This window comes from Rhodothermales bacterium, assembly GCA_040221055.1.
In the GTDB taxonomy this organism is placed as follows: Bacteria; Bacteroidota; Rhodothermia; order Rhodothermales; family UBA10348; genus 1-14-0-65-60-17.
In genome coordinates this window covers 1-57671 of the sequence record JAVJVN010000011.1, presented here as the reverse complement: position 1 = coordinate 57671, position 57671 = coordinate 1, and the positions used below count along the sequence as shown (strand labels likewise).

The following is a 57671-nucleotide window of genomic DNA, read 5'->3' as shown; positions in this document are numbered from 1 at the left end:
CAATGGCCCGCTCCCGGTTGATGTCGAACGTATGCTCGTCCAGCTTGATGTTCACCGGGCCCCACCACACATCGCTCGTCACATCGGCCGAATCCACAACCCGCTTGTCCGACGGGCTGCGCCCCGTTTTCTTCCCGGAACGGACCATGAGCGCACCCACGCTCGAAATGGCGGCGCCCTCATCGTATTGGATGGCCTCTTCGTAGAGACAGGGGGGCGCTGCGTTGCGGATGAGGTTCTTGACCGTAATGCCGTACTTTTCAAGCGTGAACATGGGAAACGTTGGATAGATGAACGTCAATTGAACCAAATGTAGCACGTTCCATGATTGCCGGGGATGAAGAAGTCCAAAAAGTGAAGCTCGTAACGCGGTTCGCGCCGACCCCCAGCGGATACCTGCACCTCGGCAACCTGTACAACCTGCTCCTCGTGGAGCGGCTGGCCAAGCAACTCGGCGCCGATCTCATCCTGCGCGTGGACGACCTGGACCGCAGCCGGTACCGCCGGAAGTATGCCGAGGACATTTTCCGGGTGATGCGATGGCTCGGCGTGGACTGGACCGCCGGACCCCGCTCGGTCGCCGAGCTGGAATCCACGTACTCACAGAATCTGAGACTCGACCGATACACCGCAGCACTGGACCGCCTCCGCCCCCACGTTTTCGCGTGCCGGTGCTCCCGTTCGGACGTCTCGGAGGCATCAGAGGACGGAGGATACCCCGGCACCTGCCGCGACGTGGGCATTCCGCTAGACGCGCCCGACGTGGCGTGGCGATTCCGCCTGGACGGTGCGCCGGACGTGCGCGATCCCGTGGTCCGGAAGCGGGACGGCCGTCCGGCTTATCACATCGCATCGGTCGTGGATGACGTGGACATGGGCATCACCCACGTGGTTCGGGGCGAAGACCTGCGCGCATCCACCCGCATCCAACAGGCCCTGGCCCGCGCGCTGGAGTCAACGCCGAGCCCGACGTCAGACCTTGGGCCGGATTATTCGGCCTTCGCACGCGTGGTCTTCCTCCATCACCCCCTCCTCACCGCACGGGAAGACGCAAAAATCTCCAAATCCGCTGGCCGGCGGGCGCAGAGCCTGCTCGAGACCACGGGGTTTACGCCCGAGGACGTCCGCGCCGGGTTCGATGCGTGGCGGATATCCACACTCACCGCGTCAGGATCACACTTCGCGTCGAGGTCACGCCGCCCGCCCTGAGTCGAACCAGATACAAGCCGGCGGGCAAGGATGCGGCATCCAACAGCACCGTGTGCTGTCCCGCGGACTGAACGGCATCCTGGAGCGTGCCCATGTGGCGGCCGAGCGCATCGAACAGATCGATCTGTGCTCTTTCCGTGCCGTTCAACGTGTATTGGACCCGTGCCTGGTCCCGGAACGGATTGGGATAGACTGAGGTCAGCGCGATCTCCGTCGGTAGCGCCGCATCGCTCTCGGCCCCCACGTTGCTGGCAATGAAGAACGGTACCGCTTCGGAAAACGTCCCGACTTCATTCGAGATGCGCCAGTAATACGTCCCCGCCCCAAGAACAGGAGCCACGACCTCACCGGAGCGAGCGCCCTCGACTTCGAAGAGAACCTGTTCAAACTCCTCATCCAGCGCGATCTGAAGGACATCGGCCTCGAAGACCTGCTCCTCCCAGTAAAACGTCGGCTGATTGCCCTGAACGATCTGTCCGCGCGACGGCGCTCCGGGCGTCGGACCGGGTACGGATGGAACATTAACGCGGAAAACGGTGCCGACCTCCGGCATGGGAGAGGTGCCATCTGCGTCCACGCTGACGAACACCAGGCGCCCGAGCACTTCCTCGCCATGGACGTTCGGCTGGCAGTCAGGGCCCGGGTGGTAGCACGAACTGATGAGTGTCTGGAGCCACACGTCATGGCCAGTCGAGCCCGGAGCGGTATCGAGCGGGCTGAAAGCGTAGATCCAGTCGGTCTGGGGGTCGTCCTGTTCATCGGAGACGGGATGATCCGCGTCCCGCATGCCCCAGCCATCCTGATCCACGTCGAGTACCGCGGGAATCAGACGGACATCGTCTGACGTATCGCCGGTCGTGTCACGACCGGTCCACCAGAGTTCAAATGGCACCGCTTGGAGCGAGTAGCCGTCGAACTGGCTGAACCGATCGTATCCGTAGCACCCGGTCGCCGTAGGGCTCGACTCGACGGGTGTTTCGGCCTCTTCCCAGGCGGAGCGGCACGCGTCGGTGAAGCGGATTTCCAGATCCGACCTGAGCAGCGTGGACGGCGTTGTGCGAATGGACCGCCGGAGGAACGTAGCATAGTCACCGGAATGACTGAACTCTGAATCGCGTCCCGTGTGCAGGACCCATGTCGCGCCGGACGTTTGTGCGTGGGCGGGTGGTCGATCCTGCCCATCCACCGTGGGAAATCCGGTATCATCGGCCGACCAGGCGCCCATGACGGGAGGATCCAGCCGGCCCGATGCATTGGCGGTAATGGAAATGGAGGTGATGGGATTCATGGAGACCGGGCGTCCGCCGGTTGTGAACACAATCCGCTCCGACCACGGGCCATACGAAAAGCGGTCCGTTGCGCGCACGCGCACCGCATACATGGTGTTGCGGTCCAGTTCCAGACTTGCGCGAGGAAGTCTCGTATCCCTGATCTCCGCACGCTCCGGACGTCCGACCGGCATGACTTCCAGCTGAAACGGCATCTCCGGCCCTTCCCATGACCACAGCAGGTCAAACGCCACGGGCTGCCGTTCCGCATAGGGCCCTACGTTCAGGATTTCGGGCGCCATGGTAATCGGCTCGGCCGCGCCGACACTGCGCGGAATACTCTCCGGTGATCGGTTCAGCAACTCGGCAGCCTTCTCCTTGAGCTTCGTAACGCTGTTCAGATGGTCCGCACCGAACGCGGTAATGATGGACACGAATACTTCTACCGAGTCACCTGGCGCCAACGTCACCGGGCCGACCGATTGAACATTCCGACGGTCCGCGGGAGCGATGGCCGTTCCGTTGCCATCGGAGTTGATTTCCGACCAGAATTCCCGTCGTTCCGGGTCCCCGGGAAATGCATACGGCACCGGGGTGCCAGACGTGTCCGCTCCTCGACCGCCGAGCGTAAAGGGACTACCGTCAAGCCAGCGAGACGTCATGTAATTGTAGAACTCCTCTGATGACCCGTGGGGATCACCCGTTCGTCCTCCACCCCCGTTGTAGTAGGTGAACGAGGTCATGTTTGGAAGCATCGCGTCAAAACCCGTGGTCCGCGTCAACTGATATCCGATGGCCGGCGGCGCGAGGCCGTACACGTCGTCATCATTGTTGTCCGCATTGTACGAGAAACCCATGGCCAGGCTGGAGTCACTTCCCACGTAGTCGTCGAAGGCTCTACCCAGATCGGTATCGGCAAAAATGCCGAACTGCAGGTCGCGGATGGTATCCGGCGACTTGTTGATGACCGTATAGCGGTAGAACGTCGTTCTATCATAGCCCTCGGCGGCCGTTGCAAAGGCCAGAACCTGGACTTCAACGCCGAGGGGCGCGGATCCACCTTGCTCATGCACATTCCCGATATCGTTCATGACCCACCAGTGCATTTCGTCGCCGTACAACCGGGGCCGATCGCCGGCATTCAGGTCATAATTGTCCGGATTGCCGTCACCGTCCTCTACCGGTGCACCCAGCTGCCAAGGCCAATGGTTGACGTGCGCGGAGGGCTCGCCACCGGAATCCAGCGCCAGCAGATCCCGCCGCGATACCTCAAAAATCGTATCAAACGAGGCGCAGTCACCGCCGGCTGCGACCGCTTCATACGGCCCAGGCCAGAATTCGTACGGCCCGTACGCCGACGCTGCCGTACGCAGATCGCCGTCCACGTATCCGCCCAGCCACAAACCGGCCGCGAATGTTGCGTGGTTGCCTCCTCCTGCCGGGACTTCGTACACGTTCCCCTGTCGGTTCCAGAACAAACCGCCGTTGTTGAGCATCTTGGCCCGGACGTCGTTGGCGTTGAGGAGGGACTCAGCGGTGGCGGGGTCACAGGACTGCGCTCCGGCAACGCTGACACCCCACACCCATAGCATCAATATTCCAATACGTATGGCAGGTCGGACGTGTCGCATCATACCGTTAACATACGCGGTTGACGCGGAATCCGAATGTGCCCGAAGTCACGACTGCTGATTGGCCACCAGATCCTCGACCACACCGGGATCGGCGAGGGTTGAGGTATCACCCAGGCTGTCGGACTCCCCTGCGGCAATCTTGCGAAGAATCCGGCGCATGATCTTGCCACTCCGGGTCTTGGGCAGCGCCGGTGCGAACTGGATGACATCCGGCTTGGCAATGGGCCCGATGACGGTGCGTACGTGCTCAGTGAGGGTCTTGCGCATGGCATCGTCCCCCTCCACCCCTTCGTTCAGCGTCACGAAGCAATAGATGCCCTGCCCCTTCACGTCGTGCGGGAAGCCCACCACGGCGGCCTCGGCCACGGCGTGGTACGCGACCAGCGCGCTTTCCACCTCGGCCGTGCCCATCCGGTGCCCCGACACGTTGATGACGTCGTCCACGCGGCCCGTAATCCAGTAGTACCCGTCCTTGTCGCGCCGGCATCCGTCTCCCGTAAAGTAGCGGTTCGGGTAGCTCGAGAAATACGTCTGCATGAACCGCTCGTGGTCGCCATGGATGGTCCGCGCCTGACCGGGCCAGGAGCGGCGGATGGTCAGGACCCCTTCGGTATCGCCCGTCTTCGGGTCCGGTTTCCGGAGTTCTCCGTCCGAGCCCAGGATTTCCGGTTCGATCCCGAAAAACGGTACCGTGGCTGAACCCGGCTTCTGTGCGATGGCGCCCGGGATCGGAGTGATCATGATGCCTCCCGTCTCGGTCTGCCACCACGTATCGACGATGGGGCAGCGCCCGTCCCCGACCACGCGGTGGTACCACTTCCATGCTTCCGGGTTGATGGGCTCGCCCACCGTGCCCAGCAGGCGCAGCGAGGACCGGTCGGTCTTCGTCACCCAGTCATCCCCCTGACGCATGAGCGCCCGAATGGCCGTGGGCGCCGTGTAGAACTGTGTAACCTTATGGCGATCAACGACTTCCCAGAACCGGGATGCCGTGGGCCAGGTCGGAACGCCTTCGAAAAATACCTGAGTCGCCCCGTTCATGAGCGGCCCGTAGACAATGTAGGAGTGGCCGGTGATCCAGCCGACGTCCGCCGTGCACCAGTACACATCGCCCGCGTGGTAATCGAACACCAGTTCGTGCGTCATGGAGGCGAACACCTGGTACCCGCCGGTCGTGTGGACGAGCCCCTTCGGCTTGCCGGTCGAACCCGACGTATACAGGATGAAGAGCGGATCCTCGCTGTCCATGGGCTCGCACGGACAGTCGGCGCTGACCGCGGCCATTTCTTCGTGGAGCCACGCATCCCGACCGGCCTGCATGGCAACTTCCGCTCCGGTGTGCCGCACGACGAGCGTCGTCGTGACTTCCGGACACTGGGCCAGCGCGGCATCGGCATTGTCCTTCAGGCGGACCGCACGGCCGCCGCGACGCCCTTCATCGGCCGTAATCAGCGTGGTCGATGCGCAGTCCTGAATCCGACTCGCCAGGGAATCCGGCGAAAAGCCCCCGAAAACCACGGAATGCGGCGCTCCGATGCGTGCGCAGGCCAACATGGCGACCGCAGCCTCCGGAATCATGGGCATGTAAATGGTCACCGGGTCGCCCTTCTTCACGCCGTGCTTCTTCAGCACGTTCGCCATGCGGCAGACCTGATCGTGCAGCTGGCCGTAGGTGATGTGCCGGACCTCGTCCTCCGGATTGTCGGGCTCGAAGATGAGCGCCGTCCGGTCCGCGTGCTCCGGAAGATGCCGGTCGAGCGCATTGTAACACGCGTTCGATTTGCCCCCCAGGTACCAGCCAATCCGCACGTTCCCGGGAGCATAGCTCGTGTCGCTCACGGTGTGGAACGGCTCGAACCAGTCTATCCGGCCGGCCGCCTTCCGCCAGAACCCGTCGGGGTCCTGCGTGGATTGCCGATAGAGGTCATCGTACGCCTCGCGGCTTGGAATGTGGGCGTTCCGGCTGAATTCGGCGGGTGTGGGAAGGATTTCGTCGGACATGGCGCTTGTGCGGTTTTCGTTCCCTGCAAGATAGCCACCGGTCGGCGTCTGTGCCGAGCATCCCCCAATCCGCGCCCGCCCATTCGGGGTCGTGACAATCCGGGCCGCTTGCCGGAAGCAGGCTGAACCGTATTCTTCGATGTGCTGAACCTGTTATTGAACCCCACGCTGAATCGGAACACAGAACAACATGAAAACGATTGTCATTACCGGCGCCGCCAGCGGGCTCGGCCGCGGGCTGGCCGCCCGGTTCGTAGCGGACGGGGATCGGGTGGTCGGCATGGACCGGGACCATGAAGCGCTCCAGGCGGTGGCGGCGGAACTGGGCGACCGGTTCACGCCCGTAACCTGCGACCTGCTGGACACAGCCGCGCTGAGGACCACCGCCGAGGCCATCGCTGCCGAAGGGCCCGTGGACATGCTCATCCACAACGCGGGAATCGTCACCGGAAAGCCGTTCACGGAGATCGAGGACGGCGAGGTGGAGCGGGTGTTCGGAGTGAATGTGTTCGCGCCCTTCCTGCTGACCCGGATTTTCCTTCCGGGGATGATACGCGCCGGACGCGGCCATGTGGTGACCATCGCATCGGCCGGCGGACTGGTGGCCACGGCGCGGATGGCCCCGTATGCTTCCAGCAAGTTTGCCGCCGTGGGATTCGACGAGGCACTCCGATACGACCTGCAACGCGCGGGGCATCCCGTGAAAACCACCGTTGTGTGCCCGTTCTACATCAACACGGGCATGTTCGATGGGGTCAAGACCCGTGTACCCTGGTTGCTGCCCATCCTGAAACCGGAGTATGCCGTTGGCCGGATTCATCGGGCCATCCGGAAGGGTCGCCGGCGACTCATCATGCCCCGGTTCGTGTACGCGGTCTACCTGGTCCGACTGCTGCCTGTCCCCGTGTTCGACGCGCTCGTCCGCTGGCTCGGCATTACCTCAAGCATGGACGAGTTCCGCGGGCGCTGAGCCCAGGAACGCGTTCGTCAGCACGATTTCGTCGGCACTGCGAACGTCTTCGGGGGTGAGGGGCCGTTCCGCCACCGGCTGGCCATCCAGGCGGTTCCGCTCGGCCATGAAGGCCGCGCGCATGACGCCGCCCAGCAGCCCCTCCTCCACCGGCGGTGAGGACCACGTGGTGCCATGCCGCACGAACACATTGGTGATGCTCCCTTCGGTCACGCGCCCGGCGTCGTTCAGAAGCAGGACGTCGTAGAGGCCCCGCGCTTCTGCCTCCGCCCGCGCCCGATCATAATCCGGCCGATTCGTCGTTTTGTGATACAGGAAAACGTCACTCCGGTCCACCCGGACCGTGCTGAAGCCGATCTGGAGCCTGACTGGGGGGGCGGGCGGTATGGTGCATGACACTTGAACGTCGCCCGCCCCCCCGACCGTCACCCGAACGCGACACGGGCGTGTCAACTCCTCGGCGTCTGCGGGTGTACCCGGGCTGACGTCGGGATGATCACGGAAAAATGCCTGAACGGATGTCAGGATGACCGACTGAACGGCCTCGCGGTTCAGACGCCACCCGAAGTAGTTCGCCGAGGCCATGAGCCGATCCAAATGGGCCTCTAAAAGGGGAATTCGAAGCGGGAGTTCAGTGGAAGAGGAAGGGGGATCGGAAGAAGAAGTTGATGAAGATGAAGAAGGCTCGCCCGCGCCGCGGGGCTCAGGAAGGGCCCGCATGGTCTCCAGGAGGCGGAAGTCCGGCATCCGACGGTGGAGGAAACGCGTCTTGAGCACGGTTTCGTCGTATTCGGCGGCGGGGTCGGAGTCCCAGACTATGCCGGCGCCGGCGCCGATCAAGAGGCGGCCGTCCGAGACGACCGCCGTGCGGATGGCCACGCTGAAGCGGGCCTCGCCGCCGGGCGCGGCGTATCCGATGGTGCCGCAATAGACCCCGCGCGGCCCCGGTTCCAGTTCACCAATGCGCTGCATCGCACGGATCTTGGGTGCGCCCGTAATCGATCCGCAGGGAAACAGCGCATCCATGATGTCCCCGAACGACACGCCCGGGCGCAGGCGGCCCTCGACGGTCGAGGTCATCTGCAGGACCGAGCGGTAGGTTTCCACGTCGAACAGGCGCGGCACAACCACCGAGCCGGGTTCGCAGACGCGCGACAGGTCGTTGCGCAGGAGGTCCACGATCATCAGGTTCTCGGCGCGGCTCTTCTCGTCGGCCTGCAGCCGCTCGCGGAATGCGGCATCCTGCGCGGGCCACAACCCCCGGCGGTGGGTGCCTTTCATCGGGCGGGTCCTGATGACTGAACCGTCCCGTTCGAAAAAAAGCTCCGGCGACCATGACAGGACCCATCTATCCGGCGCCGGGCTGGCGGGCAGACGGATGACCGCCCCATACCCTACCGGCTGGTTCTGCCACACGGCCCGGAATACGTCCAATGGATCTCCATCGACCGCCCCCTCGAACTGCGTCGTGAGGTTGATCTGGTACACATCGCCCTCGCGGATGAGCTCCCGGACACGTTCCACGCCTCGCATGAAGGCCGAGCGGTCTTCGCGTGGGACAAGCGCGCCCACCGCCGAGCCAGGCGCGGTCCCTCGCAACGCATCGGCTACCGGACGCGCCTCGTCATACACGCCGAACCAGAGGAGCGGCAGCGTCCCGTCTCCCGCATCGTACGCGCGGAAACCGGCCACGTGCCGGCCGGCCGCGAGCGCAGCACTGACCGCCGAGAGCGCATCATCCACATCATCCGACGACCACGCTTCAATCACGTCCACCGGGCCCGAAAACAGACGCGGCGGTGCATCCGGGCCTACCAGCAGCACCGATCCAGGATCAATAGTCATCTCCAAGGGCAAACACTGGCTTGCGGGTCATCCACCGTCCGCGGGTGAAATCCGGGAACAGTTGTGGCGCGTTGCCGGCCGCAATCGACATTTCCGAGAGCGGCGTAATGGCGCTCCAGGCGGCCGCATCGTAGGCGTCCATGGGTGTCGGCTCGCCGCGCTTCACGGCCTCGATGAACGCGTGGTCCACGAAGAAATCCATGCCGCCGTGCCCGGCGCCTGTCGCCCGGTCCTCGTACCGACGCCATAATGGATGGTCGTATTTCTCCAGATACGGCTCGGCCAGCTCCCACGCGTGCGCCCGCGGGCTGACGTCTTCAATGTAGAGCGACTTGTTCAGGTCCATCCAGATCCCTTTCGTGCCCTGCACGCGGAATCCGAGGGAATAGGGCCGCGGCAAATTCGTGTCGTGGCTCACGATGATGGATTCCCCGTTCTGCGTGCGGATGACGGTCGTAATGACGTCCCCCAGTTTGAATTCGATGCGCGCATTCGGGTGATCCTCCCCCCCGTGCTTCACGATGTGGTTGTGCAGGCCCCGGGCCTTGGTGGCCGTCGAGGTCAACGATACGAAGCGATTCCCGCGATTGATGTCCAGGTAAACGCCGACCGGGCCAATGCCATGCGTGGGGTACAGGTCGCCGTTGCGATGCACGGAATGCGCCGTGCGCCACCGGGCCTCCGAAAAGCCCTTCTCGCCGAACTCCACACCGCCGCCGTAGGGCTGGCGGCCGTTGTTGAACTTGACTTCGCGCAGATCGTGCTGGTAGCCGCATTCCAGGTGGATGAGCTCGCCGAACAGACCCTCGCGCACCATCTGCAGGATGGCCATCACGTCGCGGCGGTAGCACACGTTCTCCAGGATCATGCACGGCATGCCGGTCTCCTCGTGCGTGTTGACCAGGTCCCAGCACTCTTCCAGTGTATTCGCCGCCGAGACTTCAACGCCCGCGTACTTGCCGGCCTTCATGGTGTCGACGGCCATGCGGGTGTGCCACAGCCACGGCGTGGAAATGAACACCCCGTCAATGTCGTCGCGGGCCAGCAGGGCCTCGTAGGCGAATTCGCCGTCCGAATAGACCTCCGGCTCCGGCCGTCCGTGGTCGCGGATGACCTTCAGGGCTTCTGCCACCGATTGCGGATCGATATCGCAGATGGCAGGGATGATGGTGTCGTCCCGCAGGCAGGTGAGCCTCAGGTGTTCGCGACCGCGGAGGCCCGTCCCGATGAAGGCAATCCGGGCTTTGTCCTTGGGCTGGCCGACCGGGCCGGGTATGCCGTGTGGGCCGGGCGTGGAACCGGGGCTTGCGGCACGGGCCAGGCCGGTGCCACCAGCGAGCGCCGAGCCGAGCCCGACGGCTGCGCCTGCAGCGATGAATTTGCGTCTGTCCATGTTCTCGTGTTGGGATGAGTTCGGTCGACAAAGTACGGTCTACCGTTGTACATTCGTCGCCATGCAACTCGCCACCATCGACTGGATCATCATGGCCGCGTTCTTCGCGGTCAGCCTGGGTATCGGTATTGTGGTCTCGCGTCGCTCGGGCAAGGACTTCAGCGCCTTTTTCCTCGGCGGACAGACCATGCCGTGGTGGCTCCTGGGCATTTCCATGGTGGCCACCACCTTCTCGACGGATACGCCGAACCTGGTCACCGACATCGTCCGCTCGAACGGCACGGTCGGCAACTGGACGTGGTGGGCCTTCCTGTTGACCGGCATGCTGACGGTCTTCCTGTACGCCAAACTGTGGCGGCGCTCCGGCGCGCTCACCGACGTCGAATTCTACGAAATCCGCTATTCCGGCCCGATTGCGGCGTTCCTGCGCGGATTCCGGGCCGTCTACCTGGGCATCCTGTTCAACATCCTGATCATGGCGTCGGTGACGCTTGCGGCCATCAAGATCGGGGGCGTCATGTTGGACTGGTCACCATTGGAAACCGTCGTGGTGGCGGCCGGCGTGACCATGTTCTATTCGGCGCTGGGCGGCCTGCGAGGTGTGGTCTTCACGGATCTCATCCAGTTCGCCATGGCCATGGTGGGCTCGGTCTGGGCGGCCGTCTACGTGCTGAACCTGCCGGAAGTGGGCGGCCTGGACGCCCTTCTGGCGCACGAGAATGTGATTCCGCGCCTGGACTTCCTGCCGTCCTTCGAGCGGATGTCGATGGAGGATCTGGTGCCGCTCTTCCTGATTCCGATCGCGGTCCAGTGGTGGGCCGCCTATTATCCCGGATCCGAACCCGGCGGTGGCGGATACGTCGTGCAGCGCATGCTTTCGGCCCGCAACGAGAAGCACGCCGTGGGCGCCACCCTCCTGTTCAACGCCATGCACTACGCCGTGCGTCCGTGGCCGTGGATCCTGATCGCGCTGGCCTCCTTGATTGTGTTTCCCGACCTGGCCTCGATCGCCGAGCGCTTCCCGAACATCCCCGAGCAGGTGGTGCGCAATGACCTGGCGTATCCGGCCATGCTGACCTTCCTGCCGGCCGGCCTCTTGGGGCTCGTGGTCACGTCGCTCGCCGCCGCCTACATGTCCACCATGTCGTCGCAGGTCAACTGGGGCTCATCCATCATCGTGAACGACCTGTACAGCCGGTTCATCCGCCCCGACGCCTCGCAATCTCGGCTGGTCTGGATGGGTCGTCTGTGGACGGTCATCCTGATGGTGGTGGCCTGTACGCTGGCGTTGTACCTGGAAAACGCGCTGCAGGTGTTCACCATCCTGGTCCAGATCGGCGCCGGTACCGGCCTCATTTTCATCCTGCGCTGGTACTGGTGGCGGATAAACGCCGCATCCGAACTGACGGCCATCATCGTCAGCTTCGTCGTGGCGGTCGTGCTGCAGATGCAGGACGGTTTCGGCCTGTTGGCCTGGCAGCAACTCCTTGTGGGCGTTGGGATTACAACCGCGTCGTGGCTCTTGGTGGCGTTCATCGGGCCGAAGACCGACCGCGCAAAGCTGGAGCAGTTCGTGCAGACCGTTCGCCCCGGTGGCCCTGGATGGCGGGACTACGAGGCCCTTCCGCGGACGGGCGTTGGTGCCGGACTGGGTGCTGAACCGGGAGCCGCGAACCGCCCGCCTGAAAACTCCATTCCGGCCTCCCTCCTGGCAGCGTTCCTAGGCGTATTCGCCATCTACGGGGTGTTGTTCTCCACCGGCTATCTGCTGCACGGCCAGACCGGGGCGGCCCTGGGCACGGGGGCGTTTGCCGTGGCGGCCGGAATTGCGCTCTGGCGACTCTGGCCGCACTTGACGTTCGACTAGTGGCACGTCACCAGCATCTCTATTTAACTGTTCAGGCTCCGCCAGAGTCGCTCCACATAAACGTTGTCCATCCAACGGCCTTTGCCGTCCATGGAGATCCTGATGTCATGCCTGTGAAGCACGCTCTCAACCTGTCCGACTAACCCAGGTGAACCGCTGACCACCTCACAGAACAACTACCGTCTTCGAGAAGGATCGCGAGTTGATACGATGACGAATCACGTAAACACCTGCCGGCCATGAAGAAACATCGATAACGTCCGAATATTCGCCTGCAAGTTGCTCACGCGATTCACGATGAAGCACCGTGTGCCCAAGAGCATTATGAATTGACATCTCAACGATTGCTGGTGAGGGAATCGAATACGTCACCCTGAGCCTGTCCTCGGTTGGATTTGGATATGCGGTGAAGAAAAGGCCGCTTGGAACCACGTCCTCTGGTGGAGTTGTCTCGATCACCGAGTTCAACAACGAAGACGAGTTCATTCGAATGACATCGGCATTGTCCCTAAGCTTTAGAATTGAGTCGTGTCGACTGGACCCGCGAGCCCAGCTTATCGCATAGGCGTATTCCGCCTCTCCGCCAGCGGGAATGTCTACACGTGCAGTCGATGTAAGCATCGCGACGACGTCGGATTCAGTTCTTCCGTTGATCGTATTCAAAGAACACTGATCCGGATTGCCAGTCAGGTTCTCCATACTCCAATATGAACCAGTCACTGGGTCGCCGGGGTACATTATCCGCACAGGATTCTGCGTGACGGGACACTGCTGCGTGGTTCCGCGCCCGAAACCGCCCTCCAGAAATTGACTTCCGCCTGGTCGTCTGCTGTCAAGAGCCAAGATGTATTCTGATTCGATGCGCGGGACGGATTGCGTGTCCAATTCTATTATGCTCGAATACACTTCTGGCGTAGAGGTACCATCGGCAAGTAGTATGACACCAATAGCTGGAGAAATCAGCTCCGGATCAGTTGAAGAATAATCGTTGGCCCCATACGCGTATACCATTGCGCGCGTCGTGTCCGTACCGCCGGCATCATCCTCGATATTCGGCGACACGAATAGCGCGAATCGGCCATTACCCAGGTCATGATCACTCTTGTTGATAACTGAATACTTTAGAAATAACGTCGTCTCTTGCATGCCGCGACCCGCAAGGACGTACGCAATTACGCGGACTTCCAGATCCAATGAATATTGATTTCTCGAACTGACGTCATTCATTACCCACCACAACATTGAATCACCGTGGAGTGCCGGCAAATCCCCGTTTTCAATGTCATAGTTGGAATTGTCCCCATCGCCATCAACCACCGGAGCACCGAGGTCCCACGGCCAATCCCGGAGTTCTGGTGAGACTTCTCCGTTTCGACGAAAGCGCTCGATTATGTCTCTCGACATCCTGTAGATCTTGCCGCTTCGACAAGCATCCACAGCTGACATGGGTTCATGTGAACCCGGGGCGAACGACGAGTCGAAGTAGATATTCCCCGACACTCGCTGTTGGCCCGATATCGTTCCTGATACCCACACGGCAAGCGACGACAACGATCCGTCTGTTGCCTCGGGCGGAATTGACAGCATAGGTTCAGCCCTGTCTCCAAAGAGCCGCCCGTCGTTTTGCAAGCTGGCTGTCATCAGACGAGTCGACAATGCACGCCTGTCGGGCCTGATCGGACAATCTACGACGGAGGCATCATCTGTTGACTGCCCTTCAGCAATCACGGGTACGAGACTCGTCACTAGACCGATAACAGCTACTAGATGTCGCCAGAACGTACGGATGTCCATATAGTACCACGTGTTCCGTGGGCATTCTTCCTGATCACATGTAGACAATACTGTGCCAGGCGATATATGTCATGTGCCGAGAGTCACGACATCAGGCAAGCACAGTACGACTAGCGCCCACATGCCCGCTTGCGTCGCCGGGACCGGAACGGCAGGATGAACAGCCACAGTCCGGAGAGTGCCAGCACCAACAAACCGACACCGCTCGGCAGGAACAGGCCCAACTTGGTCCAGTCGCCGCCGAACCACGATCCATCGTGCAGGGCCTCAATCAGATCGGTCCGGCGGTAGGCCACCTGCAGCACCTCTCCCGTGCCCATGTCGACCTGCACTTCGTATCCGGAGTTGAGCCGGATCTTGGTCATGCCCTTGCCGGGACGCACGTCCAGGCGGTCCACATCGTCCCACGACGTGACGCCGAGCTCGGGCATCCCCTGGAGCAGTGTGAGCACCTCGGACAGGGTCACTTCCGGCACGGTGCCTGTGCCCCGATGTTCATCCGGCTGGATCCAGCTGGACTGCTTCTTGACCTGGAGCAACAGACCGCTCACGGTCACCACCAGTACCGGCAACAGGATGGCCGCACCTATCCAGTAGTGGACCTTTCGTGTGGTACGGTTCAGGTTCGCCATGCGTGCGCCCGGGCCTATTCGCCCTGTCCGAGCGAGTAGCCGCGTTCGCCGTCGAACGTGTACAGATGCTCTGTCTTGATGACATCGAATCCGGCACCGCTCACGGCGGTCAGCAGTTCCAGGATGCTGTCAAACTGCTTGGGCTGGCCGTCGCGGGCCAGGAACCGGCAACGCCAGTGATCCGAGCAGAACGTTTCGGGCAATCCATCCGGATAGACCTTCACGCCGCGGTTCGTGATCATCTTCAGCTTGTACGGGGTACCTGTGCAGGCATCCTCGAGCCCCTTCCCGAGCACGTCGGGGTCCCGTTTGTCCGGATCCCAGTCCAGGAACACGTCAATGCCCTGCAATTCCTTCTTGGCGCGACGTACGGACGGCTTGGGCACCGAAATGCCCCCTTTCTTGTATTCCACACTGCGCAGTTTCCTCGGCTGGTTGCCCAGGTTCTGGATGACCACCTCCGTGAACCCGTCCGTCCCGACTTCCCGCTCGGAAAGCCCCTGGCGGAAGATGTCGGCGGTGTGGTAGCCCGACTCCAGGGCGCACAGCCATGCATTCTCCACGCGGGTGGCGACGTCGCCCAGACCCAGGTGCACCAGCATCTGGTTGGCGGCCACGAGCAGACCCGACGGGTTGGCCACGTTGTGGCCGGCAATGTCCGGCGCCGATCCGTGGATGGCCTCGAACATGGCAATCTCGTCGCCGATGTTGGCGGACCCGGCCAGACCCACCGAGCCGGCAATCTGCGATGCGATGTCGGACAGGATGTCCCCGTACAGGTTCAGCGTGCAGATGACGTCGAAGCGTTCCGGCTGCGCGGCCACGCGGGCCGCGCCGATATCAATGATGTAGTGCTCGGACTCGATGTCCGGATAGTCCTTCGCCACCTCATCGAACACCTTGTGGAACAGCCCGTCGGTGTGCTTCATGATGTTGTCCTTCGTCATGCAGGTCACGGTCTGGCGACCGTAGGCCCGTGCATATTCGAAGGCATACCGGCAAATCCGCTCCGTTCCCGGACGCGTAATGAGTTTCAGGACCTGCGCGACCTCGTTCGTCTGCTGGTGCTCGATTCCGGCATACAGGTCTTCCTCGTTCTCGCGGATGATGACCAGGTCCATGCTCGGATGCTGGCTGGTCACGAACGGCGCGTAGGACTTCGACGGCCGCACGTTGGCATAGAGGCTCAGCGACTTGCGGATGGTCACATTCAGGCTCTTGTACCCACCGCCCTGGGGCGTCGTGATGGGCGCCTTCAGGAAGACCTTGTTGCGGCGGATGGTATCCCACGATTCGGGCGCAATGCCCGACGTGTTTCCCGTCTCGTACAGGGCTTTCCCGATCTTGATTTCATCGTAGCGGAGCGGGGCTCCGGCCGCGTCCAGGATGCGCAGCGTGGCATCCATGATTTCAGGGCCAATGCCGTCGCCGCGGGCAATGGTTACGGGAATGAGATCAGACATGGGGCAATCCGGGTAAGCGTGGTCAGAAAGGCAGCCAAACACGCGACGGACCCGCGCGGTGTTCCCCCACTACCTCGAAGACCGGTCGAAGATCTTGTTCACGATCTGCCACTCGCCGTCGATCATGAGCAGCGACATGTAGTCCACGAAGAACGTGCCCGGGTAATCCAGGACAACGCGGCCAACGGCGGCCGTGCCGCTGACTTCCACCCAGTCGATGTAGCGGAAACGCTCGGCCTCGTTCGGCGCCGGGGCCCCGGGGGATCCGGCAATGTAGGCCTCGAACGTGCGTTGCTGCAGGGCGCCGTCATTCACGAAGTACATGCTGCCCACCTCTTCCGCCATGGCTTGCGCATGATGCGCTCCGTCCCCCGTCGCATGCCCCTTCAGGTAGTGGCGCAGGGCAGCCCGCACGGCGGTTTCCTCCACCTGGTCGGGATCGAGTTCACACTCGGCAGCCGGCGTTCGCGTATCGGCCAGGGCAATCGTCTTCCAGGATCCGTCGGCGTGACGCGCATACTGGATGTGATTCTGGCCGCAATGCATGAACTCCTCGCCGAAGAAGAACGCATAATCCATGCGGGCGCTGGCCAGGTTGTCCCGGACGTCGATTTCGACGTTCCAGATGCGCTCATCCCATGGCTGCGGGGAAGGGCGGCCGACGGCGGCCACGAATTCCGATGCGGCACTCTTCTGGACGAACGGTACGCCGTTCCGCGTGCCACTGGATGCGAGCGTCGCCCCCTCGGCGAACGTCGACGCGACCATGTCGGCGTTGCCGGTGCGCATGCCTTCGAAGAGGGTCTCGATGACGTCCATCACCTCGTGGCGGGAGCGAGCTTCATCCAGGGAAGATTCAGAAGATGCGGATTGGGCTGCGACCATCGATGCGGGCGCGCCCAAGAGGATAATCGCCGCAAAAAATGCGGAGAATAGCGAAATACGATTCATGGCGGGATTCCCGAGCGTCCGGCGCTCGGCGTTTGTTGACAGGAAAGCGTGATGGGGGCACGCTCATCATCAAGACGAACTCATTCCGGCCAAGTTGCACCGCCTTCCACACGCACACCCTCGGAAGGCCGATCCCGGAAGAACAACGCCTTTCCCGTCCGGTCCGGAAACGCCCGCCCATAGGCCGCCGACCACTGTTCCATCATGGCGGCGGACCGGTCCACGGGGACCATCGCCCAGACCGCGCCACCATACCCGGCACCGAAGGCCGATGCCGCGACCGCGCCGTGCTCCCGCGCCGACCGGACGAGCCAGGACGTCTCGGGCACCTGATTTCCAAGCCACTCCTCCGCCATCTGCTGGGAGTAGGCCACCCGGTCCCCGAACGTATCCCAATCCCCCGCCCGCCACGCCTGGACCGCATCGGGTATGACGACCGTGCATTCGTCGTGGAACTGCGCGAACCGGTGCCAAAGCCGCGTCCGATCCTCCGGGCTCCCGGCAATCGCATCGATCATTTCAATTACGCGGGATTCGTCGATGTCGCCGTGTTCCAGGATGGCGCCCATCAACGACGGCATTCCGTCGTCTGCCCACGCCTCGCCAATCCGACGCGCCAGCGCCGACGCCGCATTGTACAGTTCCTTGGCCCCCGTACGCTTCGATGCCTTCACGCCGCTGACGCCGATGACCAGATGCATGTCGGATGGCCAATCCAGCTCCAGCAGCCGTTCCACCGGGTGGTATCCGAACAGCGACGCCTTCCCGTCCTTGCCCATGAGGATGGCCGTGTGGTCCTGGCTGCCTCCCCGCGTGCCCACGCCCGACTCGACTTCGCCCAGGAAGGTGGCCAGTTCGCCGAGCGTCTGCACGCCCTCCTGCGGCCCGTCACCATTCAGCGACAGTGCCGCAAGCACCGCCATCGTGGTCACGACGGACGACGAGCTCATGCCGGCCGCCTTCGGGATATCGCTCATGAAAACAACCGTCGCGCCGCGCTTGGGCTTGCCGAACCGTTCCACCACGCGTCGCACGGCCACGTCCGCATAGGACGCCCAGCCCTTGACCACCGCCGAGCCGTCGAACGCAATTCGTTCGCGCTCTCCCGTGACGGCATCGATGAAGGTGATTCCGGCATCCCGCGTTTCCGCCAGGATGGCCACCATACGTCGCGACGAGGCACACGTCAGGCTCACGCCGCCCGCATAGTCCGTGTGCTTGCCCAGCAACTCGATCCGGCCCGGCACGTACATGACGCGCACGGTCGACTCGCCCGGAAGAGCGGCCAGGTGGGCCTTCAAATCCTGGAGCCTCGGCTCCGTCAACGCATCCAGCATCATGGTCGTACTCGAGGGGAAATTTGTCCGGCTCCGACCACTCGCCCTGTCCGACGTGGACCGGCTCGTGGAAATCGGCCTTGACGAACGGATCTGGCACGTAAATCCCGATCCCGTCCGGACTCCGGAAGATATGCTCCGGTACGTTCAAAAGGCACTCGCCGGCCACGCCGACGGCACGTTCGTGCCGTTTTCCATCGAATTCGAGGGCCAGGTCGTCGGATGCAGCCGCTACGGCAACATCGTTCCCGAGCATCGGCGCCTGGAAATCGGATGGACCTGGATTGCCCCGGCATGGCAGGGCACCGTGGTGAACACGGAGGCCAAGCTGCTCCTGTTTTCGCATGCCTTCGATACGCTCGCGTACAACCGCGTTGAGCTCAAGACGGACGCCCGCAACACGCAATCCCGTGCGGCCATGCGCGCCATTGGATGCGTCGAGGAAGGCACATTGCGGCACCACATGATCCTCGCGGACGGCTCGCTGCGCGACACGGTCTACTTCTCCGTGACGCGCCCGGAGTGGCCGGCTGTGCGGGACCATCTCCGGGCGCGCCTGGAGCGCCGGGCTAAACCTCAGTCGCCTTCCAGCTCCCCCGCCTGAACATCACCGCGCCCATCACCGCCGCGGCGGACTGTCCCGCCACGATGGCCAGGAACACGCCGAGCGGCCCCATTTCCTGGTGCAGGGCCAGATACCAGGCGGCGGGCAACTGGAGCACCCAGAAGGCCAGGAAGTGGATCCAGGTAGGCGTGGACGTGTCGCCCGCGCCGTTGAAGGCCTGGATGATGACCATGCTCACCGCCCAGATGGGGTAGGCCAGCGTCAGGATGTGGATGCTCTGCACGCCAACGGCGCGGGCCCCCGCTTCGGACACGAAGATCCCCACGACCTCGTCGGCGAATATCCAGAACCCGACGCCCATGAGCGACAGGAACACCACGTCCGCCAGCGTGCAGTACCAGACCGAGGTCGCGGCCCGATCCGGCTGCTTCGCCCCCAGGTTCTGCCCCACGAGCGTCGACGCCGCGTTGGCAATGCCCCACGAGGGCAGGAGCGCGAAGATGATGATCCGCACGGCCACCGTGTAGCCCGCCAGCGCCTCGCTGCCGAACTCGGCCATGATCCGCATGAGTGCCAGCCAACTGGCCGTTCCTACCAGGTACTGCGCCATGCCCGGCAGTGAAATACGCACCAGCCGCCGCATGACGGACGTCTGCAGCACCATGTGCTTGCGCCGGAGCTGCAGCCGGGTCCGCCCGCCCATCAGGATCCATACCTGGTAGCCAATCCCTGCGGCGCGGCCGATGGCCGTGGCCACGGCCGCGCCCATCACACCGTACGCCGGAATGGGTCCCCACCCGAAAATCAGGATGGGGTCCAGGATGATGTTCAGGATGTTCGCTATCCAGAGCACCCGCATGGCCACGCTCGCATCCCCCGCACCGCGGAACACCGCGTTCAGCAGGAAGAGCATGAGGATGACCACGTTGGAGCCCAGCATGACCTGTGCGTAGGGCGTGCCGATGGCCACCACGGATTCCGTCGCGCCCATGAGGCGGAGCAGATCATCGGCCGTGAAGATGGCGAACACACCGGTCGGGAGCGCCACCGCCAGGGTCAACAGCACGGCCTGCCAGACCGTCGCGCCCGCGCCGTCCACATCTTTTTCGCCAATGCGCCGCGCCACCATGGCCGTCGCGGCAATGCCGAGGCCGAGCCCGATGGCAAAAATGATGATGATGAGACTGGCCGTCAGGCCGACGGCCGCAACCGCGTCAGCGCCGAGCCGCCCCACGAAGTAGATATCGACCACTTCCAGGACGGACTGCATGACCATCTCCAGCACCATCGGGATGGCCAGGATGATGATGGCCCGCCAGAGGTTGCCGGACGTGTAGTCGAATTGTGCGCCGCGCATGGCGGCAGAGATGTCCCGCCACAAGGACGAGGAGTACGCGGCGTGCGCGTTGTCAGTACTGGAATGCATTTGCTTGCCGGGATGCAGCAGTCTACACATTCGGGTGGCGCATCACCCAATCGCATCGGTGTCTTTATCGGATCTTTCCTTGCCGTACAATCGGACGGTCGCTAACTTGCGCCGCGATCAACCCCACCCTACGGACGTACATGGCCGCCCAGATCCTGTTTTTTGCGCTCGCGACCGCTGCCATTGCCGGAGCGCTCGGCATGCTCATCTCCCGGAACCCGGTAAACAGCGCACTCTGGCTCATCCTGAACCTGTTTTGCATTGCCGGCCTGTACCTGACGCTGAATGCGGAGTTCATTGCCGTGGTGCAGGTGCTGGTTTACGCCGGTGCCATCATGGTGCTGTTCCTGTTCGTGCTCATGCTGCTGAACCTGGCAGCCCTGCCGGACCTGAAGAAAATCGACGGTCGTCGTGTGCTCGCGTATGTGCTGAGCATGGGCCTGTTGGCCATGCTGTCATTCGTGGTGGCATCCAGCCTGGACATGCTTCCCGTTCCCGGCAGCCTGGAAGCGGTCGCGGAAAACGGCTCGGCGTCCAATCTGGCGAAATCGCTGTTCGTGCAGTTCGCCATGCCGGTTGAAATCATTGGTATTCTCCTGCTTGCCGCCACCATCGGTGCCGTCATGCTGGCCAAACGCAAAGCTGTCTGATGGAAGTCACCCTCAATTGGTACTTGTCGCTCAGTGCCGTGCTCTTCACGGCGGGCGTCATCGGTTTTCTTTTCCGGCGCAACGCCATCGTCATGCTCATGTCGGTCGAGCTCATGCTGAACGCCGTGAATCTGACGCTGGTGGCCTTCAGCCAGTCGCTGGGTGATCCCCAGGGACAGATCCTGGTGTTCTTCGTGATGGCTGTCGCTGCTGCAGAGGCCGCCATCGGCCTGGCACTTGTGATTGCCATCTTCAGGAACAAGACGACGATCGACGTTACCGAATTCAACCTGTTCAAATACTAGGGACCCCACATCCCCGCCGGTTCGACCATGGATTCTGCTGTACTCATTCTGTTGATTCTGTTGCTTCCGCTGGCGGGAGCGGCACTGAACGGGCTCGTGGGCCTCTTCATGCCCTCGTACCGGTCCAAGGAGGGCCTGATCGGCGCCATCGGGACGGCCATGGTCACGGTCCCCTTCCTGGCGTTCGTCTACCTGTTCCTGGCCTACGACGGCGAGCCCATTGTATGGTCCGCGTTCACCTGGATGGCCGCCGGCGACCTCTCGCTGGATTTTGCCTACCGGATTGACCAACTCTCGCTCCTCATGGGGCTGGTGGTCACGGGCGTCGGCAGCCTCATCCACGTCTATTCCGTCGGCTACATGCACGGCGACGACGGGTTCTGGCGCTTCTTCGCCTACCTGAACCTGTTCATCTTCGCCATGCTGAACCTCATCCTGGGGGACAACCTGGTGGTGCTGTTCCTCGGTTGGGAAGGCGTCGGGCTCTGCTCCTACCTGCTCATCGGCTTCTGGTACACGAACCTGAAGAACAGCGCAGCGGCCAACAAAGCATTCATCATGAACCGGATCGGGGACTTTGCTTTCCTGATTGCCATGTTCATGATTTTCAAAGAGATCGGGTCACTCGATGTAGGCGTCATCCTGACCGAAGGCCTGAACATGCCGGAAGCCACCATCGGTTGGATCGTGCTGCTGCTGTTCATTGGCGCCACCGGCAAGTCCGCCCAGATTCCGCTCTTCACGTGGCTCCCGGACGCCATGGCGGGCCCCACGCCGGTTTCGGCGCTCATCCACGCGGCCACCATGGTCACGTCGGGACTCTACCTCCTGGCCCGCCTTTCCCCGCTCGTGCTCATGGCGCCGAATGTCATGATGGTCATCACGGTGGTCGGTGCCACCACCGCGCTGGTCGCTGCCACGATTGCCATCACGCAGAACGACATCAAGAAAGTCCTGGCGTACTCCACGGTATCGCAGCTGGGTTACATGTTCGTCGCCACGGGCGTCGGCGCCTTTTACGTGGCCATCTTCCACGTCATGACGCACGCCTTCTTCAAGGGCTGCCTCTTCCTTGGCTCCGGCAGCGTCATCCACGGCATGCACCACGTGGAGCATGAACTGGCGCACGACGGGCACGGCCACAAGCTGGATCCGCAGGACATGCGCACCATGGGAGGCCTCCGCAAGTACATGCCCGCCACGCGGATGACGTTCCTCATTTCGACCCTCGCCATTGCCGGCATCCCGCTCCTGGCCGGGTTCTTCTCGAAGGACGAAATCCTGTTCAAGGCCTTCGAAGCCGCTTCCTTCGGCTTCCCGATCGGCTGGTTCGCCTGGATCGTGGGCTTGATCACGGCCCTCCTGACGGCCATCTACATGATGCGCGCCTACGTCCTGACCTTTGAAGGCGCCCCCCGCTGGCCCCACGCCGACACCCTCCACCCGCACGAATCGCCCGCGTCGATGACGTTCCCGCTTTGGGTCCTCGCCGGCCTCTCGATGGTCGGCGGTTTCCTGGGCATTCCGGCGGTCATCGCCCACGGCGACCTGAACTGGATCCACCACTGGTTGGCCGGCGAAGGCGGCCCGGTGGCCGAAAAACTGTTCGACGGGCACGTTTCGCTGGCCCTCGAGTGGGGTTTGATTGCGCTCGGCTCGGCGGTGGCCATCATCGGGGTTTCCCTGGGATGGCGCTGGTACACGACGAAGGGACTGGCCTTCGACGAGACCCTGAAAAGCCGTTTCGGCGGCCTCTACACCCTCTGGGCCGGCAAGTACTTCCTGGACGAGGCCTACGACAAGGCCGTTGTCCGCCCGGTGGTCGGTGGCGCAAACCATTTCTTCGCTCCGTTCGACAAATACATCATTGATGGTCTGGTGAACGGCGTGGCCTTCTTCACGCGCGCCGTCAGCTTCGTACTTCGATACATCCAGACGGGCAACGTGCAGTCCTACGCCGTCTCCATTGTATTCGGTGTCCTTCTCATCGTCTGGCTCATGCTCTTCTGATCCATGGTTTCGATCGTCATTTTCCTGCCCCTCGTCGGAGCCCTTCTGACGATGCTTGCCCGGAGTGAGCAGGCCATCAAATGGTCGGCCCTCCTGACCACCCTCGTCACGTTCGTGGTGTCGCTCGGACTGTGGATGCAGTTCGACCCGGCCATCTCGACGGCCACGGCGCCCCAGCTGGCGCAGATGTCCTCGAGCTGGTTCCCGGATACCATGGACATCAAGTACTACGTCGGCATTGACGGGCTGAACCTGCTGCTCATCCTGCTCACGACGCTCCTGGGGCCGATTGTCGTGCTGTCGTCCTGGACCTACATCCAGAAGTCGCTGAAGCCCTACTACGTCCTGCTGCTGGTCCTCCAGACGGGCGTCACGGGTGTTTTCGCGGCATTCGACATTTTCCTGTTCTACATCTTCTTCGAGCTCACGCTCATCCCGATGTACTTCATCATCGGCATCTGGGGCGGCGAAAACCGGGTCTACGCGGCGCTCAAGTTCGTCATCTACACGCTGGTCGGATCGCTGCTCATGCTCGTGGCGCTCATTGCCCTCGGGTTCGCGGCCGGCGATGCCGTGAACGGCGGCGTCTTCACGACGGACTGGTTCAAGCTGGTCGCCTACAACATGCCCATCGACATGCAGGGCTGGCTGTTCCTGATGTTCGCGCTGGCCTTTGCCATCAAGGTGCCGCTCTTCCCGCTGCACACCTGGCTTCCCGACGCGCATGTGCAGGCCCCAACGGGTGGCAGCGTCATCCTGGCCGGCGTGCTCCTGAAAATGGGGACCTTCGGGCTCGTCAAGTTCTGCCTGCCCTTCTTCCCGAACGCGGCCGCCGAGTACGGCATGCTGTTCGCGGTCCTGGCGGTCATCGGCATCGTGTACGGCGCCCTGGTTTCGCGCGCGCAGACGGACGCCAAGAAACTCGTGGCCTACTCGTCCGTGAGCCACCTCGGATTCGTGGTGCTCGGCATCTTCGCGTTCAATACCGAAGCCATGCAGGGCGCCATGATCCAGATGATCAACCACGGCATTTCGACCGGCGCGCTGTTCCTCATTGTGGGCATGCTCTATGAGCGTCGCCATACGCGGCTCATGTCCGACTTCGGCGGCATTGCGCGGTCCGTCCCGGTCCTGACCTTTTTCATGATTGTGAGCGTCCTGGCTTCGGCCGGCCTCCCGGGCCTGAACGGCTTCGTGGGTGAATTCCTCATCCTGATCGGCGCCTTCAAGAGCACGGCGCTCGGCAGTCCGTTCCTGGTCATCGTAGCCACGACGGGCGTCATCCTGGCGGCGGTTTACTTGCTTTACATGGTCTACAGCACGTTCTGGGGTCCCCTGGAGAGCGATGAGAACCGGAACATGAAGGATCTGAACGCGCGCGAGCTCGGCATCCTCATTCCGCTCCTGGTCCTCATGGTGGTCATGGGCGTCATGCCCAAGCCCTTCCTGGACAAGAGCGAGCCTGCCGTTACGGAGCTCCTGCAGACCATCGAGACGAAGCGGGCGACAGCGCCCCAATCGGCGCCGCAGTCGGCCATCGAAATCCAATAGCCCCGTTTTTCCTGAACGATGCGAAAACTTGTCCTCCTGTTGATACTCGGGCTGGCCCTGGTGGCCGTGCCCGATGCGCTTGCCCAGGACTCGACCGCCGCAGCGGCCGATACCGTGATGACCACGGACGCCCACGCCCAGGAGGATGCCCACGGGGACGATGCCCATGGCCCGCTCCCGCCGGTCTGGATGGTGCTGCCGTTCGTCGCCATCCTGCTGCTCATTGCCACGGGTCCCCTGTTCTTCGCCCACCACTGGCACCATCATTATCCCAAATACTCGGTGGGGCTCGGCCTGATCGTGGCCGTGTACTACTTCTTCGTACTTAAGGCGCCCATCGCCATGGAGCACGCCGCCACCGAATATATTTCATTCATTGCGCTCGTGGCGTCGCTCTTCATTGCCGCCAGCGGTGTCTTCGTGAGCATCAATGCCCGCGGTACGGCCCGCAACAACATCATCCTGCTGTTCGCGGCCAGTGTCATTGCCAACCTGATTGCCACGACGGGTTCGGCCATGCTGTTCATCCGCGCCTACATGCGCCTGAATGCAGGTCGGCTGAAAGCGTATCACATCGTGTTCTTCATCTTCCTGGTGGCGAACGTGGGTGGCGCGCTCACACCCATCGGCGATCCGCCGCTGTTCCTCGGTTTCCTGCGCGGTGTGCCGTTCTTCTGGACATTCACCCATGTCTGGTACATCTGGTTTCCGGCCACCATCATGATCCTGGCGGTGTTCTGGTTCCTGGACACGCGCAACAAGGAAACCAGCCCCGATCCGGACCCCGACAAGCCGGTGATTTCGCTCCAGGGCACGAAGAGCTTCTTCTGGGTGGCCATCATCATCGCTGCCGTCTTCATTGACCCGAACGTCTTCCCGTGGGTACCCAACCTGCACGACCTGTTCGGAGTGCCGTTCGGCATCCGGGAAATCATCATGCTCTCGGTGGCGGGCCTGGCCTACGTTACGGCCGACAAGGAGGCCATGGCCAAGAACGAGTTCAATTTCGAACCCATCCGCGAAGTCGGTTGGCTGTTCCTGGGCATTTTCGCGACCATGCAGCCGGCCCTGCAGCTCATAAGCAACTACGCCGCGGGCCACGCCGATTCCCTGACCGTCGGGCTGTTCTATTGGGCCACGGGTATCCTGTCGGGCATCCTGGACAACGCACCGACCTATCTGAACTTCCTGGCGGCGGCCATGGGCAAGTTCGGGCTGGACGTGAATGATCCGGCTGCCGTGCTCCAGTTCGCCAACGCCATCGACTCGGTCATCTTCCTGCAGGCCATTTCGGTCGCTGCCGTATTCTTTGGCGCCATGTCCTACATCGGCAACGCCCCGAACTTCATGGTGAAGGCCATTGCCGAATCGAACGGCGTCGAAACGCCGTCCTTCATGGGCTACATCCTCCGGTATTCCATCCCGGTCCTGCTGCCCATCTATCTTGTCATCTACCTCGTCTTCTTCAGCGGATACATCCTGTGAGCAACGCAACACTGACCGAGAACGCCATTCGTGACGCCCTCCAATCCCTCCCGGGTTGGGAGTGGTCGGACAATGCGCTCAAAAAGACGTTTTCCTTCGGATCGTTCAAGGAAGCCATGGGATTCATGGTCCGCCTGGCATTCGAGGCCGAGGCCCTGAATCACCACCCCGAATTGACCAATGTGTACAACCGGGTCGACGTGTCGCTTACGACGCACGATGCCGGGAATACGGTAACCCAAAAGGACCTCGAATTGGCGAATCGGATTGAATCGCTGAGCTGGGTATAACATTATGGATTTGACGCAGGCATATTCGAATCTGTGGGCCGATGTACTGGCGACGCTGCCCCTGGTGCTGGTCATGCTGACCGGCCTGGTCGTGGTGGTGTTCGATGCGTTCCGGAATCGTCACGCCGCCACACCATGGATGGCGTTCGCGGGGCTCGCGGTCGCCTTTGTTCTGGAGCTCGGCGCGCTGGGAAGTGACGGAACGGCGTATTACGGACTGCTGCGCACAGGCGGACTGGCCTCATTCGTGAACCTGCTGGTTCTGGGTACTGCGGCCGTATCCGTAGTGCTCATGACGCCGTATCTGCAACGCCTGAACCAGCACATCGGAGAAGTCTACGCCATGGTCCTGTTCGCCACGGTGGGCATGCTGGTACTCGGCGCCGGCAATCACCTGGTATCCATTTTCGTCGGCCTGGAAACCATGTCCGTCTGCCTTTACATCCTGGCGGGACTGGTCCGGACCAACCAGGGCGCGCTCGAGGGCGCACTGAAATACTTCCTGCTGGGCGCCTTCTCCACCGGGTTCTTCCTGTACGGCATGGCGTTGTTGTACGGCTCTACCGGTACCATGGACCTCGCCGCCATGCAGGCCGCGGCTTCCGGCGGTTCGGTCATGTTCTGGGCGGGTGTGTCGCTGCTGCTGGTCGGTTTCCTGTTCAAGGTCAGCGCCGTTCCGTTCCACATGTGGACGCCCGATGTGTACCAGGGCGCGCCGACGCCGCTGGTGGCCTTCATGTCCACGGCATCGAAAGCCGCCGCCTTCGCCGCCTTCGTGGTGGTCCTGGCCACAGCCGTGCCTGCCGGCAAGACGGCGGGCGTGCTGGCGGTATTCGCCGTCATCACCATGGTCGTGGGCAACGTGGTCGCGCTGTCCCAGTCGAACGTGAAGCGGATGCTCGCCTACTCCTCCATTGCCCATGCGGGATACATCCTGGTGGCCCTCGCCGCCGAAACGCCCGAGGGATACGCCGGCGCCATCTATTACCTGGTCATCTATTCCATCATGAACATCGGCGCCTTCGGGGTCCTGTCGTACCTGGAATGGGACGATGCGCAGGGTAGCACCCAGTCGCTCGATTCGCTTGCGGGCGTCGGCTATCGCCGGCCCTTGCTGGGCTGGACCATGGCGTTTTTCATGTTCTCTTTGGCCGGCTTTCCGCCGTTGGCCGGGTTCCTCGGAAAGTGGGCGGTCTTCGCCCCGGCCATCGATGCGGGTCTGGTGTGGCTGGCCGTCGTGGGCGTACTCACGAGCGCTGTTTCAGCCTACTATTACCTGCGCGTGCTCGTGGTCTTCTTCATGAAGAAGGAGGACGACACCAGCGACGCCGCTGCCGCAACGTTCCCCGTGCCGGTCTCGACCCGCGTCATCCTGGTAGCCTGTGCGTTAGCGCTGGTGGCGCTCGGTGTGACGACGCATCTCTGGGAATTGACCGAGCGCCTGTTCGGGGTATAAGCGGGTCTTAATGCTCGCTTTAAAACCTACCGGGGGCCGGAGCGTTTGACCCCGTGAATCATCTTTCATAAGTCATACGGAACGCTGACATGGCCCACACACTTCCCGAGCTTCCCTACGCTCACAACGCACTCGAGCCCAACATCGACACGAAGACCATGGAAATCCACCATGGCAAGCACCATCAGGGCTACGTCGACAAACTGAACGCGGCACTCGAAGGGCATGCCGACCTGGCGGCCAAATCCATTGAGGACCTGCTGCGTGGCATTGGCTCGGTCCCGGAATCCATCCGCGGCGCCGTGCGCAACAATGGCGGCGGACATGCCAACCACTCCCTGTTCTGGACCGTCATGTCGCCGGATGGCGGTGGCAACCCCTCCGGCAAACTGGCAGCCGCCATCGACGCGGCGTTCGGCTCGTTGGAGGGCTTCAAGAAGGCCTTCGCGGACGCCGCTGCCACCCGCTTCGGTTCCGGCTGGGCCTGGCTCGTCGTGGCTGACGGCAAACTCAAGGTCTACTCGACGGCCAATCAGGACTCGCCGTACATGGAGGGCCACACGCCCATCCTCGGCCTGGATGTCTGGGAGCACGCCTACTACCTGAACTATCAGAACCGACGTCCCGACTACATTGCCGCCTTCTGGAATGTGGTCAACTGGAACCAGGTCGCAGCCAATTTTGACGCTGCCGTCTGATATACACGTGGCCTCCGGAACCGTGGCCCTGCTCGCTGACGGCGCGTGGGAGACGGTGTTGACGGACGAAGAACACGTGCGGCGGGCCTCGTTGAACAACGAGGCCCGCCGCACCCTTTTTACGCTCGGCCGTCTGGTGTTGCGCAGGCATCTCGGCGAGCGGCTGGGCATGGACCCGCGCGACGTCCCCATCCGGATCCTGGAGAGTGGGCGTTTGGTCCTGGACGCGGGTGCGCCGGGCGTCGCCGACTCATCCTCCACGTCTTCCCTCGTTATTTCGCTCGCCCACTCCGGGGATCGCGCCCTGGCAGTGTCGGGTGCTCGTCCGCTCGGCGTGGACCTCGAAATCATGAAGCCGCGCAAGGAAAGCCTGCTGAAGTACATTACCCACGAGGACGAGCGCCCCGTGCTCGGCGCACTCGCCCCTACTGCGCATGAACAGCTCTATGCCGTCTGGACGCTCAAGGAGGCCGTCCTGAAAGGCATTGGCACCGGCTTGCGCACCGGCCCGCGTCGGCTCCGGATTACGCCGGGAGGCCTGGCTCCGCCGGCGACCTCGGCAGATTCGGGTGCGGTCACAGGCCCGGAGTGGCGCCGCGCGACCGTCCTGGACACGGACGAACGCACGTGGAACGCCTGCTTCCAGGTAGCCGATGGTTACGCCACAGCCATCGCGTGGTGAGTTCGAGGCAGCCAGGCTCAGCTCATCGTGCGCAGTCAGGCTCATCCTATCAAATGGAAAACAGGACTTTTGCGCGTTTTCCGTTTGGGGGTGCAGAAACAGGTTCAGCCTATCTTCGCGTGTACCGGAGATCACGCCGCCGATTCTTTTTCCGCGTCCCAGCCAGGAATGAGTCGTAATCCCTTTCGCTGCAACCTGTGTCCTGCAGCTATCGTAACTGGATATATCGCGACTCGATACATCATCCCATCAGACGTCCATGATTTCCAGAAAGTTGATTGCCGCCAGCTACGAACCGATCGTGCTGTCCATCCTGGAGGGCGCCGCCACGTACGGATACGACCTCATCAAGCGGGTTGACCGGCTGTCGGACGGGTCCATCCGGTGGACGCCGGGCACGCTCTACCCCTTGCTGCACGATATGGAGGCGAGCGGGTTGGTCAAGGCTTCGTGGCAGACCGCCTCCAGCGGCCGGGAACGCAAGTACTACGCCATCACGCCCAAAGGCCGTCGCACCCTGGCCCGAACCAAGGGCGAGTGGCTGCGCGTGAACGCGGTCCTCTCCCGGCTCTGGAGCCCCGCCACGGCATGAGCGCGTCCAAGTTCAACACCGAAGCGGCGATAGCCGCGTGGCGCCGGCCGCTCGAACACATGCGCGCCGTGGCCCCGGACGACCTGCGCGAACTGGAAAGCACGCTGCGCGACGCCATCGATGACCATCGAGCGGCCGGCGCATCTTCCGAAACGGCCTTCCGCCTTGCCGTCCGCGACCTCGACGATCCGTTCGCCATTGAGCGCGAATACCGGAAAATCCACTGGAAGAAATCCGTTCACCGGCACACGTTTGCCACTGAAATCAACCATACCATGTCCATGCTCCGAAGCCACGTTACCACGGCCCTGCGCAGCATGCGCCGCCAGAAAGGCTACGCATTCATCAACATTGCCGGACTGGCGTTCGGACTGGCCGCGTGCCTGCTCCTGGTCCTGTTCGTCCGCGAAGAGCTCAGCTTCGACACGTTCCATGAAAACGCCGACCGCATCCATCGAGTGGTCGTCCAATCCAACTTCGGAGTCATGGCCTACCAGTCGGCATTGATGGGTCCTATGCTGGAAAACGAGATCCCGGGCGTGGAGGCAACGGTGCGTTTCCGCTCGGTCGAGGAGATCGCCATCGGCGAACCCGGGGAGACGGTCCGTTCGGCAACCGGTTTCCTCTACACGGACGCCTCGTTCTTCGACGTGTTCAGCTTCCCGCTCGTCCAGGGGGACCCTGCCACAGCGCTGGCCGAGCCGTGGTCGGTGGTCCTCACGGAACGCGCTGCCGAAACGTGGTTTCCGGGCGAGAACCCCATGGGCCGCACGCTCCCGGTCCAGGGCGCCGACCCCTTCACCGTGACCGGCGTCGTCCAAACACCCCCGGCTGCGTCGTCCATCCAGTTCGACTTCCTCGCATCCATGGCCACGCTCGCGTCGCATCCCGCGGAACGCGGCATGTTTGAAAGCGGCTGGGGCGCCATGGGGTATCCCACGTACGTGCTGGTCCGTCCTACGGCATCGGCATTGGAGACCGCTTCGCGCATCAAACCCCTCATCCTCGCCCAGACCGACGCCCCGTTCATCCAGAACTCCGACTTCTCGCTCGAGCCGCTTCGCGAGCATCATTTCTCGAACATCAACGGCGGCCTCTCCATCACGGCCGACGTCCGCTTCCTGTACGTATTCTCGTCGATCGCCGCGCTTATCCTCATCATTGCGTGCATCAATTACATCAACCTGGCCACGGCGCGTGCCACGCTCCGCGCGCGGGAAGTGGGCATCCGCAAGGCCGTGGGCGCCGACCGCAAGGCCCTCGTCCGGCAGTTCATAGGCGAATCCATGATGACCACCCTGTTCGCGCTCGTGTTGGCGCTCATCCTGGCGGCCACAACCGTCGGACCGTTTGCCACGCTCGTCGAGCGGTCGCTCGCCTTCGGTGACCTGTTGGACGGACCCGTACTGGCCGCCCTCGCCGCCATGGTGCTCCTGGTCGGGCTTGGCGCCGGAAGCTGGCCTGCGTTCGTCCTGGCGCGATATCGGCCCTCACTAGTCCTGAAGGGAGAATCTGGCGGAGCATCGAGCGGCGTCAACATCCGACGCGCCATGGTCGTCCTCCAGTTCGCCATTTCAATCGTGCTGGTCGTGGGCACCATCACCATCCAGCGCCAGCTCAGCTTCATCCAGGAAAAAGACCTGGGATTCGACCAGGAACGCGTCGTGTCGGTGCGACTGGGCGGGGAGGCGGCCGAACAGGCCGAGGTCCTGGCCGAGGCGTACCGGGGGCTCCCCGGCGTGGGCGGGGCGACGCTTTCCGGCGCCATCCCCTCCCAGACATCGGCCCGATTCGGCTTCAAGATCGGTGAGGTTCAACACTACGCGGCGGTATTTCCGGTAGATGCGGTATTCGCCGCAACCATGGGCATGGACATCGTGGCCGGCCGGAATTTTGACACCGCCATCAACGATGCGTCGAACCAGACCCGCGAGGGCGGTGCCATCATCAATGAAGCCATGGTCCCGCTCCTGGACGCGGAGGATCCGATCGGCGCCAAACTCCCCGTCCAACCCAATGGCAACAGCTACCGTGTGGTCGGGGTCGTGCGGGATTTCCACATGGCCTCCCTGCACGACGAGATTACCCCGATCATGCTGCTTCCCCGGGAGGACTTCTGGACGCGGTTCATCTCGGTCCGCGTGGGCACGGAGGATTATGCCGGCGTGCTGGACGCCATGGAGGCCGAATGGACGCGGATTGATCCGACCCGCCCGTTCAATTACCGCTTCCTGGATGAAGCCTTCGATCAGTTGTACAAAGGACCGTACCAACTGGCGCGGTTGTTCAACGTCTTCTCGCTGACGGCCGTCCTCATTGCGTGCCTTGGGCTGTTCGGCCTGGCCGCCTTCACCGCCGTCCGCCGAACCCGTGAAATCGGCGTTCGAAAGGCGCTGGGTGCCAGCCGGCGCAGCATCCTCGTCCTGCTGACGCGGGAATTCCTGCTGTTGGTGGGCATTGCCTTCCTCGTGGCCGTACCCGTGGCGTGGATCGCATCGGACCACTGGCTGGCCACGTTCGCCTACCGGATTGAGGTCGACTGGATCACCTTCCTCGTCGGCGGCCTGCTAATGGCCGTGATTGCCGTCGGAACCGTGGCGTGGCAAGCCGTGCGCGCCGCATCCACCAATCCCACGGAGGCGCTCAGGCACGTTTAGTACGTCCCGTCGTACCGCATTTTGGCCAGCATGGCGCGGAGGTCGTCCGGGCGGTCGACGCGGGCCAGTCCCTCCTTGTAGGCGACCTCGGCGGTGGCGACAGCGACCTCGAGCGAGACTTCCCGGATGTCCGTGAGCGGCGGAAACAGTCCGCCGACCGCCAGGCGCTCCTCATCGACCATGGTTGCGAGGGCGTTGGCCGCGGCCATGAACATGGAATCGGTGACCCGCGTGGCCCGGACGGCCACGGCGCCCAGGCCGACGCCCGGAAAAATGTAGGCATTGTTCGCCTGCGTGGGCTCGAAGTGCTTGCCGTGCGCATCCACCGGAGCAAACGGGCTGCCCGAGGCAAATATGGCGCGTCCCTCGGACCACCGGTAGGCCTCCTCGGCCGTGCATTCGGCGTTCGCCGTCGGATTCGACAGCGCAAATATCCCCGGCCGGTCGTTCAGCTGGCTCATGAGGGCCACGACCTCCTCCGTGAACGTCCCCGGCGCACCTGTCGCGCCAATCAGCACGTGCGGTTTCACTTCCTGGATGGCGTCCAGGAGTTGCATGGGCGCGTGGTCGTGGGCAAACGGCAGCTTGTGATCAGCGAGACCGTCCCTGGACCGAACGACAAGTCCCGTCGAATCCACGAACCACAATCGCCGGAACGCATCGTCATGCGGCACACCGCGTTCCTGCATGGCCGACGCCATGAGCTGGCCGATCCCCGCGGCCGCCGAACCGGCGCCGAGGAACATGATGCGCATCTCCTCGAACGGCACCCCGCTTATCCGGCTCGACGCCAGGACGCCCGCGAGCGTGACCGCCGCCGTGCCCTGGATGTCATCGTTGAAGGAGAACACCCGATCCCGGTATTCCTCAAGCAACCCGAACGCGTTTTCCGTCTTGAAATCCTCGAACTGGATGAGGATATCCGGATATTTGTCCGTCACCGCCTGCACGAACTCCTCCACCAGATCGTGATACGCCTGCCCGCGAACCCGGGGGTGCGGATACCCCATGTAGAGCGGATCGTCCAGGAGGCCCTGGTTCTCCGTGCCCACATCCAGCATGACCGGCATGCACCACTTGGGATGCACGCCAGCCAGCGCCACGTACAGGGCCAGTTTCCCGATTGGGATGCCCATGCCGTTCGCGCCCAGATCGCCGAGCCCGAGGATCCGCTCCCCATCCGTCACCACGATGACGCGGACGTCCTCTTCCGTCCAGTTGTCGAGCATCCGGCGGATGTCGCCCCGATCCTCCGGCGTGATGTAGAAGCCCTTGGGATTCCGGTAGATGTGCGCAAACTCCTTGCACGCCTGCCCCACCGTCGGCGTGTACACAATCGGCATGAGCTCTTCAATGTGTTCGATGAGCGTCCGGTAGTAGAGCCGTTCATTCCGGTCCTGCAGGGCGTTCAGCGCGATATAGCGCTCGATGTCCGACTCCTTCCGGCGTACGTGCCCCATGATGCGTTCCACCTGGATGGCCTGGCTGCACGTATTGTGCGGCATGAGCCCCCTGAGCTTGAAGGCCTCCCGCTCCTCCGCCGTGAATGCCGTTCCTTTGTTCTGTGATGCATCCCGGAGCAGACTCCGGCCGGTCAAATGGGACATGGGGGTACTCTGTATTATTTATTCTGGAAGCAATTCAAACAGTGCTGAGGACACCCGTTCTGCGGCAGAATGCATATTCCATTTTACTCCGGACGCCAGCAAAGGGCTGATATCGGCGGTGAATTTCCGGTCATTCATTTTTTCCGACATGTTCTGGACAAATTGCTGACGACGTACGCCATGGCCTTCTCGTGTCATGTATTCCAGGAATGCCTCGACAATGCCCGGCGCGCTTGCTTCCCCACTGTCGAGCGCCGTCGCGAGGTCGAAAAGATCCCGGCCTTTCTTTCGTTGATACAGCGCGCGAAGCTTCGTTCCGAGCAATTCCTCCAGGGAATAGCTGCAAATGTCGGCCTCCCCGCTGAACCAGCGCGACGCCATCTCGAATCGTTCCTGCTGATATCCAAAAACTGAAAAGTGTTCTCGCGTGTTGATTTCAACCTTGAGCCGCAGCGGAATCGGGGGTTGATCCTCAGAATCGAACCGGAAATTCAGTGTCACCCGACCGGCACTCTGCTTCCACTGCGCCGGTCCAAGCCAAGGTTCGAGGACTTCTCGGAGTGCCGTCATCACGGGACCGGCAGGTTCGGCACGAATCTGTACCAGGTCAATGTCTTCCGAGTACCTCTGGGGAGGCCTGAAATGCAGCTTGTACAGAGCCGTGCCCCCGCGGAAGGCCAATGATTTGCCGAGAACGGGGTGTGAAAATATTTCGACCAATGCCCTGCTGATGACGAGGTCCTGTTCTATCTGGTAAGCCTGCACCCACGGTGCTTGGGCTCGCCATTCCGTGATGTAATCCCTTGGGATCATGAATCGACCTCAATTTCAGTATTGACGTCCACTTTCCACACGTCGTCCCGGCTCGTCACCGACTCGGTAGAGCCTGGAAGTAAGCCAGTGTATTCGCGCGCGTTTTTCGAGACGAACGACTTGAGTTCCCTTGCTTGGCTGCCAGCATCAACCAAATCCATCAGAAACCCCAATCGCTGTGACCACGCGATCGGAGACAGTTTTGCGGACGCTACCAATTTCGCGGGATCAATCTTCTCCGCCAGATCAGTCAACACCGAAGCCACGTTGTCGAGCCCGCCGGAGCGATCATGGTATCCGACCAGGTCGAGTGCCGTTGCCTCAGGCGTTGAGACGGCAATGAACCCGCGGGGAGTATTGAATTGTTGGACGGGTATCCGGCTCGCATTCCGTCGTTGGACGAATGCGATGCGAACACGACCGCATGCAATGGGCCGTCTGGTTTTCTCAAGTACGACCTGGAACTCCTGAGGTCGATGATGCGCCGCGCCGTGGAATTGTGCCGCGGACAACAAGCCAACGTAGTACCGGGCCCCCACGAAATCCATGAGTTCCGGGATGAAGTGATCGGCTGGCAGACAACCAACGGAGCGATACTCAGGCGGAATAATCACGTAGAACCCGCGCGCCGGCGATGCCACGACATCCTGCTGCAAAAGCCGATGCATGGCCATCCGGGTAGCTTGTGCAGAAACACCCAACGCAGCACGCACTTCGCTGGACGTGAAGTGGTGCCGGCCGGATGCCGCGAGTGCATCCACGAATGTCCGTGCACTTGGAGATTGTTCTTCCGATTTCATTCGCGTATAGTAACGATTTTCGTTACTTTTTGCAAACGATTTCCATAGTGCGTCGAAGTTGAAACCATCCCGCTCGCGTCCGTAGGCCGGAAGGATGAAACGGAAAAAGATCCTCGTCTTCCTGGCCGTCATCGTGGTCGGGTTCATCATGTTCGCCGCGCCTGCCATCTTCTTCCAGATGGGCGGCCTGGGCGGCTACCAGGGCCCCAACTTTGCCCTGCTCGGCGTCATTCAACTGGTGCTGGTCGTCGGCGTCCTGCGCGTCGGAACGCGCATGCTGGGCATGAACTTCCATGACATCGGATTGCGGACGCCGGATTTCCTGTCCGGAGCCTTCCGGCAGGACCTGCTGCTCGGCGTCGGTGCCGCCGCCCTCTGGATTGCCGTCCAGTTCCTGGTGCTCTTCCCGCAAACCGGCGGTGCCGCCCGTCCCGACATCGCTGAAATCCTGAAGATGGTGGACGGCCGCTGGATGAACGTACTGTGGTATCTGCCGCTTGGGGTGCTCGGCGGTGGCGTCGCCGAAGAACTCTACAACCGCGGCTTTTTCATTACCGTGCTGCGCGATATCCTGGGCGGCGGCAAAACGTTGGCCGGTTCATCGAGCGCCATGGGTTGGCCCGCCTTCGCCGCAGCGGCCCTCTCCGTCGTGTTCTTCGCCGCCGGACACCTGCCGTCCGGCCTCATCGACTGGGTCGACATCCTCATTCCGAGCATTGGATATGCCGCGATTTTCCTCTATACCGGCCGCCTGACCGCGTGTATTGTGGCCCATTCCATCTGGAACAGCGTGGCCGTCGCCGGGATTTTCCTGATGTATGGATGATGCGGCAATCGGGCCGCGGCTCCGCTGGGATGCGCCGCAAAACCTCCCTCCGTTAACGGCGTTAAGGCAGGGAGTACACCCTGACTGAACCAGACGCCATGTCTACTGCCTCCCCAACCGAAAAGTCCGCCGACGCGAAGGCCGCCACCACGGACGAATGGTATGTGCCGAAGCACCCCATCCGTTTCGTGACGGCCGCCAGCCTGTTCGACGGACACGACGCCGCCATCAACATCATGCGGCGCATCCTGCAGTCGGCGGGCGCCGAGGTCATCCACCTCGGGCACAACCGGTCCGTGAAGGACGTGGTCGAAACGGCCATCCAGGAAGACGTCCAGGGAATTGCCGTCTCGTCCTATCAGGGCGGGCACATGGAGTACTTTAAATACATGTACGACCTGCTACATGATTTTAAAGCAGGTCATATCAAAATCTATGGTGGCGGCGGCGGCGTCATCGTGCAGGAAGAGATCGATGAGCTCCACGAATACGGAATCGCCCGCATTTTCTCGCCGGAAGACGGACTGAAACTGGGCTTGCGCGGCATGATCGATGTGATGATGCGCGAATGCGACTTTTCGACCGCCGAGCTTGCGCCTCCGGCCGATGCCGTGAGCCCCGACGAACCCGGCTCACTCGCACGTGCGCTGACTCGTCTTGAAGGCGCCCCGGCGGGTGGCGACGGAGCACCGTCCGACCGCGTGGCGGACTGGAAGATTCCCACCATCGGCATTACCGGCACCGGCGGCGCAGGCAAGTCCACGCTCACCGATGAGATTATTCGCCGCTTCGTGAACGACTTCGACGACGTACGGATTGCCGTACTCTCCGTCGATCCCACCAAGCGCTCCACGGGCGGCGCGCTGCTCGGCGATCGCATCCGCATGAACGCCATTTACGATGCCGCCGACGGCCGCGTCTACATGCGCTCGTTCGCAACGCGACAGGCGCACCGGGCCACGTCGCTCGCCCTCCGTGAGGCCATCCGGGTATGCAAGGCCGCCGGATTCGATATCATCATCCTGGAAACCGCAGGAATTGGCCAGAGCGATACCGAAATCGCCGAGCTCACGGACCTCACGCTCTACGTCATGACGCAGGAATTCGGCGCCCCGACGCAGCTCGAAAAGATCGGGATGCTCGACGTGGCCGACTTCGTGGCGCTCAACAAGTTCGAGAAGCGCGGCAGTGAGGATGCGCTCCGCGACGTTCGCAAGCAGATGCAGCGCAACAGAATGGCGTTCGACGTCCAGCCGGATGAGATGCCCGTATATCCGACCATGGCGTCGCACTTCAATAACGGCGGCGTGACCAAACTCTACCTCGGTCTCCTGGAGCGCCTGAATGCTGACTTCGATTTCGGGCGCACGTCCACGGTCTATGCCGAGGGTCACGAACCCGGGGCAGCCGTCGGCACCGAGGCTCTCATTCCTGGTAAACGGCAGCGGTATCTGGGCGATATTGCCGATACCTGTCGGAACTATCGCCAACACGCCGAGGAGCAGATCCGGCTTGCGCGCAAGTGGGGTGAGGCAAAAGGAGCACTGACCCAGATCGAAGAATGGAATCCGGAAGACCGGGAGCAACTCGCCCCGCGACTCACGGAAATGGCAGAGCGCTGGTGGAACCGCCTGGACCATCATTCCCGGAGCATCCTCGAAAAATGGGATGAAACGGCCGCGGCCTACCGCGCAGATGCATTTACGTACAGCGTCCGCGGCCGCGACTTCACCGTTCCGCTGTACACCGAATCGCTCTCCGGTACGCACGTGCCCCGCGTGGCCCTTCCCCGCACCGAAGACCCCGGCGAGCGCCTGCGTTTCGCGCTCCTCGAGAACGTCCCGGGGTACTTCCCCTTCACGGCAGGCGTGTTTCCGTTCAAACGGACAGGCGAGGATCCGACGCGCATGTTTGCGGGCGAAGGCAACCCCGAGCGTACGAATCGCCGCTTCCATTTGGTATCGGAAGGCATGCCTGCCAAGCGGCTGTCGACGGCGTTCGACTCGGTGACGCTCTACGGATTCGATCCGCACGAACGTCCCGACATCTACGGCAAGGTCGGCAACGCCGGCGTATCCATTTGCACGCTCGATGACATGAAGAAGCTGTACTCCGGCTTCGACCTGTGCAGCCCGACGACGAGTGTGTCCATGACCATCAATGGTCCGGCGCCCATGATCCTGGCCATGTTCATGAACACGGCCATTGACCAGCAGGTGGAAAAGCACCTGGCCGAGGAAGGCAGACTGGACGCCGTCCGCAATGAAATCGCCAAGCGGCTCGGCGATCGGATGCCCACCTACACTCCGACCGGCCCGAACGGCCCAATGGACAGCATGCCGGCCACGAATGACGGGTTCGGGCTTGCCCTGCTCGGTACCACCGGCGCGCACCTTGTGAAATGGGGTCTGCTCGATGCCGACACGTACGAAAAACTGCGAACCTATGCCTTGAACGTGGTCCGCGGCACCGTCCAGGCCGACATCCTGAAGGAAGATCAGGCGCAGAACACCTGCATTTTCTCCACCGAGTTTGCCCTGCGCATGATGGGCGATGTCCAGGCATCATTCATCGAACATGGTGTGCGGAATTTTTACTCCGTGTCCATTTCCGGCTACCACATTGCCGAGGCCGGCGCCAATCCGATTTCCCAGTTGGCATTTACGCTCTCCAACGGGTTCACGTTGGTGGAATACTACCTGGCCCGCGGAATGGACATCGACGATTTCGCGCCGAACCTGTCGTTCTTCTTTTCGAACGGTATGGACCCGGAGTACAGCGTTATCGGCCGCGTGGCACGCCGGATCTGGGCCGCTGCCATGCGGGACCGCTACAAAGCCAACGAGCGCAGCCAGAAGCTCAAATACCACATTCAGACGTCCGGCCGAAGCCTCCACGCCCAGGAAATCCAGTTCAATGATATCCGGACGACGCTACAGGCGTTGATGGCCATCCAGGACAACTGCAACTCGTTGCACACCAACGCCTACGACGAGGCCATCACGACGCCCACGGAAGAAAGCGTCCGGCGGGCCATTGCCATCCAGCTCATCATCAATCGGGAGTTGGGACTGGCGACGAACGAAAACCCGTTGCAGGGCTCGTATATCATCGATGAACTGACGGACCTGGTCGAAGAGGCCGTCCTGCAGGAATTCGAACGGCTGAACGACCGGGGTGGCGTGCTGGGAGCCATGGAGACCATGTACCAGCGGTCCAAAATCCAGGAAGAGAGCATGTTCTACGAGCATCGGAAGCACACGGGCGAACTCCCCGTCATCGGCGTGAACACGTTCAAAGCCGAGGACAGCGACGAGGCCAATACCCACGCCGTCCCCCTCATGCGCTCATCCGACTCCGAGAAGCAGCTCCAGATCTCGAATCTGCGCGCCTTCCAGGCCCGGAATGCGGACGATGTACCGGCCATGCTGGAGCGTATCCAGGAAACCGCCCGCACCGGCGGCAACATGTTTGACACCCTCTTGGATGCCGTCCAGGTCTGCTCGCTCGGCCAGATCACCCACGCCCTCTTCGAAGTCGGCGGGCAGTACCGTCGGAATATGTAGTTTTTCGGGCGCGGATTGCAGGGACTTCCGGTCGGCCATCTCCAATATTCATTGTGGGCGGCGCCCTTTCATGGGAGATGGAGGCCCGTCAATCCCTCAATCCGCGCCCGAGCTGCCACCGGACAGGCTCTTCCTATCGAATGGAAAATCGGGTTTTGGTGTGGTTTCCCGAAGTGGGGTGCAGAAGAAGGATCGGCCTATCTCTTCGAAAGGATCAACCTGTTTCTGCATGACCAATTCCGGTCACCTCGAAAGGGTCACTCCAGCGTTTGATAGGATGAACCTACCCTACATGATGGACGAATCGTGTCAATCCGCAATGGCCAAGCGATCCGAAATCCATTGGTTCAGGCTTTTACCCTCGTGCTGGGCCCGCACATGGACTTTTCGATGCAATTCCGGTGGGAGACGAAGCATGAGTCTTCCAGAAAAAGGCCTGTCCGGTTCTTCTCCCCGATCCCGACAGAAATCCAGATAATCGTCGATTGAGTCGCGAAACGACTGCCGGATTTCTTCCACGCTCTTGCCTTGAAACGTGACGACATCCCTGAGATCCAGCACTTCTCCGTGCAGCAGGCCAGATTCGTCGTCGTACTCAACACGTCCCGTATAGCCCTTGTAAGTCAGCATATCACGCATGGGGATTGATTCCAGCCTCATTCAAGAAACGTCGCATTGACCGTAGAGCGCCCTTGTCCGTGTCAGGCTCGGGGTGTGGACGATGGAAGACGGCTCGAACACCTCGTAAATGGATTCGAACGCGAAAGCCGCGCCCTTCAGTCAGGTCTGCACCGAGTGCACGCAACAATCTTTCCACGTCCATCCACTTCACGTTTGAACGGACCGGATCTTCAAAGATCGAGGCCATCGTCCTTCGATGTTTGCTGGAAAGATGAATGGTGTCATTATTAGACACTGCCTTGCGTACCTGGTTCCTGGAATTGGTGGACGGTATACCAGGATCGGCCTATCGGGTAATCACGATCTGCCGGTGGCTGCGGCCTGACCGGGTCTCCACAACCAGGAGATACACGCCGGCGGCGGCGCGCACGTCCACGGGAATGCGGTGGACGCCCGCGGCCAGGTGGGTGTCCGCCACGCGCTCGACCTGACGTCCGAGCGTGTCGAACAGCCGAACGGAAACGGAGGTCTCGGACGGCAGGTGTACTTCCAACATCCCGTTGCCGGACATGGGGTTGGGGTAGATGTTCGCCATCCGGAATTCCGATGGGATTTCCGCTCCCGCAGGCTCCGTATCCGTGACGGTCACAACCTCCACGATGGACTGCACGCGGCGGGTTTCGCCGTCCCGTGTGGCGCGCACGGCGACGATGGCGGTTCCGGCGGCGCCAACCGCCACCTGGCCACCGTAGATGCCGTCGCCGGCGAGCCCGTCGCCGTGCGCGCCATCATCGAACAGCGGACGCGTCGTTATGGTCTCCCCGACCGCTTCCGCCTCGACGACCGCCGAGCCCGGCATGCCATCCACCGTCACGGTAGCCAGAACGGGCACGATGTCGGCTACCGGCTCGCCGAATGTCGCCTCCACGGCAAACGACGGGTTCCGCGCGTAGACACTGAAGCTCGCGGAGGCGTCGGTTAGCGGTTCCGACGACGCGAAGGTCAGACGCCACGTACCCACCTCCGGCGATTCCACGGTCGCGGACCGGAAGTAGGCGTTCGCCGCATCGGATTCCGCCAGCACTTCCCATACGACGGCCCCGATCGGGTCCAGGAGCTGCGTCGTCACATGGTCCGGCACGAACAGCACCACGGACATCGCTTCGAATGAACCGACCTCGAAAACGGCATCGCCCGAAGCGACATCATGGTTCACGGTATACACCTCCGACACACCCGCATCCGTCGACGACGCTGCGGCCGACGACGCGGCCGCCACCGTGCTCACCGGCTCTTGGGAACCACCGGACGGCTTCAGCCGCGGCAAGACGAACTCGGTGAACAGCGGCTCGTCGCTCGTCATGCTGATGTGGGTGATGTCCCACACGGTTTCCGCGTCGACGATCGTGGGGCGGTCCAGCGCGAAGGCGCTGCGCCGCTCTACCAGCAGGTCGCCGGGATTGGTGACCTGGCATGTCGTCGGGATGGTCGCACCGGCCAGCACGTCGAACGTGACGCCTTTCTTGTTGGATACCCGATCGTTGAACCGGCCCATGACATCACGATCCAGCTCTATGATGTTGTTCGGCGGGAAGGTCAACCGGTCCGCGGGATCGGTCGGCGGATTACGCAGCTGCTCGTACTGCGCATGCACGTACAGTGCCATGGCGGGCTCTACGCATGGGCTTCCCTGATTGGGCGTTCCGAGCATGATGAGCTTGTCCGTCAGCGGTCGACCATCCGTTTCCAGTTCCGGCATGTGCTCATGGATGAACTTGCGCGAAATCAGTCCGCCCATCGAGTGGCCGACGATGTCGATGTGGCACGATCCGGTCTCATTCCGCACGTTGGCAATGAAGGCGTCCATCGCCTCGGCGTTCTGGGCAATGGTGGTCCGGGTGAACGTCGCTGCGGCAAGCCGCTTGCCTGCAAAGGTGATCGTTCCGGTATCCATGGTGTTGACCGCAAACACGCGTCCGTCCCAGCCGGGATGGGCTGCCGTGGCGTACGCCGGCCATGCATCCCAGGTAGCCGCATTGCTCCAGAGTCCATGGACCAGCACAAGCGGTTTCGGGAGGACCGTCAATGGGTATTCAAGCTCGCTCATCAACTCCTCACCGCGGCGCAGTCGGAAAACGGCCGGATACGCCTCTTCCCGGGGCGTCCCGTCCGCGTTCCAGGCCCACCCTTCGGTCGAAAAGCGGAATTCAACCACCACAAGGTCCTGGGCGGGCACCACAACGGTCTGCTCGGGCAGACTTACCTGCGACGCCAGGCCCTCGAGCGCCACCCGCACCGTCTCATCCCGATCGGGATGGCTGTTTACCACCCGCACGCGCAGGCGCACATCGTTGCCCTCCGACGTGCGCCCCCCGGCCATGAGCCCCCAATCGGGGGTGCAGGTCAGTTCTTCCTCGTCCTGCAGGACCATGGTCAATTCCGTCGCCGACACCACCACGTCCAGCACGACCCGGTTGTTGAGTTCATTGGATTCTACGGATGAGGTCACTGCGGACGCATCGACCGCCGCGGGACCGGCAACCGATGCGCGTGCCGATATGGCCACGCGCGTCGTATCCCCTGCATCCATCAGCCCGTGCGTGCATCGAATCGTGTTGGCCTGGGTATCGAAGTCGCATCCCCCCTGCGATGTTGTGTGCGATACGTAATCCAGCGCAACCAGCCGATGCGTCGAGTTCACCTCGAGCGCTTCGCCGGTGCCCCGGTTCACGACCAGGACCTCCAGCTGCACGTCGTCGCCCGGTGCGGGATTGGCGGGCTGGGCCGACGGGGCGACAAGAATATCCGGGATGGGCACCCCATTCACGGGCTCCTTCACGGCGACCATCATCTCCACGTTGTCCTGGCCCGACTTGAGCGTGAACTGGAACTGCCCGTTCGCCGGCGCCACGAACTGCCCCGGCCCCTCGGGAGCCGTCAGGTTGAGCGTGAACGTGCCGGGCTGTACCTGGAAGAAGGAAATCACGCCCTGCGCATCGGATTCGTCGGTCATTCCCTGGCAATCCCCGCTGCTGACGCAGGTCACGCCGATTCCGGGAGCAGGTGGCTCGCCGGTATCCCGCACGCCGTTCTCGTTCAGGTCGTAGAAGGCATCGGCCCGGATGTTCACCCGCTCGTACGTTCCCAGGCGGTATTCGTCCGGAAACGGGTTGGCTTCGCTCACGACCATCGCGCCCGGAAACTCGCTTCGCTCCCAACCGTCGGGGGGCGATATGGGCACGATATACTCCCCGGGATACAGCCCTCCGAACAGGAACTCACCGACCAGGAGATCCCCCGTATTCTGGGCGCCCTCCACGACGCCATGCGTATCGAGCAACTCCAAATCATCCTCGTCGAGCGGCAACCGGTCGTCCACCCCGTCCGTGTACATGCCGTCCGCATTGTTGTCCACGTACACGAAACCCGCAACCGAGCCGCTGAAGCGGTAGGTATAGAAGACGGCCGCGTTCGTGCCCGGACCGATGGCCACGTCCTCGCGTGCGGGCGACGGGTCGACCGGCACCGCATAGGCGGGCACGTCTGCGCGCACCCGGAATACCGTTCCCGGCGTCAGATTCTCGAAGTCGAAGACCCCCTCGGCATCGGTCAGGGTCGAGGTCTCTGCCTGCTCGAACACTCCGTTGTCGTTACCGTCATCATACACGCGGATGCCTTCCATGGGCACCGGGTTTCCATTGCCCGTCCGGTCAATGGTAAGGATCCCCGAAACGCGTCCCGGTACCACCTCGTTCTCATCGTTGAGCAGGATGACCACGGTCGTGACGCCACCATCCACCACATCGACCGTGAACGGATTCGTCTCGGGGATGACCTGGGTAAAACCCTCTGGGAGGCCGACCGTCACGTCGTAGGGCCGGCGGAACAGGTCAATCCACTCGAAATAACCCTCGGCATTGGTGGTCCGCGACGTGCCGGTGTTCAGCGAGATCTGGACGCCCTCGATGGGCGTATCGCCGTCGTCCACCTCGCCGTTCTTGTTCACGTCCTTGTAAACCGTGCCATTCAGATCGCCCTCGGGCCGCGTGGGCACCGTGACGGTCGCGGTGAATGCATTGTTTGTCGTGTTTGAGTCGTTCCCCGTCGCCACCGAAATGGTCACCGTCGCATCCCCGCCGCTGCCGTTGGTCACGATGATGACGTCGTTCGTGACGGTCAGTCCGAAGGGAAACGACGGATACGTCACGGTGGCATTCTGCGCATCGGTCTGGTTCACCGTCCCGCCGACGCCGCCATTCAGGGATTGGATGGATGCGTTGTCCAACGCAATGGTCACCACGACATTCCCGTTCGTATCCTGCGGCCCGGCGTTGTGCACCTCGTACTGCGCCGTGAAATTGCCGCCCCGGATTTCATCGGCCGGGACGCCGCTCACGGAGAGGCTCAGATCGGCCTGGGCGAAGACGTTTGTGGCAGTGGCCAGACAGAGGACGAGAAAAAAGCGCATGGTACCGGGGCGTCAGGTTGCTCCTGCAACCTATCCGCGGGTCCTGTCCGGCACATGACGCAAACGCGTTATTCTGTGGGCCTCGGCCCCAAGAGCCCTTCCCCCACCGCCTTTGCCACCGCCAGGCCCCGCGTGTTCACATCCAGCTTGGCGTAGATGTGCCGCACGTGCTGATCGATGGTGTGCACAGACAGCGTCAGCGCCTCGGCCATGGCCCGCTTGGTCATGCCGGTCACCATCAGCTCCAACACGTCCCGCTCCCGGTCCGACAGGCCGTATTCGGGAGGCGTCCCCTTGAATCGATCCAGGATGCGACGGGCAATGCGCGGTGTGATGGGCGATTCGCCACGATACGCGGCCCGCACGGCCCGTACGATGCCTTCTGCCGTGGACGGCTTCAGAACGTATCCGCTGGCGCCCCGAGAGATCGCATCGAACACGCGATCACTGTCTTCATGGACGGTCAGAATGACGATTTCGGCCTGGGGCGCCGCCGTCCGCAGACGCGGGATGCCCTCCAGCCCGCCCATTCCCGGAAGCCCGATGTCGAGCAGGATAACGTCCGGACCTTGCACGTCTGTTATTCGGGAATCGCCATCCGCCGCCGCCAGCCTTTCCAGCGCCTCCTCGCACGTCACGAATCGGCCCGTGCATGCGATGTCCTCCACCGTGCTGAGCACCGCCGCCACCGTGTCGCGGAAGAGCGCATCGTCCTCAATCAGCCAGACCGCAATCGTATTCGCGTCCATCGTCCTGGTGTTACAGTGGAACCGACAAGGTAATGGTCGTACCCTCGCCCACCGCCGAGCGGATGTCCAACGTCCCGCCGACTTCGCGCGCCCGGTCCGCCATGTTCCGCAGGCCCTGCCCCGTGCCCGCCGCACTCGGCAGGAACCCGGCTCCAGTGTCCGACACGACAAGCACCAATCGCGTTCCCTCAACGCCGAGCCGTACGTCGACCTCGGCGGTGGGGCCGGCGTGGCGGCCAATGTTGTGCAGCGCCTCCTTGAACACAAGGAAAACGTGCCGGCGGACGTGCAGCGAAAGCCGATCCTTGGCATGCTCGGCGTCGGCGCGCAGCTCCCACGTCCGATCGCCCAGCAGCGCCTGCGCCGCTTCCCGCATCCGGTCGGCCAGATCCTGGATTTGATCATTCGATGGATGCGCCAGCCACGAGATGTCCCTGACGCTCGTCACTAGTTCCCGCGCCGTCTTGCTGATGGTCTCCAGTCGGTCCGACTCGGTGCCGGGGAGGGATGCGCTGCTCGCCACCAGTTCCGACAACAGCGCAATGCCCGCCAGGCGGCTGCCTACATCATCGTGCAGATCACTGGCAATGCGGGATCGGATGCGTGCCATGGCATCCAGATGCGCTTGGCGCAGACGCCAGCCGGTGCCTGCCGCCGCCAGGATGAGCGCCAGTACGCCGAGCCGGAACCACCAGGTGGCGAACCAGGCTGTGCGGACGTGAATGGGAATGGAGAGCTCGGCGGTCGCGGCTGGGCCGCGGGCTTCGGCGCGCAGCAGGTAGTCGCCCGGCGGTAAATTCGTGTAGCGCGCCGTCCGGGCCGGCGGTGTATTCCAGTTCGTATCGAACCCCTCCAGCCGATACCGATACACCAGCGACTCCCGGCCCCCCAGCGCAGAAAACTCCATTTCGAACGAAACATGGTCGTGGGCAAGCTCCAGCCCCCCGTTCGGCAGACTCGGCAATACGTAGGATGAGTCCCGGCCCACCACGTCCACCCGCGTCACCACAAGGTTCAGCTGCGCAGGCCGGGCCACCCGGTCCAGCCGCGTCAACCCGTCCATGCCCCCTATGAACAACACGCTGTCCACGGCCAGGATGGCTCGGCGGTTGAACTCACTCTGAAGCGCACCGATCGGCTCAAAATCTGCAGCCTGCCACCCTTCCTCCCCGGCCCCGCCCCCCTCAGAAGCCCGAAACAGTCCCTTGCTGGTCGAGGCCCAGAGCGTTCCGTCGGAGGTCGTCGTCGCGCCATACACGATATGGTCTGCCAGGAAGGTGTGGGCGCGGCCGTCGCCCGTCACCATCGTCAGTCCCGATGCGCCCGACACGGCGACGGCCGCGCCCACATCCGAAATCATCCATCCCCCCTCGCCACCTACCGTCACTCCCTCCAGTTCCGTCCCGTCCCGGAACACCCGCCCGTCAAAAAGCGCCATCCAGAGCGCGCCGGCGGAATCCACCTCCAGCCCCTGCACGTGCCCTTCGGGACCCGTGCATTCCGTTTTCCAGTTTACTGGATGCTGTTCACCATCGTCTCCTCCTGGGGCCTGGATTTTGCAGAGCCCTTTCGTGGTCCCCACCAACACCGTGCCCTCGGGATGCTCTGCGATCGCGTGCACGCCCTCGCCGATCGACACCGGATCGAAACGCTCCTGCGACGCATCCCACAGGCACAGCCCCCCGTCGGTACCCGCCCAAACCCGTTGCGCTGCATCGATAAACAGCGTCCATACCGTGGGATTGCAGGCGCCCATTTCCACAGGTTCGGCAGCAGACAATCCACTTGGGCTCGCCGTCACCGCCTCACTATGCATCCTGTACACGCCCTGGCCGAACGTCCCGACCCAAATGTCCGTGCTCGATGGCGCGCGTGCCAGCGACAGTACCGGTACCCCCTCCATGAACAGTTGCGAGCCAGCAGCCGCCGGCGTCCGCATCCGATAAAGCCCGTTCCGCGTTCCCAGCCACGTCGATCCGTCCGGCAGGGTCGCGGCCGCCAGCACCACATTGGAGAGCTCCCGCGTCGGCCCGGCTTCCACAAGGATCCGCTCGCCCGAACCCGAGCCCCTGACGATGCCGAAATCCGTCCCAATAGTGACCCATTCTCCAGCGACGCCTGCCCCTGTTCCATCGACGTGCCCGGTTATCGCGTGCCAGGGTTCGGCGAAGCGCTCACCTTCCAATGGACTGAATCGGGGCGCGCCTCCTTCCCCAACTGACACGGAGAACGCTCCCTCAGCGTGGCTGACGATAAGCTGATCGTTCCAGCGGAAGAGACCAGGAAACTGAACTCCCGGACCAATGTCCTGCGGCCATGGCCACACGTTTGCCTCCAGCGTTTCGGGATCCATGCGGATGATGCCGTCACCGGGCGACGACATCCAGATGTCACCGCCCCATTCCATCAGGCCCCACGTGCGCTCCGGGCTGGTCCGGACGTTACCAAATCCCCAAATCCGCTCAGCACCTACATCGGCGTCTGTCTGAACTCTGACTGGCACACCCACCGTCGACCGGATACGGAATACGCTGCCGCTCGCTTGCACCCAGACTTGATCGGACAGGACCAGCATGGCCTGCGCATCCGCGAAGGGCCACTCCCTCATGGGCCGACCAGTCCGGGGATTCCAGCGCACCAAACCGTCGTGGGTCAACACGAACAGATCCCCATCCGGCGCATCGTCAATGGCCTTGACGTGCGTGCTGGGCAGGTCCCGTCGAAAAACCTCGAACCGGTACCCGTCCCATCGGGCCAGACCGTCCGTGGTGCCGACCCACAAGAAACCATCTTCAGTCGTGTGAAGGGCGTGGACGGTGTTGTTCGGCAGCCCGTCGCCCGTATCGAACCGCTCGAATTCCGGAGCCTGAGCGAGCGCGCCGGCTGCGTGCAGCCCGCATCCACACGCCAACAGGCCTGTCAAGAGCACGGTCTGCGATAGGCTGCGTTTGCGTCTACGTCTGCGTCGCTGCATGGTCCTTCCTCTGATCCCTGAAGATCGAAGAAAAGTCGATGCCAAACCAGCCCGGCCGCGATAAGCTCATTCGTGCTCGGCTAGGCTCTTCCTATCGAATGGAAAACCGGTCTTATGCGCTCGTTCCCAAAGTGGGGTGCAGAAGAAGGATCAGCCTGTTTCTGCAGGACAGATTCCGAACGCAACGAAAGGGCCCTCCGCCATTTGATAGAATGAGCCTCCCCCGCTGCCGGCTGTCTCTGCTTCAGCCATACATCAAATTGTGGTAGTTGGGCTTGGCGCGAGTGTGCCCTGAAAGTAAATCGTATCGCGACACAAATCCGGTCCCGCATCCCAAATTACTCCTCCCAGCTCGTCGATATGAACCGACGAAAACGCCTCGTGGCTCCGGAGTTGGCGAAACACACCTTGAGTAAGCAAGGGCTCAACATTGAAACACTTGGTCTCACCCGTGTCAAAAACGGCCGTTAGCACGTAATTCTGCGGATCTGCGTCCAGCCTTACAATACGCGGCGTGAGTGCGATGGGCTTGGCTGCAGTAGCCGATGGTGACTGTGGCATCATGTCAGAGGTTTTATCTGGCCGGGATCTTCCATTTTCACAGCACACTGCCATGCATGTTCCAATTCGCTGGTTCGAAGCGACATCCATTTCTTGACCAGTCGATCCTGGCGACGCGGCAGTTGACCAGCTAATCTGATCCCGTTTTGGATGGAATACACCGCTTCGTTTCCACTATACATCGCATGTATATGTGGCAAAGCGTGATGGCTTCTGTCATCAAAATAGAGATATATCGAGATGCCGAAAAATTCTGATATCCGGGGCATGCCGATTGGACCCATCATGGACACCCGTATAACCTTCAGGCTATCACTGTACAGAGACAGGCTCAGCCCGTCAAAACCGCGTCTATCCGCGCGAATTCGTCGTCGGTGATGGGGGGCGCCGTGAGCATCCCGAGGGCGTCGTCAATGTGGGCGACGCGGCTGGCGCCGATCAATACGGACGTGACGACGGGCAGGCGGGCCACCCACTGCAGGGCCATTTGGGCGAGGGTCTGGCCGCGGTCGGCGGCGAGCGCGTTCAGGGCGCGGATCTGCTCCAAGCGCTCCGGCGTGAGGGCGTCGGGCTGGAGGAAGCCGTGCTCCTTGGCCGCGCGCGAATCGGACGGCACGCCGTGCAGATACTTGTCGGTGAGCATCCCCTGGGCCAGCGGGGAGAACGGAATGCATCCCATGCCCTCTTCCTGGAGCGCATCAATCAATTCCGGCTCAATCCATCGCTCGAACATGGAATATTTGGGCTGATGGATGAGACACGGGGTCCCCAGTTCACGGAGGATGCGCGCCGCATCCCGTGTTTCCTGCGGGCCGTAGTTGGAAATGCCGGCGTAGAGGGCGCGGCCGGAGCGGACGATGTAGTCGAGCGCTCCCATGGTCTCCTCGAGCGGTGTGCGGGGATCGTACCTGTGCGAATAGAAGATGTCCACGTACTCCAGACCGAGCCGCTTCAGGCTCTGGTCGCAGCTGGCCACCAGGTACTTGCGCGAGCCCCACTCTCCATACGGACCGTTCCACATGTGGTATCCGGCCTTGGAGGAAATGATGAGTTCGTCGCGGTGCGGCCAGAGGTCCGCCGCCATGATGCGCCCAAAATTCGCCTCGGCCGAGCCTGGCGGCGGCCCATAGTTGTTGGCCAAATCGAAATGCGTGATGCCGGCCTCGAACGCGTGCAGGATCATGCTGCGCGCCGTCTCCTGGTCGTCCACATCCCCGAAATTGTGCCACAGCCCGAGCGAAATCAGCGGCAGCCGCAGCCCGCTGCGCCCGCATCGGCGGTAGGTCATGGTGTCGTAGTTGGGCATGGGGGTAAAATACGCCGCGGCGGGTTTGGGCGCGAATTGAGGGTATTAACGGTCGGCCATCTCACACCAATCCCCCAAATCCGCGCCCATCTAAATGGAGTAGTTCCCGAAATCATTTTTGGAAAAACATCCGCAACGCAGACAGATTGCAAGGATACGTACTATGCCGAAGTCGAGCGTCAATATTGAACCACAATGAATATGCGATTCCTGCTCGCTGTTTTTCTCCTCGCGAACTTTCTTAAATACCATGACGCGCACGCGCAACGTGAATCGTGCGCTGCAAATGCCCAACAATTCTTTCAGACATATCAAGGATTGTATTCTGTTTACCTCAACGAATACCGGAGGGATATACAAACAGAACGAACAGGAAACGTGCGTTCCGAAAGCATGTTTGACCAAGTATTTGGCGGAATGATCAGCGAGTTCACTCACCAGGCGTTGGATTCCGTATTCATGGAGTGCCCCATCACGATAGAGCGCATAATCTCCGGTGTCGGTCCGCTTGGAAACTCTGTCAGTTTGTCTGATTTTCTATTCAGTATTCTCTTGGCAACCAACACCGATAATCGCAAGCTGGTAAGCGAAATGACATCCATATCATTTCTCAGATGGCTTGACAGAAGATATGATGACTTTCTTTATTACCAACCCGCGCCAGAATACCCAGATGCGACATTTGACAACTCCTTGATTTACGACGAAGAGCCAGTTGAACCGTTATTCCAGCCCGATGAGATTGATCAGGTTGACCAACCAGGACGTAACAACGCAGCAATGCTGAAGATGGGCCGTTTTGAGTCTGATTCTGAATTTGGCGACACGTATTGGATACTGCTACGTGATGACGGAACGTTTGAGTGGTTTAGGCGCTGGCTGCCGGAAACGAGAAGCGGACATTGGACACTGACGACTTTCCCGTCCGATTGGGAATCCGTCAAACCGACCGTAGCCTATGGTACGTATAAACTCGTAGGCGAAGAGGTCATCATTTCATTCGAGGACGACCATCATTTCGTGGAACCGTTCATAATTCTGACACCGCGAAGCCTTGAGAGTAACAACAAACGATACCGGAATCGCGAATGATGCCAGAATATCACGGTTCAGCCTGAAGGTCAGACAACTTCAGATGCGCAGCCAGTAAGTCTCGGACATACGCGTGATTGGACTCGCGCCGCAAGATCTGTTCTCGATTCAATGTGTCCACAATCTCGCCTGCCTTCATCACGGCGACCCGATTGCATATTCGACCAATGAGGCCCAAGTCGTGGGATATCACGACCACTGTAAGCTTGAGCTGTTCCTTGAGGCGGATAAGTACGCGAAGAAAGCTCTCCTGCGTTGCGGCATCGAGCCCTGATGTCGGTTCATCTGCGAACAATACACGGGGACGGGACAGCAGGGAACGGCACATGGCTATCCTCCGCTTTTCGCCTCCACTCAATCCTCCTGGCCATCTACCCAGGTAACTGCCGTCCAGCCCTACGCTCTCAAGGAAATCCAATATTTCCTTGAGAGCCGAAACGTCATCCAAGTCGGAACGATGCAGCCTTGTGCACTGAAGCAGGATATCACGAACCGTCATACCAGGGTTCAAAGAAGAGTCCGGATGCTGGTACATCAGTCTGGCGACGCGTCGGAGCCGAATTCTCAGCTGCTCCGTGTCCAGACGCATTACATCCAATCCTGCTATCTGTACACTCCCGGCATCCGGTTCATGTAATCTGAGGAGAGATCGGACGAGCGTTGATTTTCCGCTACCACTCTCGCCTACAATTCCGAATACTTCCCCGTACGCGACATTGAGGGATATATTCCTGAGCGCCGCTTTACGCTCTTCACCCATGTTTTTTCCACCAACATAGCCGTTCCGGTATGACGCACTTAGTGACTGTACCTGTACAATATTTCCTTCGCTCATTCTACCGCCCGACGGAGGGTTTGGGTATAGGGATGCAAGGCCTCAATGGGCCCGAACAGAATTTCCTGAGTATCCGAATAGTCTACTACTTGCCCATTCTTGAGAACCAGAATGCGATCGACCATTTTGCCGAGTACCGCCAGGTCGTGTGAGACAAGGATAAGAGAGAGTGCCTTGTCACGAATGACGGTATCAAGAAGCTCAAGGACCTGGACTTGAATGAGCGCATCCAATTGCGTAGTGGGTTCATCCGCCAGAATCAGACGCGGCTCCATCATCAATGCGAGTGCAATAGTAACCCTCTGGGCTTCTCCTCCGCTCAACTCATGAGGATATTTCCCCAAATAGGCTTCCGGAGACGCGAATCCCAACTCGCTCAGTCTGGCACAAAGGGTGGACTCCACATGCAATTTGATGTCTGCTTGTTGCCCTTCGGCTGATGCCGCCGTGTCGTGTGCATGATCAAGTACCGTCTGATACGGCGAAAATGAAGCCTGCGGTTCCTGGAAAACCATTCCCATCCGGTAGCGGCTATCCGATGAACGTTTACGCCGTCTGAGAACAAACGGAAGAGGTTTCGCCACTTCAACCTCGGCCCCCTCGAATATCATTGTTCCGCTCACCGTCCCTTGACTGACTCCTTGCAAAGCCCGCAAAAGCTGTGTTTTTCCCGAGCCGGATTCGCCGGCTATTCCAAGGCGACCTCCCTCACGAAGTGAGAAACCGACATCAGACACCACGCGCTTCAGACCACCGTCACTCTTGACGTCTACACACAGGTTGCCTACGCTGAGTTGTTCGGGTACTGCGGCGTATTCCATGGCTCATTCGCCCCGTTTGAAGAATTCAGTGACCGCATTACCAGCCATAGCGAACAACCCCATTGCAGCAATCGTGGCACCACAGGAGAGCGCCAGCAACCAATATGCCCCTTGGTTGAATGCCAAAGCTCGTCCTGCAAGAATCAGTCCGCCGAGGCTGATCTCAGATTCCGGTAGCCCCACCTTGAGATAGCTCAACGTTATTTCGACCACCACGGAAAACAGAAGCACAGCAAAGACATGTTTGGTTATGACATCCATGCAATTGTACCAAACCACTTCACTCCATATCACTCTTTTCTCAGACAAGCCCAGTTCTCTTGCAGATTCTATAAACTGGTTTTCATTCAATGATCGCACCCTGGCCTTAATATCCCTTGCCGCACCTGGTGCCAATATCATTCCGACAACAAACATGGTTGCATATATATTCATTCCAGTTACAATAGCTACCACAACCAATACAATGATGATCGGTACCGATTCAGAGACCTGAGCAAAAGAAGACACGATTGCATCCGGTCGACCACCGCGATAACCTGCCAATACGCCAGGAATAAGCCCAAATAGAAGGATGCCAAGTACGGCGACAAGTCCGGGCAGTATTATCCAGCGACCAGCTCGAATAATCAGGTTGGAGATCGGGCGTCCACGTAAATCGGTCCCCAGCAGGAACGACTCTGATGTCACTTTGACCCTGTATTCCTGTACGACGCCCGCGGAGTCTCCCCTGAAATAGCCGACCTTGAAGTTTTTTTCCTGGCTTGCATAATCCATGTCTTTTGACAGAGGTGTCCATCGCAAAACCCCACCCTCGATACTGACTCCGTCAGGTGCCGAGACAATGCATGCGTCGTCCCATTCCAGACCCGTATCATAGACATAGGGTTGCCCGACAATGGCTACAAAAGACGGGGGGGCGGCAATACGTGATAGGAGGCTTGAAGAGCCTTTATCCACCATACTGCTGTCAACATCGCACTCTGAACCGAACACATCATCAAAGATGGACTCGAAGGCTCTTCGCGCCGGATAGGCTTCATACCACGACGCTGTTGAGACCATATTGCGCTGCAATATGCTATGCACGGGTGGCGCTACGGTGTCCTTATTGGAATCCCTTGGAGTGGATATCCAGAAACCCGCAACGGACCATGCTACGAGAATTCCAATCGCCAACAATGCAGGCAGACTCTTTCGCATGCGGGAGCTATCCATGCCGGACCCGACGTTCACGAGGATCGGCCCACGCTGCAACCGCCTGACCGGTTTCATGCAGGACATATGTAATCAGGACGAACGCCGTTGATATGTAAACCACAATATCGAACTGTCTCGTCTCGAATATGGCCTGGTATAATGTCATGGACAGTCCATATATCGCGAATATGTGCTCCACGACCAGACTGGCGCCCAATAAATAAATGAGCATGGAGGCTGTCTGAAACGCGACACCCGGCAATATGGACCGAGCCGCATGGGTCACCAGGGGGACGCCGCGCGACCTCAAGGCAAGACAGTAGGACGACGCGAAGAACTTTCTCAGATCCAATTCCACCGTTGAGGCCAACCGGTCAATGAGTCCATCACTGAGCGCGAGTGCTGCACATGGGATAATCAACACTCCGTAGGAAGCTAGACCCGGGTCATTCAAAGAAGCATTTACATTGATCCCCCACCACTCACTGGAAACCAGTTGAAGATAATTGGACCAGATTAATAGTGGAATGAATGTAATCGCCAGCACCATTGTCCGGAGTAGTTTCGATAGGATACGGCGATCGGTCACGGATCGTACTATTCCAAACAGGACTCCAATCGTACATACTGTCAGCCCGGATACTACAACCAGGTAGAGGGTCCAAGACGTCCGGATGGCAAAGTCCTGCAGACTCAATCCACTTCGACTTCGATCTGCTGAGAACAGTCCTCCGACAACATCGGAGAAGTACAGCGACAGGCGCTGCCAGTATGTAGCGTGACCCGTCTGGGGGTTGGAAAGTAAGCTGACGACAAGGAGCGTGATTGCTGCCGTTCCCAAGCCGATGACGACTATTCTCGCGAGCTGGAGTCCCGCTCTTACCAGGTTTGGGCCCACCTTCAAAACTTGGACCAAACTTCTACAAATGAGAAGAAGTAAAAGGGATGCACCTTGGGCACAGCCAGGTTCACGTGCGTCGCATAGTATTTGTCAATGGACAACAAGTACAGATATGGCAGATCTTGAGACAACTCTTTCAGGACCGCAGCCATATTGCTTGTTCGACTCAGGGGATCTGTTGCCGCATTGAATTCATCCAGATATCGGTCGACGAGATTATTCTGATAGCCTACGAAGTTGGGCTGTCCTTTCGCATTGTAGTTCGAGTGAAAGAACTTCGTAATGTTGTACGATGAATCGAAAGAAGGAGCCCACCATGCCAAATCATATTCCCGGGATGATCGCAGCCTTTCTATGTACACGGGGAAGTCCAGGGGTTCTACGTTGACACGGATACCCACATCTTCAAGTTCATTCACGATGGTGTCCAACACGTTACTGCGGGTCGTCTCGGTTGCCGCGCCATCCACGAAGCTTATCATCGTGAATTCAAGTCGCTCGCCAGCGGCATTTTGACGTATCCCTGAAGATCCAATTATGGAAAAGCCTGCTTCTGCGAGGAGCCCCTTGGCCTTGTCAACATCATGGTCGTAACGGACAACGTCGTTGGTACTGAAAGGCGTTCCCGGGACCATAGGGGCATGCAGAATTGTGCCCCTGCCTTGGTAATGCGTCTTCAACAAGCCAAGACGATCCATCGCATGCATCATGGCTTGTCGCACCTTGACGTTGGCAAGTTTCGCATTGCTCAAGTTGACGGCCAAGGAAATGAACGAATCGTTCGCATACTTTTTCACCGTCCAGCCCGACTCATTCTGGATGCGGTCTACTTGACTGACCGGTACGTCAATAATCAACTCTGCCGACCCGGCCAAGGCACTCTGGACCCTGCTGAACGGGTCGGGTTCAACGTACATTTCAATCTCGGACAGATTGGGGACGTCACCCCAGTATTCCCACGTTCCGGTCCGATCGAACGATGTCATCTGTACGTTCCCGTTGGCACTCTTTTTTTTGCGCATTGCAAAGGGTCCAGTACCAATCGCCAGGTCCGAGAGATAACTGTTGTTCAGACTATTTTCGAGTCCCGTTTCCGGATTGAATGCATGTGCAGGTACAATCCACTGCTCAAAATATTGAAGTGCGGTACTTACGTCGGTACTTCGAACCAGGTCAAACTTGATGACGGTATTACCCAGCCGAGTGACCTTCTCGACGATGCTTCGTACGGTTTCCACGGTTTCCGTATTCTGGACTTTGATATTGTTGAGCAATTTATTGTAGGTCACCTCCACGTCTCTGGCCGTCACCGGGGTACCATCGTGCCACATTGCTCCTTCCCTGATATGAAAGGTCAAGGATTCGGTAACGCCCTGTTCCGGCTCCCAGTGACTGGCTAACCGAGAAACGGACTGCTCGATCTCCGGATCGTAGAGAACGAGTCCCTGATACAACAGTGAATACAGCCGTTCTGTAACTCCTCTTTCCTTATGCATCTGATAAGGATTCAGCGTATTGGGCGTCGTTCGTTCAGCATAGCGCATGATCTGGGCAACGCATGGATGCGTGAAGAGAACCAGGAGAGCGCACAGGCAGAGTACATATTTCGTCATCATAACTGCCTTCATTCGATTTTGGTAACAGATAGGATCTTTGAGGGACCTAAGCTGTGCGATTCTGACGTACGGACACAAAAAACCCGTTGGGCTAAGTTGCATATAATTGGTATCTTGATGGTGCGAACAAACAAGTTCCATGCAACACCCAACGGGTTATGTCCAATATCCGGAACAGCACCGA

Annotated in this window: 43 protein-coding genes (1 of these 43 running past the window's edge); 18 read left to right on the top strand and 25 right to left on the bottom strand. The window is 61.1% G+C overall.

Annotated elements, in window-relative coordinates:
• Positions 1 to 274, bottom strand: partial view of a phosphoenolpyruvate carboxykinase (ATP) gene (gene pckA, locus RIE53_04940; protein MEQ9104023.1) — the 5' portion only. It extends 1304 nt beyond the left edge of the window; only the first 274 of its 1578 coding nucleotides appear in the window; its start codon is at positions 272 to 274; its stop codon lies beyond the left edge, outside the window.
• Between the two features lie 50 nt (positions 275 to 324).
• On the opposite strand from pckA, the gene RIE53_04935 reads away from it, so the two are divergent.
• Positions 325 to 1209, top strand: coding sequence for a glutamate--tRNA ligase family protein (locus RIE53_04935; protein ID MEQ9104022.1), 885 nt, complete (start codon positions 325 to 327; stop codon positions 1207 to 1209).
• On the opposite strand, the gene RIE53_04930 is transcribed toward RIE53_04935, so the two are convergent.
• The gene (locus RIE53_04930) at positions 1160 to 4069 is read right to left on the bottom strand and encodes a T9SS type A sorting domain-containing protein (protein ID MEQ9104021.1); all 2910 of its coding nucleotides are present in this window, start codon (positions 4067 to 4069) and stop codon (positions 1160 to 1162) included. The two genes, RIE53_04935 and RIE53_04930, sit on opposite strands and share 50 nt — an antisense overlap.
• An 87-nt stretch (positions 4070 to 4156) precedes the next feature.
• On the bottom strand, positions 4157 to 6112 hold the full coding sequence (gene acs / locus RIE53_04925; GenBank protein ID MEQ9104020.1) for an acetate--CoA ligase: 1956 nt from the start codon (positions 6110 to 6112) through the stop codon (positions 4157 to 4159).
• Between the two features lie 190 nt (positions 6113 to 6302).
• Between acs and RIE53_04920 the strand changes: the two genes are divergently transcribed.
• A complete protein-coding gene (locus RIE53_04920; GenBank protein MEQ9104019.1) occupies positions 6303 to 7082 on the top strand; it encodes an SDR family oxidoreductase in 780 nt (259 codons plus the stop codon).
• Here the strand turns inward: RIE53_04920 and pabB are convergent.
• Together pabB and RIE53_04910 are read right to left on the bottom strand one after the other, a co-directional pair.
• A complete protein-coding gene (pabB, locus tag RIE53_04915) occupies positions 7053 to 8927 on the bottom strand; it encodes an aminodeoxychorismate synthase component I (GenBank protein MEQ9104018.1) in 1875 nt (624 codons plus the stop codon). The genes RIE53_04920 and pabB overlap by 30 nt on opposite strands.
• Positions 8917 to 10320 (bottom strand): Gfo/Idh/MocA family oxidoreductase, encoded by a 1404-nt coding sequence (locus tag RIE53_04910; GenBank protein MEQ9104017.1) that lies wholly within the window; start codon positions 10318 to 10320, stop codon positions 8917 to 8919. The genes pabB and RIE53_04910 overlap by 11 nt, the downstream gene beginning before the upstream one ends.
• Before the next feature lie 61 nt (positions 10321 to 10381).
• Here RIE53_04910 and RIE53_04905 point away from each other — a divergent pair, with 61 nt between their 5' ends.
• Positions 10382 to 12187, top strand: coding sequence for a sodium:solute symporter family protein (locus RIE53_04905; GenBank protein ID MEQ9104016.1), 1806 nt, complete (start codon positions 10382 to 10384; stop codon positions 12185 to 12187).
• Positions 12188 to 12352: 165 nt separating this feature from the next.
• Here RIE53_04905 and RIE53_04900 read toward each other — a convergent pair whose 3' ends face one another.
• The 5 genes from RIE53_04900 to RIE53_04880 all read right to left on the bottom strand — a co-directional run bounded on the left by RIE53_04900 (position 12353) and on the right by RIE53_04880 (position 18367).
• Positions 12353 to 13633, bottom strand: a complete 1281-nt coding sequence (locus RIE53_04900) for a T9SS type A sorting domain-containing protein (protein ID MEQ9104015.1) — start codon at positions 13631 to 13633, stop codon at positions 12353 to 12355.
• A 458-nt stretch (positions 13634 to 14091) separates the two neighbouring features.
• Entirely contained in the window at positions 14092 to 14613 is a 522-nt protein-coding gene (locus RIE53_04895; protein MEQ9104014.1) for a PepSY-associated TM helix domain-containing protein, read from the bottom strand.
• 14 nt (positions 14614 to 14627) lie between these two features.
• On the bottom strand, positions 14628 to 16076 hold the full coding sequence (locus RIE53_04890; GenBank protein ID MEQ9104013.1) for an NADP-dependent isocitrate dehydrogenase: 1449 nt from the start codon (positions 16074 to 16076) through the stop codon (positions 14628 to 14630).
• Between the two features lie 69 nt (positions 16077 to 16145).
• Positions 16146 to 17027 carry a nuclear transport factor 2 family protein gene (locus RIE53_04885; GenBank protein ID MEQ9104012.1) on the bottom strand — a complete coding sequence of 294 codons (882 nt, stop codon included), beginning with the start codon at positions 17025 to 17027 and terminating at the stop codon, positions 16146 to 16148.
• 80 nt (positions 17028 to 17107) lie between these two features.
• Positions 17108 to 18367: a galactokinase family protein gene (locus RIE53_04880; protein ID MEQ9104011.1), complete on the bottom strand. Its 1260-nt coding sequence runs from the start codon at positions 18365 to 18367 to the stop codon at positions 17108 to 17110.
• Between RIE53_04880 and RIE53_04875 the strand changes: the two genes are divergently transcribed.
• Positions 18366 to 18968 (top strand): GNAT family protein, encoded by a 603-nt coding sequence (locus RIE53_04875; protein ID MEQ9104010.1) that lies wholly within the window; start codon positions 18366 to 18368, stop codon positions 18966 to 18968. The two genes, RIE53_04880 and RIE53_04875, sit on opposite strands and share 2 nt — an antisense overlap.
• Here the strand turns inward: RIE53_04875 and RIE53_04870 are convergent.
• On the bottom strand, positions 18934 to 20355 hold the full coding sequence (locus RIE53_04870) for an MATE family efflux transporter (GenBank protein ID MEQ9104009.1): 1422 nt from the start codon (positions 20353 to 20355) through the stop codon (positions 18934 to 18936). The genes RIE53_04875 and RIE53_04870 overlap by 35 nt on opposite strands.
• Before the next feature lie 140 nt (positions 20356 to 20495).
• On the opposite strand from RIE53_04870, the gene RIE53_04865 reads away from it, so the two are divergent.
• From RIE53_04865 to RIE53_04815, 11 genes are all read left to right on the top strand, one after another.
• Positions 20496 to 21005, top strand: a complete 510-nt coding sequence (locus RIE53_04865) for an NADH-quinone oxidoreductase subunit J (GenBank protein MEQ9104008.1) — start codon at positions 20496 to 20498, stop codon at positions 21003 to 21005.
• Positions 21005 to 21310: an NADH-quinone oxidoreductase subunit NuoK gene (gene nuoK / locus RIE53_04860; protein MEQ9104007.1), complete on the top strand. Its 306-nt coding sequence runs from the start codon at positions 21005 to 21007 to the stop codon at positions 21308 to 21310. The genes RIE53_04865 and nuoK overlap by 1 nt, the downstream gene beginning before the upstream one ends.
• 27 nt (positions 21311 to 21337) lie before the next feature.
• A complete protein-coding gene (nuoL, locus tag RIE53_04855; protein MEQ9104006.1) occupies positions 21338 to 23320 on the top strand; it encodes an NADH-quinone oxidoreductase subunit L in 1983 nt (660 codons plus the stop codon).
• A gap of 3 nt (positions 23321 to 23323) precedes the next feature.
• Positions 23324 to 24871, top strand: a complete 1548-nt coding sequence (locus tag RIE53_04850; protein MEQ9104005.1) for an NADH-quinone oxidoreductase subunit M — start codon at positions 23324 to 23326, stop codon at positions 24869 to 24871.
• Positions 24872 to 24889: 18 nt separating this feature from the next.
• Positions 24890 to 26356, top strand: a complete 1467-nt coding sequence (locus RIE53_04845; GenBank protein ID MEQ9104004.1) for a sodium:proton antiporter — start codon at positions 24890 to 24892, stop codon at positions 26354 to 26356.
• Positions 26353 to 26646 (top strand): 4a-hydroxytetrahydrobiopterin dehydratase, encoded by a 294-nt coding sequence (locus RIE53_04840; protein MEQ9104003.1) that lies wholly within the window; start codon positions 26353 to 26355, stop codon positions 26644 to 26646. The genes RIE53_04845 and RIE53_04840 overlap by 4 nt, the downstream gene beginning before the upstream one ends.
• Before the next feature lie 4 nt (positions 26647 to 26650).
• A complete protein-coding gene (locus tag RIE53_04835) occupies positions 26651 to 28102 on the top strand; it encodes an NADH-quinone oxidoreductase subunit N (protein MEQ9104002.1) in 1452 nt (483 codons plus the stop codon).
• An 89-nt stretch (positions 28103 to 28191) separates the two neighbouring features.
• Positions 28192 to 28800 (top strand): superoxide dismutase, encoded by a 609-nt coding sequence (locus RIE53_04830; GenBank protein ID MEQ9104001.1) that lies wholly within the window; start codon positions 28192 to 28194, stop codon positions 28798 to 28800.
• 7 nt (positions 28801 to 28807) lie between these two features.
• A complete protein-coding gene (locus RIE53_04825; GenBank protein ID MEQ9104000.1) occupies positions 28808 to 29482 on the top strand; it encodes a 4'-phosphopantetheinyl transferase superfamily protein in 675 nt (224 codons plus the stop codon).
• Between the two features lie 259 nt (positions 29483 to 29741).
• Positions 29742 to 30074 (top strand): PadR family transcriptional regulator, encoded by a 333-nt coding sequence (locus RIE53_04820; protein MEQ9103999.1) that lies wholly within the window; start codon positions 29742 to 29744, stop codon positions 30072 to 30074.
• Complete coding sequence (locus tag RIE53_04815) at positions 30071 to 32731, top strand: ABC transporter permease (GenBank protein MEQ9103998.1); 2661 nt, start codon at positions 30071 to 30073, stop codon at positions 32729 to 32731. The genes RIE53_04820 and RIE53_04815 overlap by 4 nt, the downstream gene beginning before the upstream one ends.
• Here the strand turns inward: RIE53_04815 and RIE53_04810 are convergent.
• The 3 genes from RIE53_04810 to RIE53_04800 are packed head-to-tail and all read right to left on the bottom strand — an operon-like array spanning position 32728 to position 36101.
• Positions 32728 to 34338: an NAD-dependent malic enzyme gene (locus RIE53_04810; GenBank protein MEQ9103997.1), complete on the bottom strand. Its 1611-nt coding sequence runs from the start codon at positions 34336 to 34338 to the stop codon at positions 32728 to 32730. The two genes, RIE53_04815 and RIE53_04810, sit on opposite strands and share 4 nt — an antisense overlap.
• A gap of 18 nt (positions 34339 to 34356) precedes the next feature.
• On the bottom strand, positions 34357 to 35103 hold the full coding sequence (locus RIE53_04805) for a nucleotidyl transferase AbiEii/AbiGii toxin family protein (protein ID MEQ9103996.1): 747 nt from the start codon (positions 35101 to 35103) through the stop codon (positions 34357 to 34359).
• A gap of 44 nt (positions 35104 to 35147) precedes the next feature.
• On the bottom strand, positions 35148 to 36101 hold the full coding sequence (locus RIE53_04800; protein ID MEQ9103995.1) for a type IV toxin-antitoxin system AbiEi family antitoxin: 954 nt from the start codon (positions 36099 to 36101) through the stop codon (positions 35148 to 35150).
• Here RIE53_04800 and RIE53_04795 point away from each other — a divergent pair.
• Together RIE53_04795 and RIE53_04790 are read left to right on the top strand one after the other, a co-directional pair.
• On the top strand, positions 36100 to 36777 hold the full coding sequence (locus RIE53_04795) for a CPBP family intramembrane glutamic endopeptidase (GenBank protein ID MEQ9103994.1): 678 nt from the start codon (positions 36100 to 36102) through the stop codon (positions 36775 to 36777). The two genes, RIE53_04800 and RIE53_04795, sit on opposite strands and share 2 nt — an antisense overlap.
• 98 nt (positions 36778 to 36875) lie before the next feature.
• The gene (locus RIE53_04790; GenBank protein MEQ9103993.1) at positions 36876 to 40343 is read left to right on the top strand and encodes a methylmalonyl-CoA mutase family protein; all 3468 of its coding nucleotides are present in this window, start codon (positions 36876 to 36878) and stop codon (positions 40341 to 40343) included.
• 309 nt (positions 40344 to 40652) lie between these two features.
• Here the strand turns inward: RIE53_04790 and RIE53_04785 are convergent, their stop codons facing one another.
• The 6 genes from RIE53_04785 to RIE53_04760 form a co-directional block, all read right to left on the bottom strand.
• Positions 40653 to 40982, bottom strand: coding sequence for a type II toxin-antitoxin system HicB family antitoxin (locus tag RIE53_04785; GenBank protein ID MEQ9103992.1), 330 nt, complete (start codon positions 40980 to 40982; stop codon positions 40653 to 40655).
• A gap of 328 nt (positions 40983 to 41310) precedes the next feature.
• On the bottom strand, positions 41311 to 45432 hold the full coding sequence (locus RIE53_04780) for an alpha/beta fold hydrolase (GenBank protein ID MEQ9103991.1): 4122 nt from the start codon (positions 45430 to 45432) through the stop codon (positions 41311 to 41313).
• Positions 45433 to 45500: 68 nt separating this feature from the next.
• Entirely contained in the window at positions 45501 to 46181 is a 681-nt protein-coding gene (locus RIE53_04775) for a response regulator transcription factor (GenBank protein MEQ9103990.1), read from the bottom strand.
• 10 nt (positions 46182 to 46191) lie between these two features.
• A complete protein-coding gene (locus RIE53_04770) occupies positions 46192 to 49110 on the bottom strand; it encodes a two-component regulator propeller domain-containing protein (protein MEQ9103989.1) in 2919 nt (972 codons plus the stop codon).
• A gap of 605 nt (positions 49111 to 49715) precedes the next feature.
• The gene (locus RIE53_04765) at positions 49716 to 50003 is read right to left on the bottom strand and encodes a DUF4160 domain-containing protein (protein MEQ9103988.1); all 288 of its coding nucleotides are present in this window, start codon (positions 50001 to 50003) and stop codon (positions 49716 to 49718) included.
• Between the two features lie 44 nt (positions 50004 to 50047).
• Positions 50048 to 51022, bottom strand: coding sequence for an aldo/keto reductase (locus RIE53_04760; GenBank protein ID MEQ9103987.1), 975 nt, complete (start codon positions 51020 to 51022; stop codon positions 50048 to 50050).
• Between the two features lie 201 nt (positions 51023 to 51223).
• Between RIE53_04760 and RIE53_04755 the strand changes: the two genes are divergently transcribed.
• Entirely contained in the window at positions 51224 to 52114 is an 891-nt protein-coding gene (locus tag RIE53_04755) for a hypothetical protein (GenBank protein MEQ9103986.1), read from the top strand.
• A 10-nt stretch (positions 52115 to 52124) separates the two neighbouring features.
• Here RIE53_04755 and RIE53_04750 read toward each other — a convergent pair whose 3' ends face one another.
• The 5 genes from RIE53_04750 to RIE53_04730 form a co-directional block, all read right to left on the bottom strand.
• On the bottom strand, positions 52125 to 52874 hold the full coding sequence (locus RIE53_04750) for a dipeptide/oligopeptide/nickel ABC transporter ATP-binding protein (GenBank protein ID MEQ9103985.1): 750 nt from the start codon (positions 52872 to 52874) through the stop codon (positions 52125 to 52127).
• 71 nt (positions 52875 to 52945) lie between these two features.
• Positions 52946 to 53770: an ATP-binding cassette domain-containing protein gene (locus RIE53_04745; protein ID MEQ9103984.1), complete on the bottom strand. Its 825-nt coding sequence runs from the start codon at positions 53768 to 53770 to the stop codon at positions 52946 to 52948.
• Between the two features lie 3 nt (positions 53771 to 53773).
• Entirely contained in the window at positions 53774 to 54973 is a 1200-nt protein-coding gene (locus RIE53_04740) for an ABC transporter permease subunit (GenBank protein MEQ9103983.1), read from the bottom strand.
• 7 nt (positions 54974 to 54980) lie between these two features.
• Complete coding sequence (locus tag RIE53_04735) at positions 54981 to 55202, bottom strand: hypothetical protein (protein ID MEQ9103982.1); 222 nt, start codon at positions 55200 to 55202, stop codon at positions 54981 to 54983.
• Between the two features lie 668 nt (positions 55203 to 55870).
• Positions 55871 to 57415, bottom strand: coding sequence for an ABC transporter substrate-binding protein (locus RIE53_04730; GenBank protein MEQ9103981.1), 1545 nt, complete (start codon positions 57413 to 57415; stop codon positions 55871 to 55873).
• Between the last annotated feature and the right edge of the window lie 256 nt (positions 57416 to 57671).

Excerpts from the sequence above, each read along its gene's own strand:
- RIE53_04780 (MEQ9103991.1), bottom strand. The coding sequence starts at position 45,432 with ATGCGCTTTTTTCTCGTCCTCTGTCTGGCCACTGCCACAAACGTCTTC.
- RIE53_04895 (MEQ9104014.1), bottom strand. The coding sequence starts at position 14,613 with ATGGCGAACCTGAACCGTACCACACGAAAGGTCCACTACTGGATAGGT.
- RIE53_04905 (MEQ9104016.1), top strand. The coding sequence starts at position 10,382 with ATGCAACTCGCCACCATCGACTGGATCATCATGGCCGCGTTCTTCGCG.
- acs (MEQ9104020.1), bottom strand. The coding sequence starts at position 6,112 with ATGTCCGACGAAATCCTTCCCACACCCGCCGAATTCAGCCGGAACGCC.
- RIE53_04910 (MEQ9104017.1), bottom strand. The coding sequence starts at position 10,320 with ATGGACAGACGCAAATTCATCGCTGCAGGCGCAGCCGTCGGGCTCGGC.
- RIE53_04795 (MEQ9103994.1), top strand. The coding sequence starts at position 36,100 with ATGTTCGCCGCGCCTGCCATCTTCTTCCAGATGGGCGGCCTGGGCGGC.
- RIE53_04850 (MEQ9104005.1), top strand. The coding sequence starts at position 23,324 with ATGGTTTCGATCGTCATTTTCCTGCCCCTCGTCGGAGCCCTTCTGACG.
- nuoK (MEQ9104007.1), top strand. The coding sequence starts at position 21,005 with ATGGAAGTCACCCTCAATTGGTACTTGTCGCTCAGTGCCGTGCTCTTC.
- RIE53_04815 (MEQ9103998.1), top strand. The coding sequence starts at position 30,071 with ATGAGCGCGTCCAAGTTCAACACCGAAGCGGCGATAGCCGCGTGGCGC.
- RIE53_04785 (MEQ9103992.1), bottom strand. The coding sequence starts at position 40,982 with ATGCGTGATATGCTGACTTACAAGGGCTATACGGGACGTGTTGAGTAC.
- RIE53_04760 (MEQ9103987.1), bottom strand. The coding sequence starts at position 51,022 with ATGCCCAACTACGACACCATGACCTACCGCCGATGCGGGCGCAGCGGG.
- RIE53_04870 (MEQ9104009.1), bottom strand. The coding sequence starts at position 20,355 with ATGCATTCCAGTACTGACAACGCGCACGCCGCGTACTCCTCGTCCTTG.
- RIE53_04880 (MEQ9104011.1), bottom strand. The coding sequence starts at position 18,367 with ATGATGCTGGATGCGTTGACGGAGCCGAGGCTCCAGGATTTGAAGGCC.
- RIE53_04775 (MEQ9103990.1), bottom strand. The coding sequence starts at position 46,181 with ATGGACGCGAATACGATTGCGGTCTGGCTGATTGAGGACGATGCGCTC.
- RIE53_04730 (MEQ9103981.1), bottom strand. The coding sequence starts at position 57,415 with ATGCGCTATGCTGAACGAACGACGCCCAATACGCTGAATCCTTATCAG.
- RIE53_04765 (MEQ9103988.1), bottom strand. The coding sequence starts at position 50,003 with ATGATGGGTCCAATCGGCATGCCCCGGATATCAGAATTTTTCGGCATC.
- RIE53_04900 (MEQ9104015.1), bottom strand. The coding sequence starts at position 13,633 with ATGTCAGCTGTGGATGCTTGTCGAAGCGGCAAGATCTACAGGATGTCG.
- RIE53_04820 (MEQ9103999.1), top strand. The coding sequence starts at position 29,742 with ATGATTTCCAGAAAGTTGATTGCCGCCAGCTACGAACCGATCGTGCTG.
- pabB (MEQ9104018.1), bottom strand. The coding sequence starts at position 8,927 with ATGACTATTGATCCTGGATCGGTGCTGCTGGTAGGCCCGGATGCACCG.
- RIE53_04810 (MEQ9103997.1), bottom strand. The coding sequence starts at position 34,338 with ATGTCCCATTTGACCGGCCGGAGTCTGCTCCGGGATGCATCACAGAAC.
- RIE53_04935 (MEQ9104022.1), top strand. The coding sequence starts at position 325 with ATGATTGCCGGGGATGAAGAAGTCCAAAAAGTGAAGCTCGTAACGCGG.
- RIE53_04865 (MEQ9104008.1), top strand. The coding sequence starts at position 20,496 with ATGGCCGCCCAGATCCTGTTTTTTGCGCTCGCGACCGCTGCCATTGCC.
- RIE53_04830 (MEQ9104001.1), top strand. The coding sequence starts at position 28,192 with ATGGCCCACACACTTCCCGAGCTTCCCTACGCTCACAACGCACTCGAG.
- RIE53_04835 (MEQ9104002.1), top strand. The coding sequence starts at position 26,651 with ATGGATTTGACGCAGGCATATTCGAATCTGTGGGCCGATGTACTGGCG.
- RIE53_04790 (MEQ9103993.1), top strand. The coding sequence starts at position 36,876 with ATGTCTACTGCCTCCCCAACCGAAAAGTCCGCCGACGCGAAGGCCGCC.
- RIE53_04755 (MEQ9103986.1), top strand. The coding sequence starts at position 51,224 with ATGCGATTCCTGCTCGCTGTTTTTCTCCTCGCGAACTTTCTTAAATAC.
- RIE53_04875 (MEQ9104010.1), top strand. The coding sequence starts at position 18,366 with ATGGTCGTACTCGAGGGGAAATTTGTCCGGCTCCGACCACTCGCCCTG.
- RIE53_04800 (MEQ9103995.1), bottom strand. The coding sequence starts at position 36,101 with ATGATGAACCCGACCACGATGACGGCCAGGAAGACGAGGATCTTTTTC.
- RIE53_04745 (MEQ9103984.1), bottom strand. The coding sequence starts at position 53,770 with ATGGAATACGCCGCAGTACCCGAACAACTCAGCGTAGGCAACCTGTGT.
- RIE53_04750 (MEQ9103985.1), bottom strand. The coding sequence starts at position 52,874 with ATGGGTGAAGAGCGTAAAGCGGCGCTCAGGAATATATCCCTCAATGTC.
- RIE53_04735 (MEQ9103982.1), bottom strand. The coding sequence starts at position 55,202 with ATGCTCATTTATTTATTGGGCGCCAGTCTGGTCGTGGAGCACATATTC.
- RIE53_04845 (MEQ9104004.1), top strand. The coding sequence starts at position 24,890 with ATGCGAAAACTTGTCCTCCTGTTGATACTCGGGCTGGCCCTGGTGGCC.
- nuoL (MEQ9104006.1), top strand. The coding sequence starts at position 21,338 with ATGGATTCTGCTGTACTCATTCTGTTGATTCTGTTGCTTCCGCTGGCG.
- RIE53_04885 (MEQ9104012.1), bottom strand. The coding sequence starts at position 17,027 with ATGAATCGTATTTCGCTATTCTCCGCATTTTTTGCGGCGATTATCCTC.
- RIE53_04930 (MEQ9104021.1), bottom strand. The coding sequence starts at position 4,069 with ATGCTATGGGTGTGGGGTGTCAGCGTTGCCGGAGCGCAGTCCTGTGAC.
- RIE53_04920 (MEQ9104019.1), top strand. The coding sequence starts at position 6,303 with ATGAAAACGATTGTCATTACCGGCGCCGCCAGCGGGCTCGGCCGCGGG.
- RIE53_04890 (MEQ9104013.1), bottom strand. The coding sequence starts at position 16,076 with ATGTCTGATCTCATTCCCGTAACCATTGCCCGCGGCGACGGCATTGGC.
- RIE53_04740 (MEQ9103983.1), bottom strand. The coding sequence starts at position 54,973 with ATGCGAAAGAGTCTGCCTGCATTGTTGGCGATTGGAATTCTCGTAGCA.